We start from the raw sequence: 57671 nt of genomic DNA, 5'->3' as shown, positions 1-57671 counted from the left end.
GTCATTCATAAGGGGCTTGCGTTTTGCTGCCGAATCGTTATAATTGGTAAACATATCGAACAATCCACGATTGGGAGAGTAACTGCCAGCGGAAGTTCAAGCGAGCCGGGAGAGTGAGAGCCGGTACGGATGCAGCAGTGAAGCGGACCCATGAGATAGGCTTCTGAACCTTCAGAGTAGGAAGTCTCGGCTGCGGCCGTTATCCGTTAGAGTGGCTGAACGTTCCGTTCAGCAACAAGAGTGGTACCGCGAATGCATGCGCCTTCGTCTCTTTTCCAAGAGACGAGGGCGTTTTTTATTAGACAAAGGAGGATGCTAGGATGTTAATCGAATGGATGAGAACACGCATAGCCCAGTCTGTGCTGGAATTGCATGAGGAACTTGGCGCAGAGCGACCGGAAGTGCTGAAGATCACTGTAGAGCAGCCTGTACATCTGGAGCACGGGGACTACTCGACGAATATAGCTATGCAGCTGGCCAAAACACTGCGCAAGTCCCCCTTGCATATCGCAGGACTGCTGAAGAACAAGCTGGAGAGTGATTCCGAGTTCGCCGCTCTGGCCCGTCTGATCGAAGTTGCGCCGCCCGGCTTTTTGAACGTGCACATCGACTGGAACGTCTGGGCCCGCCGCGAGTTTCCTTCGCCAGCTTTGACTGGCGGCAAAGCGATTATCGAGCACACCTCCATCAACCCGAATAAATCCGCGCATATCGGCCATCTGCGCAATTCATGTATCGGCGATACGCTGGCCCGCATTCTGAAGAAAACAGGCCGTGAGGTTGAAGTGCACAATTACATCGATGATCTGGGCAATCAGCTTGCTGATACCGTAGTCGGACTGCTGCATGTTCCGCTGAACAGGAACCACGCCCGCTTCGGCGACTTCTGCTGGGACATTTACTCCGGGGTCAATCGAGAGTATGCGGCGAATCCCGTCAAGCTCAGCGAACGGACGAATGTGCTGCATGCGCTAGAGGAGGGGGATAACGGCCTGTCCTGGATTGGATTGCTCGTCGCGGAGCGCATCGTGCGCGAGCATCTGGAAGAGATGAAGGCATTCGGCATTCATTATGATTTGCTCGTATGGGAAAGCCAGATCGTAAGAGAAGGATTCTGGCAGGCGGCATTCGAGCTGCTGAGGGACACATCCTCTTTCGTGCAGGAGAAGTCCGGCAAGCTGGAAGGCTGCTGGGTGCTGAGACAATCCACAAACGATGCGAGTGAGAAAGCGACAGAAGCAGAAGAGGCCGATCAGCATCAGATGGATAAGGTGTTAGTGCGGTCCAACGGCATTCTGACCTATACCGCCAAGGATATCGCCTACCACCTATGGAAGTTCGGACTGCTGGACAAAGACTTCTCCTACCAGCCGTTCTCAGACGGTCTATGGTCGACGCATCATGGAGGCGCCTCGTCCTCTGCATACGGCAAGGCCTATACCGTCATTAACGTCATCGACTACCGACAGGAATATCCGCAGGCGATGGTGAAGCAGGCGCTAGAGGTGCTGGGCTATACCGAGCAAGCAGATAAGCTGCGCCATGTAAGCTACGGGGTCGTGTCGCTGAGCCCAGCCGCAGCGGAGGAGCTTGGCATTGATGTGTCGTCCGGCAAATCCTCCTATGCCATGTCCGGCAGACAAGGCGTGGGCATTAAGATCGCCGATCTGCTTGACCGGATGGAAGGCGTCATTGACGAGAAGCGTTCGGACGCAAGCGGACTGTCCAGCCGCATCATCGGAGCGGCGGCGATCCGTTATTATCTCCTGCGCTTCGCCTTGTCGACGGAAGTGGTATTCGACCTTCAACAAGCGACTGAGGTAACCGGCAATACCGGCGTTTACTTGATGTATGCGTACGCCCGCGCGGCGAATATCATGGCGAAGACGGCAGAGAACGGCACAAACAGTATTGCCATACCAGCTGAAGCCGCACCTAAGGAGAAAGCGGAGCTGGCTTTGATCCGCCATATGGCCGCTTGGGAGGATACGCTCCATGCGGCCGCCCGCGAGCTATCTCCGACAATCATTTGCAATTACGCTTACGAGCTGGCTTCCCTGTTCAATAACTTCTATGCAGCTTGTCCGATTCTGAAGGCCGACGAGGATACAAAGGCATACCGTCTGTGGCTCGTCTCCTTGTTCCAGCAGGCCATGGGCGAGGCGCTGGATACGCTTGGTCTTCCGGCTCCTGCACGCATGTAGACCCCCGGTCTTACTCCTTATTTTTGCTAGAAGCCGCGCTTGTCCACGCCTCTCCCTTCCACCTTACATAAGATGGATCATAACGGATTCCAGAGAGGGATGAGGCTGTGGGCAAACGAAAGGACGAGCTAGTGATTACGCTTCGCAAAGGACGAAAGGAGTATATCTCCAAAACTCCGCTAAAGGGTGTAGACCGCGTTATCTTTGTCTACAATGGGCAGTTCACCAACGCGCCGAACACGACCCAGATCGCGAATGGCGCAGGCCGAAGCGGTACTGCAGGCAATAACGGAGTGATTAATTCTCCGGATACGTTCCAGCAGCAAAGCGTCGGCGCAGGCGGCATAGCGAAGAACAAAGGATTGAAGAAGGGAAGCAAGCATAAGGACAAAGATCGTTCACGCAAGCATCACCAAGAGAAGGAAGTCGTCATTCTCATTAATGAGCAAGTGGTCAGACTGCCTCAGGGCCAAGAGCTTGCATCCGCAACCCAAGTGGCAGGGGCCGCCGGCAGCTACAGCGCGGCCGGAACCAACTCCGCAATTGACAGCCCGCGCACCAAGCAGCAGCACGCCGTTGGCGGCGGCAGCGGCAGTGTCGGGGAGAATGAGCTTGTTGGCAAAAAGAAGAAACAATAAAGCCATTGCTCCTGCATAAACCGTCGGTGAACGGCCGGAAATGGGTCACCATGCACTCATTAATGGCGCTATTCGCGTCATCCGAACCAAGAGAAGCCTTTATTCCGCGAATACCGCGGAATAAAGGCTTCTTTGCCGGATTAATGATGGGAGCCTCCGCCCCCGCCGTTACTCTCTTGCTCGCCAGTCGAGGACTGCTCTTCCTCTGCCGATTGTCCGCCTCCGTGAGCGCCATGTCCCGCGCCCGACTCCGATACAATCTCCAGCATGGCGTCAATCTCGCCTTGCGCCGCTTCGGACAGAGCGTTCGCCGAACCTGTCAGCCAAGCATGGTTGAAAGGGCCTTCGACCGGAGAGTCCTTGTACTTCGGCTGGAGGGACATGACATAAGCCATGACGGAGTCCGGCATCCCCTTCTTATCCGTCCATAGCAGCGGTGCGTGCTTGCCCAGATGCGAGAATGGAGCAGCCGCAAGGGCGAGCTCCGGCGAAGCCTTCGCTACGAATGAGAAGTTATGGCCCGGCGAGTCGATGCCCCAGCCGAAGCCTGTCTCCGGGTCATTATACTTTGCGAACGCTACCGCATTCTCATAGGGATCGTCTCCAGCAATGCGGATGACCTTCCCGTATTGGCTCAGCTGCTCTTCGACTTTGGCCGATACGGCTGCTTCCGGCCCCAGAATATAGATGTTCGCTTGTCCGCCGCGCGTGCTCAATGCATCAATCGTCTCCTGCGGGATCTGGTCTTTCTGAACGTACAGCAGCGGCTCTGGCATATGGGCAATCCAATTGATAGCCGGCATCGTATATTCAGCGCTATCCATCGAGCCCACAATGACGGACTGCGGGATATCCTTCGTCAACCCGGCATAGTAGGCATCCACTGCCTTAGCAATGGCGGGAGCACTCGCTCCTTCAATTTGATCCGTTTTGTAACCAAGCGCCTTAACTTGAACCTCAACGTTCTCGCCCAGATTGCCGACCAGTATCACTTGGATACCGTCGTTGCTGTCCACGCCTTTGGGACGGAGACGCTTCAGCTCCTGCAGCGTCTCGTCTGGCAGGCTATCCTTATTGGCGAATAAGACGGGACCATCATTGGGATGGTGGATGAGATTCGCACTGACCAGAGCCGTCTGCCAATCCTTGGGATCAGCAATAATCACGCCTCCCGGCCGATTACTGTCCTCTGTGGCCATCCATAGCGTCTGCGATACGATAGCCGCCGCTTCCGCAGGCTGGGCCGTATTGATTCTTGTTGTATTTTTGGAAGCAATCCATGGTGCCGATGGGCCTCCCGCCATTCCGCTGGCTTCGGTATTCGCGGCAGGCTTGTCCGAACCGAAGCATCCCGTGAGCGTTAATAGAAGCGCAGCGGATACGATGCCCGCTTTCCATGTATGATTGAACATGCCAAACCTCCTGTATCCTGCAACTGGACTCCGTGCGTGTTGTCTCCCTGCTTTGGATATCCTTTACTTCGGGGACAAGCGCCGGGCAAGATCAGTATAAGGGGAGGTTTTGAAGATCCTGTGTAGATGTCCATTAACCCTTCGGCAGCCGGATATGAATCGTCGTACCATTACTATCGCTCTCTGCGTACACCGTCCCGCCATGCGCCGTAACCAGTTGCTTGACGATGGTCAGTCCCAGGCCGCTGCCCCCTGTCCGGCGATTGCGCGACTTCTCCGTACGATAGAACCGTTCGAAAATAAACGGCAGCTCCTCTGGCGGGATGCCGCTTCCTGTATCCCGCACCAGCAAGCGTACGTTCTCTCCCTCATCGGCGGCTTCTATATGGACACGGCCTCCTTCCGGGGTATACTTTAGCGCATTGCTCAGCAGGTTCGCCAGAATTTGCATCATCCGATTCGGGTCCATGTCCAGTTGAAGCCCCGGATCTGTGTGGCAACTAAGAACTGCGCCCTTCTCCCTGAAGGCCGCCTGCACAAGATCGCCAGCGCGCTGAATGACTTCATCCAGCGAGGACTTGCTGAGATTCAGCTGGAATCCCGGAGACTCCACATGGGTCAGATCCTCCAGTTCTGCAACCAGACGCGTCAGCCGCTCGATCTCCTCATAGCAGGAATGGATGCGCTCTGGCGTCGGAGCCCAAATACCATCCTCCATTGCCCGCATATGACTCTTCAATGTAGCCAGCGGCGTGCGCAGTTCATGGGCGATATCCTCGGTCATCGTCACCCGAAGCTGCTCCTGCTGGCGGAGCTGATCGGCAAGCGAGTTCAGCGAAGCGCCAAGCTGCGCCAGCTCATCCTCGCCCTTCACGTGCACGCGCGAATGCCACTGCCCGTTCGACATTCTCTCCGCAATCCGCTTCATATGAACTAGCGGCTCGGATATGCGCCGCGCGACATAGAAGCCCAGAATAACAGCCAGTGTAATGGATCCGAGGCCTGTCCAAATTATCGTCTGGATGAGCGCCTGCTCCAAATGATAGGCGAGCGCTCCTGCATCGCCATTCATCCCTGACGCTTCATGCTGCTCTTGATACATCGTGAAGTGATAATGCGTCTCTGCTACAATGCTGACCGTGGCAATCGCGACAATACCTGCCGCCAGTGCGATTATAATAAGCGCCAGCCGAAGATGGAGCCTCTGCTTCATAGCTCTCCCCCCGCGAACCGGTATCCCGCTCCGTACACCGTGACAATATAAATCGGCGACTTGGGATCGGGTTCGATTTTGGAACGGATGTTTTTCACATGCTGATCGATCGTACGGATATCTCCTTCAAATTCATAACCCAACACCTTCTCCACCAGTTCCTCGCGCGTGAACCGACGCTGCGGATGCTTCGCCAGCGCAAGCAACAGCTTGTATTCATTCGGTGTCAGACTCACCGCTTCGCCGCCGCAATACACCTCTTGCTTCAGCGAATCGATCGCCAGATGGCCGCTATGGAACACCAAGCGGTCAGCTAGCAGTTGGCCATCGTCGGTACGGCGCAAGATTGCGCGCACGCGCGCCACTACCTCACGAGGATCGAATGGCTTTACGACATAATCGTCAGCCCCCAGCGACAAACCCCTGATTCGGTTATTCTCCGATACCTTCGCAGTCAGCATCAGAATCGGGATGGAATGAATCCGGCGTATCGCCTCGCACACGGATTCCCCGTCCATATCCGGCAGCATCAGATCCAGGATAATCAGGTCGGGCGACTGCTCTGAGACGATCCGCAAAGCCTCGCGCCCGGTCCCGGCTTCAACACAGCGGAATCCTCCCTGAGCCAAATAAGATACGAGCACGTCGCGTATTTTATGTTCATCATCAACCACTGCGATTGTTTTCATGTCCATCCTCCAATAAGCATAGAGCTGCCTCTATTCTACCTTGAACTTGTGTAGATTCGATATAGATGACGATGGAAGAGGAAATAATTGTCCAGTTGATGCAACAAGGCCGTGTAAAGCAGGTGGTTCTATGCCACAATAAGGTAGGATTGAACTGTTCATTCATTAACTTACTTACTATAATTGATTTACATTAATTTTTATAGTAATATGTATACAAACAAAGGAGGCGTCGATATATGGAAATTGGAATCAGTACGTTTATGGAAGCGTCGCCGCACCCCGTTACAGGCAAGGCCATCAGCCATGCCGAACGGCTGCGCAATGGAGTAGAAGAGATTGTACTGGCCGATCAAGTCGGCCTTGACGTATATGCCGTCGGCGAGCATCACCGCGCCGATTATGCCGCAAGCGCGCCTGCCGTATTATTGGCAGCAGCGGCTTCCCGCACGAAGAACATCCGACTCTCCAGCGCCGTAACGGTCTTGTCGTCAGATGACCCTGTCCGCGTGTATCAAGCCTTCTCCACCTTGGACGGCATCTCGAACGGCCGCGCGGAAATTATGGCGGGACGCGGTTCGTTCATCGAATCCTTCCCGCTCTTCGGCCAAAGCTTGGACGATTATGATGAGTTGTTCGAGGAGAAGCTGGAGCTGCTGCTTGCCGTGCGTGAATCCGAGAAGGTGACATGGCGCGGAGGCCACCGCCCAGCCATCAAAGATCGCGGCGTCTATCCGCGCTCTGTACAGGACCCGCTCCCGGTCTGGATCGGAACTGGCGGCAACCCGGAATCGGCTGTGCGTGCCGGTACGCTTGGCTTGCCGGTCGTATTCGCCATTATCGGCGGCATGCCGGAGCGGTTCGCCCCGCTGGTGAACCTGTACAAGCAAGCAGCTATTAGGGCCGGCCATGATCCTCGGAAGCTGCAGATCGCGACCCATTCGCACGGCTTTATTGCTGATACAACCGAGGAAGCGGCGAACACTTTCTTCCCGTATACTCAGGCCCAAATGAACACGATCGGGCGTGAGCGAGGCTGGCCGCATTATGACCGCGAGGCATTCGACTCCGCGCGCAGCCTAAGAGGCTCCCTCTATGTCGGCGATCCGGAATATGTAGCGGAGAAAATCGTATTGCTTCATAAAAACTTGGGCCTGACCCGCTTCTTGCACCATGTAGACATCGGCTCCATGCCGCATCGCGAAGTGCTGCGCTCCATCGAGCTGCTTGGCACGAAGGTTGCGCCGATTGTGCGCAAAGAGCTGGCTCGTTCATAAGGCAAAGGACATCGTATCCGACAACCTCCGAATGCGTATGCATCATCGCGACGAGGAATGAGCGATCTCATTAAGTCCCTGCATAAAGACAGAGCTGTCCCGAATGTCTGAAGTGACATTGGGACAGCTCTCTTTTTGAGTCAGTAATGTTGTTATTGTTATACTGCGTACGAACTGCAGGCCATTGTCAGCTCATTCGCTGGGATTAAGTCGGGTAGAAGCGACTTATACGCCCGTAGTACCCTCGTCTGACTTGAATAAGTCGATAAAATCGACTTAATTCCGTGAACCAGCCTCCATCGTCCCGTATAAGTCGATAGAAGCGACTTAAATGCCCGTAGTACCCTCGTCCGGCTTGAATAAGTCGATAAAATCGACTTGAATCCGCGAATCAGCCTCGCCTGACAAGAGGGCGATCCCAAAGCCATCAATGACTGAGAGACGTCCCTTCATCATACGATAGATCAAAACCAGAAATGGCGGTGAAAGGGGAATCCCCCTCGCACCGCCATTCCTTTTTGTAATCATGTGAACCATCTCATCAAACGAGCAAACTTACTGGACAGCTCCGTCTTTCATTCAATCTGCCATTGCTTATACATGCTATTTCGATATATCAACGAAACCTTCGCCGAATACATTCCGCACATCATGGATTGTAATAAACGCATTTTTGTCGACCGACTTCACGATTTTCTTCAGCATACTGACCTCGGGCTTCGTGATGACGATATACAGAATATCCTTCGGCGTGTTGGTGTAATTGCCTTTTCCGTAAAATACCGTTACTCCGCGGTCCATCACCTTGTTGACTCTCTCCGCAATCAGCTTCTGCTCATTGGAGACAATCATAACCGCCTTCTGCGAGTTCAGGCCTTCAATAATAAAGTCCATCACCTTCGTGCCGACATACAGCATCACAATCGTGAACAGCATGCCTTGAATGCCGATGATGAAATACGACGCAAACACGACAATCAGATCAAAGAACAGGAGCGCGTAGCTGATATTCCAGTCCAAATATTTGTTCATAATTCTGGCGAGAATCGTCGTTCCCGCTGTCGTCCCGCCTACTCGGATAATAATGCCGATCCCGGCACCTACAAGAACGCCGCCAAAGATTGTATTGATCATGAGATCATGCGTGCCAATCGTCCAGCTCTCCGTCAGATGCAGGAACAGCGAGTTGAACAAGACGGCGATAATCGTATAGATCGTTGTCGTTTTATCCAAAAATTTATAGCCCACAATAAGCAGAAATGAGTTGATGATCAGGTTGACCAGACCGGGTGACCATTGGAATTGGTAATAGGCGATAATCGTCAGGCCGGTAACGCCGCCTTCGCCCAGATCGTTCGGGATGACAAACACATTGATCGCAACCGCAAAAATAAACGCGCCCAGCATAATCATCAAAATGTCTATCAGTCGTTTTTTCATTGCTTTCACATGTCCTTTCGCTGGTGCACTATTCATCAACAAAAAAGCGAATACCGCAAGGGCATTCGCTTGAAGTTGTATCGTTCATGCGTGTGCTTGTTAGGCCATCCCGATTATAGCAAATCAGCAAATGTTCGGCAATTGAGCGGACTAAAGCGTCACGGCCTTGAATTCACTCACTTCGCTTTCAGTCCATCCCATGACTTCTGCAAGTCTTCGAGCAAGCGCGCCGCATCGGATTTGCCCGCGATGTACGCCTGCATTTTGCTTCCAAACTCATTCATCGCTCCATCCGGGAATTTGTTGAAATTCCAGCTCAGCGACTTGCCATCCTGGCTATACTTCACCACCTCTGCTCCAAGATCGCCCAGATCTTCACTTGTCGCCTCGATCGTGGTGAAGGCCGGAATAAACTTGAATTCCTTTGCAATATAATGCTTGCCCGTCTCGGATGTAACGAGCCAATTCAGGAACTCCTTCGCTTCTTCCTTCATAGGGGAGTTTTTGTTGACCACCCAGTTGTTCGGAACGCCGACGAACAGCTTGTCGTTCGCTTCTGCGTCTTCATTAATCGGCATCGGGAGAATCCCGATGTTCAGATTCGGATTAATGCTGTCGATCTGAACCTGCGTCCAGTTCCCCTGCTGCGTCATGGCGACTTCGCCGTTCGCGAACATTGTCATCTCCGTATTGTAGTCTGTCGTTAGCGGATTTTTGTTGCCGTACTTCAGCGTCAGGTCCAGCAGCTTGATCCATTGCTCGAATACCGGATTGCCCGCGATGCTCGCCGTTCCGTCATTCAGGCCTTGCACGAAGCCATTCGGGTCTTCTTGATGGGCGAATGCAACATTCAGCGCATGGTTGCCCAGCACCCACAGCTCCTGATAGCCATTAGCGAATGGAGTGACGCCGGACGCTTCCAGCTTCTTCGCCGCTTCCTCCAGCTGGCTCAGTGTCTTCGGCACCTCGGTAATGCCTGCCTTCTCAAACAAATCCTTGTTGTACAGGAAGCCGTACCCTTCCAGATTCATCGGTTGGCCGTAGATTTTGCCGTCTTTGGTCATCGGCTCCTTCGCAACCTCAATCGTATCCGCTACCCATGGCTGATCGGATAGATCCTCCAGATTGCCAAGCCAAGTCTCCAGATCGCGGTAACCGCCGTTGTTGAAAATATCAGGTTCTTCGCCGGATGCAAATTTCGCCTTCAGAGCCGCGCCATAATCCGCTCCGCCGCCCACGGTCTGAATATCGAGCTTAATGCCGGGATGCTCCTTCTCGTATTCCGCCTTCAAGCGATTAAGCGCCTCTGCAATCTCCACTTTGAATTGGAAAATTTTCAGCGTCTTTGTCTCTCCTCCGCCGCTTCCGCCGCTGCCGGCATTCGGCTTGTTGCTTGTTCCGCCGCAGGCTGCAAGCAGTACCATCATGGCAAGCAGCAGTATGAGTGTGAGCTTTGTATTCTTCTTCATTAGTCGTTCCTCCCTTTTTTACGTACAAGCTTTATGAAAACGCTTCAACTGGTTTACATCCTCATTGTAGAGATTGCCCTAACCTGAGAGTAGACCTGATATTGATCAAAGTAGTAGACAAAATTGACCTATGCTATCCCTTCACCGCGCCTGCCGTAATGCCCTCGATAATGTATTTTTGCATCGCCAGAAAAAATACGATGATCGGTATAATCCCCATAACCAAAGCTGGCAAAGCCAGGTCCCACTGCTTCGTATATTGACCGAAAAACGCAAAAGTCGCAATCGGAATCGTACGAAGCTCCGGCGATTGCAGGATCAGCGAAGGCAGCAGATAGTCGTTCCATATCCACAGCGCATTCAGAATGAAGACTGTCACCAGCATCGGCTTTAGCAGCGGAAGCACAATTCGGATGAAAACACCGTAAGTATTGGAGCCGTCCACGGTGGCCGCTTCCTCGATCTCCATCGGAATCGACTTGATGAAGCCATGGAACAAGAAGACCGACATCGGCACACCGAAGCCGAGATAACAAATGATAAGTCCCGGGATGCTGTTCATTAATCCGGCCATGCCGGTTACTTTCACCAGCGGAATCATGATGGACTGGAACGGCACGACCATAGCTGCGACGAAGATCAGGAAGAGCATGCGATTAAACAGCGTACTGCTGCGCACCATCCGGTATGCCGCCATAGAACTGAGGAGAACGAGTAAGACGTTGCTCACGACAGTGATGACGAATGAATTCCGAAACGCTACCGGGAAATTCGTCATCTCGAACGCGCGGGCATAATTGCTCCATTGAAAATAGGACGGCCAGCTCGCTGCATCCGTCAGCAGCTCGCTGAAGCTCTTGACGGAATTCACGAACAGAAAGTAGAACGGAATCAGGAAGAGCAGACCGGCCGCAATCATGACCAGCTCGACGGCGGCGATGCCTGCCTTCTTTTTGTAGGCGGCTTCCATTACGCTTCGACCTCCTTGCTCTTGGTGAATTTGACTTGAATGCTCGTAATGATCGCTACTATGATGAAGAAGATGATGGCTTTGGCCGTGCCAAGACCATAGCGATTATTGGAGAAAGCCTCATTGTAAATATTCATCGCCACGGATTCCGTCGAGCCGAACGGCCCGCCTCTAGTGAGCGAGAGGTTCAGATCGAACATCTTGAACGACCATGATAGCGCCAGAAACAGACAGACCGTAGCCGCAGGCATAATCAGCGGGATGATAATCGTGAGCAAGGTTTGCCACCTGCTGGCCCCATCAATCTCGGCTGCCTCCAGAATATCCTTCGGAACATTGTTCAGGGATGAGATGTAGATGACCATCAGATAGCCGGCCGTCTGCCAGACGAATACGATGACGATTGCCCAGAACGCCGTCCCTTCCGTGCCTAGCCACGGCTGGTTGAAGAAAGCAAGGCCCGTCAGCTCGCCCACCGCCGAGAACCCTTTGACGAAAATGAACTGCCAGATAAACCCGAGCAGCAAGCCGCCAATGACATTCGGCATAAAGAAGACGGTACGCAGCACATTGCGCGACTTGAGCGGCTTGATCAGAAGGTAAGCCAGTGCGAAGCCCAGCACATTGGTTGCTACAACGCCTATAATGGTGAACCGGGTCGTGAACCAGAAGGAGTCCCGGAACGCTGAATCCTGCATGAAGATATGCTTGTAATTATCCAGGCCAATCCAGCTCACCTCGCCGGATACGCCGTTCCAGCTCGTAAAGGAATAATACAGACCCGACACGAATGGAATCAGAATGATGAGGACGAAGACCAGGACGGCCGGACCGACGAATACGATCTGCTGGCCTAACTGAGCTGTTTTTTTACGGTTCATCCATACTCCCCCTTGCGCAATTCGAATTTTGCTTATCATAATTATGCTTGAACCCTCCTGCCAAAAATACAGACGATCGTGAACCGTTAGCAGGACAATATTGATCTATCTCAGGGCAGCGATCAACCGTAAGATTCCATTCGAAACGAGGCGATTCCGATCAAAACCTACAGCATCCGCCGCAAGCTGATTGCCTTCATGCTGGCCGTGACGATCATTCCTCTGACACTGTCGCTTGTCATCACACTGGTCTATACGAAGGAATCCATCAAAGAGCAGTCGATGAGCGAAAATGCGAGGCTGATCTTTCAAGGCAAAACCAATCTCGTCAACTACTTGAACAACATTAACCGGGCTTCGATTGTGCTGTATTCGGACCCTCATTTCCTGAACAATCTGTCCAAGAGCTTCGACGACTACCAAGCTGTTGCGGAAATGTACACCACCTTGCAAAACTTGCAAGGCTCGCTGCCCGATATCCAGCAGGTCTATCTGCATTCCTATCTGACGAACCAATCGACGCTTATTACCAACACAGTGCCGCGGAGAGAATTTCGCGAATCTCCTTATCCTGGCACCGAAGAAGCCGACCCGGTCAAGCCGAGTACAGAGCCTCCGCATTACGCGCACAGCTACGGCTTCCCGCCCTCTCTTCATGACGATCCGAAGCAGCAGGTCTTCACCTACTACCGGCCGATCGTCCGCATTCCATCGACAGAGCGGATGGCTATGCTGGCTATCGACCTGAAGCTGGACGGTATCACGGCAATCTCCGAGCAGCTCTTCCATCCGGAGGACGAGCAGTTTTATCTGCTGGACGAGAACGGCATCATCATCTATAGCGGGCATGCCGACGAGATCGGGAAACCGGCGGCTGATCCTCACTTATTCGAGCGCATGCGAAGCGATGGCTCTGGCATTATCGACGAGGACGGCGCCATCCGCGTGTACGAGAAGCTCGACATCGCCTTTGCCGATTGGACGATTGTGAAGCAAATTCCGTACAGCGTGCTTTATCGCAAGTCGAATGAGCTAATTACCATCAATGCTATTATTGCGGCTGTCGCCCTCATTGTCGTCATTGTGGGCACGCTGTATATCTCCATTCGAATTACGAGACCGATCCTGCGGCTTGCCAGCTACATGAACCAGATTCAGACCGGCAAGCTGGATGTGGATATCGATGTTCGCAGCCGGGATGAAATCGGCTTCCTCACCCGGAGATTCCGGCAGATGATGGATACGATCAACAATTTGATCTTGCGCAAGTACAAGCTTGAGCTTGCTAATAAGAGCAATCAATTGGAAGCGCTTCAAGCCCAGATTGATCCGCATTTCCTGTTCAATACCTTGCAGTCGATTGGCACAGTCGCCCTGCAGCATGACGCGCCGCGGGTCTACTCGCTGTTGTCGTCGCTGGCCGATATGATGCGCTACAAGATGCGAAGCGGCGAAGCGATGGTGACGCTGGAGGAGGAGCTCGATCAGCTGAGGCTATACCTGGAGCTGCAGAAGGAGCGCTTCGACGAGCAATTCGACTTCTTTCTGGAGATTGACCCGGCCAGCCTGTCCGCACCGATGCCCAAGATGACGCTTCAGCCGCTGGTGGAGAACTACTTCAAGCATGGCATGAGCACTCAGACGGGAACCGGAAGGCTGACTGTTCGGAGCTGGATCACGGAAGATAACCGAGTCATTGTGGAGATCGAGAATAACGGGGCCTCCATTCCAGCGGATAGACTTCGCCAGCTGCAAGAGGCGCTGGAGATAAAAGTGGATGAGGAGCATAACGATCGCGAGCCGGGGACAGGAACTCCCTCTTCGATTGGCTTGCAGAATGTTCTAATGCGGCTTAAGCTGTACACCGACGATACAGCCGGATTGGAGATTGCGAACATGCAGCCTCAAGGCGTCAGCATCAGATTAAACTACAGACGGGGAGCGTGACGGAATGAAAGTCATAATTGTCGATGACGAGAAGCATGTACGCAGTGCGATTACTATGCTGGCGGAATGGGACAAGCTTGGCATTCAGGAAGTGCTGCAGGCATCCGACGGCGAAGAAGCCGTGCGGCTTATTGAAAAGCATCAGCCCCAAATCGTATTGACAGATATGAGAATGCCAAGGAAAAGCGGAGCCGAGCTGCTCACGTGGCTGTCGGAGAATCAGCCGCATATGAAGACGATCGTCATTAGCGGCTATGACGATTTTGAATACGTACGCCACGCCATCCGTCATGGCGGCATGGATTATATTCTTAAGCCGGTGAAAGCTACGGCGTTGAATGAGGCGCTTGCGAAGGCCGTACAATGCTGGCGGAAGGAACAGGATGAACGAATCCGCATGACCCGGCAGATGATTGAGATGAATGAAATGAAGCCGCATTATACCGACAAGCTGCTCACAGAGCTGGTCTCCGGCCAAAACGGACGCGAGTTCCTGAAGCAGATACAAGATGAATTCCCATTCCCGGCGGGACTTGCCACTTGCTCCGTCGCCGTTGTCGCTGTATCTCAGCTGGACCATGAGCTATTCGGGAAATTCCAGAACAGGTTGCAGCTAATTCACTTCGCTATTCTTAATATTTGCAACGAGCTGCTTCGCAGCCGGGGCATTGCCTTCCGGCAGCTCGATAGCCGGGGAGAGATCGTGCTGTTATTCTGGGGACCCTCCGAGCCATTCGAAGCTTTGTTGATTGAGATTGGGAAGGGAATTTCGGCTACGTTGCAGCGTCACGTTCATTTTGGTCTGGCGTTGGAACGTCCTTATCCGGGGGAACTGCCGCGCGCATATCTGGAAGCGTCGAAGGCGCTATGGAAGCGCAATGCGCTTGATCCTGTCCGCATTCATCGTGAGCAGTCCGAGAAGACGGATCAAGCGAGCCGGCCGCTTCGGCTGAGTGCCTTTGAAGAGGAGCTCCGACTCGCAGCGCTAAGCGGCAGCAGTGACCGAATTCGCACAGCAGCGGAACAATGGATACTAGAGGTTAGACAGCTTGATTCGGTATCGCCGGAGCAGCTGCTGCAGTGGAATCAGGAATGGGAGTGGATGAGGACACAATGGCTTGATGAAGGCCAGTCTGCTTCCGCCGCCGACTCTCTGGAGCCGTATACTGATATGCCCCCTTGTCTTCCGCTGAACAAAGAGGGGATGCTGTCATGGGATAGGCTGCAAGATGAGCTGGAGAAACGTCTGGCCGACGCCTCTGCGCCGCTCACCCGGCTGCATGCCAGCCACACGTCATTCATTGAGACGATTGCCGTCTACCTGAATGAGCATTACCGGGAGGAAATATCGCTGCAGGATTTGGCCGCGCGCTTCTATCTGAGCAGAGAGTACATTGCCCGCAAGTTTAAGCAAGCCTATGGCGTGACCATTATGGATTACTTAAGCCGCATTCGCATAGACAGGGCCAAGCTGCTGCTGCACAATCCTCATCTGCGCGTCGCCCTAGTCGCCGAGATGGTCGGTTATCCGGACGAAAAGTATTTTCGCCGTGTTTTTAAGAAAATTGAAGGAGTAAGTCCCGGCGAATACCGGAAGGAGCATACGATCGGGTAACTTATATCCCTATCAAAAAGGCAGCAAGGATACTGGTCCTTGCTGCCTTTTCAATATATATCCAGCAGATGATTCGGAAGGTAATTACGCCTTCAAATAGTCCATCAAAATATGCTTGAGAACCGCAAGCTGCTTCTCCGGCTCCAAATCCGACTCCAGCCGCAAGATATTGCGCTGCAGCGACAGCTTCCGAGAGAACATGGCGAATGCGTTAATAACCGTCGTCAGCGTCTCGCGTACGGAGATATCGCCGCGCAAGGAGCCATCCTCTTGCCCGTCTTGAATAATGCGCGAAAACATTAACGATACCCGGCGGTACAGACGGTTGAACTCATCAATATCTTCCAGCGGCTCATCCGAATGAGCGGCATAATTCTCAAAGTCTTCGAGAAACTTGATACTGCTGTCGCGATGATTCGGAAGCGGTGCAATAAAATAATCGAACAATAAATCCATCTTCTCCAGACACGTTTTCTCCATCTGGCTAATCGTCTGGAATTCAAGAAATACCTCTTCAATCATTTTTGTGGCGACGGCTACGATCAGCTTCTCTTTCTTAGGAAAATAACGGAATAATGTCGCGATGCCAATGCTTGCTTCCTTCGCAATGTGATGCATCGTCGTCTTCTCTATGCCATTATCGTTAAATACACGCTCTGCCGTCTCCAATATGACGCTTTCGCGATGCTGCTTCAGATCGCTTAACTCTTGCTTGTATCTTTTTTTTGGTTCCATTCCACACGAACCCTCTCTGGCTATCCAATTTCTTCTTTCTGCTATTATAGCTTTACATTTTTTCACTCGCAATAGAAGTTGAATTGCTTAAACTCGAGTAATATGCTTAATATTACAGCGATATTGTTACTATCATTTTTTCGTTCAGGCAACTCATTCCCAAGCAGAAATGGAGATGTTGACATGCCAGCGAAACAACCCGCGCAATGGGGTCGTGAAGTCGTAAAACCAAACTTTCCTATACGATAACACTGCAGGCTGTCGAGATGTCTCGACAGCCTGCTTTTTTAGGTATAACTGTGACACAGACTAGGAGCCGGTAGAAGTGAGTACGGGCGTCAGCAAATACAGCGCATCCCGCTGCTCCCGAATGGGAACAATCATTACCGGACTTCGGCTTCCCGTCAGTTGCAAGCTGACTTGCTCACTATGAATGCACCGCATAATTTCCGTTAGGAAGGAACCATTCAACGCTACCGAAAACGCCTCTCCGTGAACTGACGCCAGCTCCACTTCATCCTCGACATCCCCGATCTCAGACGTCTTCGCGAGCAGCTTCAGACGGCCATCCCCTGCGGTCAACCGGATCAGATTCCCGCCTGCCAATACGGAGACACGCTCAGCTGACCGCAACAAAGCCTTGCTGCTTAATCGAATCTCGGATTGCAACGAGGCGGGCATGAGTTTAGTCATGCTTGGCATACTGCCCTCCAGCAGAGCGGACTGCACCTGCAGCCTCCCTGTTGTGAAGATGATGGATTGGGCGTCCGCTTCGATGTGCATGAGCCCCTCCGTATCGTCGCCAATCAGCTTGGATAGCTCGGACAACGTCTTGCCCGGAATGACGACGATCGTCTCATGCGGCGCTTGTCCGGTTAAAGGAATGATGCGATGCGCCAATTGGACGCCATTCGTGGCCATAAGCTCCAGCGAATCGGAACGGAACGTCGCGGAGACGCCTGTCAGGACAGGCCTGGTCTCCGAAGCCGATGTCGCGATAACGACCTCACGAATAGCCGATTTGAGGTGTTCGTTAACGGTATAGAGACTTGTCCTGTCAGAATTCCGCACAGCTGATATAAGCGGGAATGAATGAGGATCGAGTCCATTCAGCCGGAATCGAGAGAGGCCCGACGTAATCACAATTTCATCATTATTGGTCTGCTCCAACATCAATCGTCCTGGATCCAGCCGCTGAATGATATCATGCATATACTTCGCCGGCACAACGACCGCGCCAGCCCGTTCGACGACAAGCTCGGACTCTTGACCATTTTGAATACAGACTTCAATCGTCATCGCCATATTGCTCGCCGTCAGCCGCAATTCTTCCTGCTGCGCACTCATGTGAATGCCTGTAAGCAGCGGAATGACGGGATGAGCCGACACCGCTCTTCCTACCTGCTTTATCGCTTGAAGCATCGCTTCTCTTGTCGTGCGGATCAACACTCCGTTCGCCCCGCTCTCCGTTTAATGGGAACCCGCATAATAAGCCTCGATGATATCCCGCATCAACTCCGAGCGGGACAGCCTTTTCGCCTCTTGCTCGTTCTCCAAGCGATCCCATAGCACCTGCGGGAGTGTAACCGATACTTTCTTGGTCATGCCGATCGCCTTGCGGCCTGCTCCCTCTCGAAGCCCCCCTCTCGTAAACGAGAAACCGAGCTGTCCTTCCTTGTTGGACAGGACGACCTTAACCTCTTTTTCACTCATGTCATTCACATCGCTTCATATGATTTAGGTTACCTAATTCATAATCCTATACATAAAGTGTAGCACATCGCTGCCCTCCTTACCAGACTTGGATATGCCATTTACGGCAGCCCCTCAAAGGAGGAAGAAACAAAAAAAGACAGGTACAATGACCTGTCCCGCTTCTGTTATGGCTATCGCTTAGACCGCTTTAATCTCCAGCAGCTCATACTTGATGATACCCATCGGCGCATCTACGTTAATCGTATCGCCGACTTTTTTGCCCATCAGCTCTTTGCCGAGCGGGCTCTCGTAGGAAATCTTATTGTCCGTGACATCCGCTTCCGCCGGTCCCACGACGCGATACTCGATTTTTTCGTTAAATTCGATGTCGTTCAAAATAACCAAAGAGCCAATGCTCACCTGATTACTGCTTAAGCTGCTGGCATCTACAACGCGCGCAATCTTCCGCATTCTCTCCAACTGCAGGATTCTCGTCTCCATAAATGCCTGATCATCCTTGGCAGAATGGTATTCGCTATTTTCCTTCAAATCGCCATAGCTGATCGCAACCTTCAGGCGCTCCGACAGCTCCTTGCGCTTGACTGTCTTCAGCTCCAACAATTCTTCTTCAATCTTTGCCAAGCCTTCCGGCGTTAATATCAATTCTTCTTTAGCCACTACAGATACTCCCCTTTCACAATCCAATCTTATTGTACCCTATTTGGCCTTACCTTTTCCTATATTTTCTTTACAAATTCCGATTTCAGCTGCATCGCGCCAAATCCGTCGATTTTGCAATCGATATCGTGATCGCCTTCGATCAAACGGATATTTTTCACCTTTGTGCCGATCTTAATGACCGACGAGCTTCCCTTCACCTTTAGATCCTTAATGACCGACACGGAATCTCCATCACTCAATATATTGCCATTCGCATCTTTAATAATCCGCTTCTCTTCAGCATGCTCCTCATCCGCTGTCAGCGACCATTCATGCGCGCATTCCGGACAAACGAGCAAATGGCCGTCCTCGTAAGTATACTGGGAATTACATTTGGGACAATTAGGCAAATTAGACATGTTATCGTTCTCCATTGTTTTTATACCAGTATATCGGAACAAGTGCTGGAGATACAGACAAGCCAAGGAAACGATGGCCATTTCTGACAAATATCTGGGTGATCCTGTTCGTAGTAAGGTGTTATTCACAAAAAAAGATCACGAGCAGCGCAAACCGCTCATGATCTATTTCATTTTTCTGTAGTAGTATTCATTGCGAACTTATGATTTGTGCACATCGGGAGCGAATGGCTAGAACTAAGATTCATTCGGCATAGCGAAGCGCCTCTTCGCACTGCTTTCTAATCTTTCTTTTTTCCCTTATCTTGATAGTCATATTTGTTGCATATACTTATTTCGTCGTTCTATGTCAAATACTTCGAATGGAGTGAGATCCCGACATGGACCATTCGATCGATCGTGATGTTAGGGCGAGCGCTATGTATGCTAACAAACCTATATCAACTAGATTGGATGGTGCACGTTCATGATACGTCAACGAAATATCGCGCTAGCTATTATTCTAACGATTGTAACCTGCGGTATTTACGGCATTTACTGGTTCATCGTCATGACGGACGAGGTCGGTCAATTAAGCGGAGATCCCTCGTTCACCGGCTTTAAGCATTTCCTGCTTACTCTTGTCACTTGCGGTGTCTGGAGCTTCGTATGGGCTTACCAAGTGACTAAGCAAATCGAGTACGCGCAATTGCAGCGCGGGTTCAGACCATCCGACAACGCCCTGATCTATATTCTGCTGACCTTATTCGGACTCGGCATCGTAACGTATGCCCTGGTGCAATCAGATGTCAACAAAATGGAAATGCCTTAACCGATTGCCGCAGCGGCATCCCAAGCTCTTCTGGGGCACGATGCTTGGCGCTGGCGGCCTTCTGTATGCCAAGGCATGGCTACCCCTTACCGGACTAGCCATACCTTGTCCTATTCACGCCGTGACTGGATTGTATTGTCCCGGCTGCGGCATTACGAGAGCGGCGCTTTCCTTGCTGGAGCTTGATGTCCATCAGGCATTCCGCTTCAATTCTCTCATCTTCGTCCTGGCGCCATTGTTTGCCTTGTATGCATGGACGAATGCCAAGAAGAAACGGAGAATGGGCGGGACTATAATGGCATTGATGCTAGCGATCACATTACTATACGGTCTGGCCCGCAACCTGCCGCCATGGTCGTATCTGGCTCCAACGGAACTGACCTGATTCGTACAAAAGAAGGATATCTCCTGATCCAAAGCCGGATCGCGAGATATCCTCTTTTATTAGTGAGCTTCTATTTGCCGAGATTTGTTACTTCCTGCCCAGCCACGAGAATACTGACTTTTTCTGATCGCCTTGTACCAATCTCGCGCGCTGAGCCAGCGTATCCTCATGGTCAGGCTCCAGCTCCAGAATACGGTCACAGACGGCCAGAGCTTCCCGGCTTTGTCCATTCTCGATCATCATCGTCATGCGCAGATGCAGAATGCTGACGAACTGAGCGTCGAGCGCCAGCCCCTGCTGTATGTAAGAGGCTGCCTCATCCTTCCGCTCCAGCATGTAATGCGACCATGCCAGGAAGTCGTATGCATACGCACTCTCAGGGTCAATAGCCAGCAGCTCATGGCAGAGAGCAATGCATTGCTCGTAATCTTTTCCATGATCAAAGGTGACATGAATTTTTTTCTCATGGGCCCGCACCAGCGCCGGCTCAATCGCAATCGCTTGGTCCAGGTGATGGAGACTCTCCTGCCATGTCTCCTCTTGATGGAGCAACAATCCCAGCTGCAAATGATAAGAGGCAACAGCGGAATCGATGACAATCGCTTGGCGATAAGCAGCGATCGCCTCGTCACGCTCTCCCTGGTCTCGATGAATATCGCCGATTAAGTCATAGAACAGATCCGCTTGCTCTGCCTTCTCCATCCATTCAACCGCAAGACGGTAAGCATCATCCAGCTGTCTCATATTGTAATAGCTCAACGCCGCATAATAGACGGCTTGCTCGAGGACATAACGAGCCATAATCTTCTCGAACTCAGCCGCCGATTCGTCGTACTGCTGCATACGGAAGTAGCACATGCCCTTACAGAGCAGCGCATCCTTTTGCTCCGCTTCGAGCTCCAATGCATAGTCGCAATTGGCAATGGACTCCTCGAATTCACCCATATAACGCAAAGCGTTCGCTTTCTCCACATACAAGCGCACATCCCGGAGATTATGCCTCGCAGCCTGATGGAAAGCCTCGATGACATGCTGGTACTGTCCGACTCGGTTCAGCATGTTCATCTTCACGATGTACGCTTCTGTATAGTAGGCGTTGATCGATAGCGCCTTGTCCGCCGCCTCATAGCATTCGCCATACCGCTCAAGCTCCAGCAGCGCATCAGCCTTCTGCCTGTAGCTATTGGCAAAGCTCGCATCATAGTGAATAGCCAGCTCTGCAGACGCCAGCGCTTCTTCATGACGCCCCAGCCTATTCAGCGTATACGCCTTGTTGTTATACAGCGAAGCCTCGTCTGGCTTAAGCTCAGTCGCCTTCTCATAATAGACGACTGCTTCCTCCAGCTCTCCCAGCTCCTCCAGCAAGACAGCCTTCCAATGATACAGATCCATATGATCCGGATAAAGCGCCAGCGCCTCATTGACCTTCGTCAAGGCAAGCTCCTTCTTGTCCATATGGTGCAGAACGACGCATAGCTGTACCTGAAGCTTCGCCGAGGGATGCTGCGGCTCCAGCTCGCATAGCAGCTGATAAGCCTCCTCAACCCGCCCCGTTGCCAAATACGATGTCACCAGCTCATGCGCCGCGTTGATATCATCGGGCCGTCCATTCGCTTCAGTCGTCATCTCTTCAATCTGGAAGCGATGCGCGGAAGCCAGTAAATTAATGACTTCATGATCGTTCGGCAATATCTGCTTCAATTGATTCAGATAAGTTGACGCATCCACGTAATAGCCCAGGCTGACGGCACACTTGCCCAGCGAGAAGAGCACATCGGCTGCATCCGGTCTAATCGGCAAGATTTCCTTATAGTCCTGATACGCCTCTTCATAGCGCCCTAGCCGGAACAACAAGCCTGCACGGTAATAGCGCGCATAATAATCCGACTCATCCCTGTCCAGCAGCTCGTTAAGCTTCCCCCCTGCCTCCGCCAGCCTGCCCAATGCCATGCTGTAGCGGGTCCCCAGAATAATCGCATCGGGATGGGACGGGCACAGCTGAGCCAGCTGTAGCAGCGCCTCTCGTGCAGTATAATAATCGTAATCATCGACGGCTTGCATGCCTGTGCGATATTGCTTGATGAATGTCTCCTGCTGCCCAGGCACGCAGTTCAGCAATTCCCCATAGCGGAAAAACTGATCGCGTTCGATCCGGTTCATGACAAATTCAATAAAGTTCTGATGGTAGTCTTCCAGAAGCTTGTCCTTCTGCTTATTCCACTCAAAATGCTGATTGAGCACCACCCATACCGGTTGCGGAAGGTGGAAAAACTCCGTCAAAAAATTGAGCGTCACGCGGCTAGCCGCCTCGCGGGTATCGATCAGATGGCAGACATCCATATCAAGCAGCGATTGCCAAGCGCGTATATCCAGCCGGGCCTCATAGTTGTCATAGACCCCTTTCAGACGATTCAAATATTGCTCCAGCGGGTCATCCGGTTCGCCGCCCGATACCATGCCGGACTTGGCAGCGGCTATCGCTTTCTCATAGGCCTCCCGAATCTGCTGGAATTCCTCTGGATGCGTCTCGGGATTGTAGACTTTGATCAGCTGGGTGTATGCCCGCTTGATGACCTTCTCATCCGTCGTCGGTTCGATTCGTAAGACCGCAAATTCCTCCATGCTCTACTCTCCCTTTGCCTCAATAGCGTCGAATACGTCCTTCAGCAGCTTCTTCATCTCTGCAATCTTTCGCGGCTCCTGCTTGTCCAGCGTATCTTCGAACTCCCGCAGCAGCTTCGCAATCTCCATCCGCTCATAGCCGATATGCTCCTCATACAGCCTCTCGCCGCGCGCGATGACCCACTTGTTCTCTTGCTGGTCGCGGGGATGAATCTTAAGCGTAGCGAGCTGTTCGATGCGCCTTGCCATCTCCTCCTGGGACATATCGCCCGGATTACGCTCGATCATTATTTGTTTCACAAGGCCGGTGGACGGCACCTTCACTTCGACCTCCAGCAAGCCGTTGATGTCATAGGTATACCGAACATCGACGCATTCCTGCCCTGCCGAACGACCCGGCACAGGTACGTTAATCTCCCCAAGGAAGATATTTTCCCGCGAAAGTCTGGCTTCCCCTTGCAGAATATCGACCTTGATCATCCGCTGATTGTCATTGGTTGTATAGAAGCGCTCAATCCGGCTCACCGGGATGGCCGTGTTGCGCTCAATAATCGGGAAGAAATGTCCGCTCTCATGATAGCCGTTCGACTTGGTTACCGAGACCGAAGTGCCCAGCGTATAAGGACATACGTCAGTCAGGATGACTTCCTTCAGGCTTTCATGGCGCTCCTTCAAGCCCGCCTGAATGCCAGCCCCTATCCCCACGACTTCATCCGGGTTCACATTGGCATACGCCAGCTGTCCGAACAGCTTGCTGACGAACGTGCGGATGAAGGGCAATCTCGTTGCGCCGCCTACGAGCAGAATGGCGTCGAGATCCTTCACCTTCAGCGAGGCGTCGGACAAAGCCCTCTCGATTGGCGCCCGAAGCCGCTGCAGCAGCAGCTTCGTCGCCAGCTCGTATTCACCCTGGCTAATCTCTAACGCAAGCTCACTGTCCTTATGCATAAAAGCCATTCGCGCGGCGCGCTTGTCGGCGAATGACAGCTTCGCCATCTCCGCTTGCTTACGCAGCTTCGCGAACTCTTTCGGCTCAAAGTCATCCTCCGTTAATCCGTGACGGTTCAAGAACATATCAATCAACAGCTGCGTGAAGTCCTCACCGCCCAGGTAATTGTCCCCCGCTACAGCTCTGACCTCCATCACTTGGTCGAATAACTCCAGGATGGATACATCGAAGGTGCCGCCTCCCAAATCGAAGACCAGAAACTTCGTATCCGCATCCCGTTGGTGAAGTCCATAAGCGATGGCTGCCGCCGTCGGTTCCGTAACCAGACGCTCCACTCGCAGCCCCGCCAGCTCACCGGCGCGAACCGTCGCTTTACGCTGCACATCATTGAAATACGCCGGAACGCTAATCACCGCTTCATGCACAGGCTTGCCCAGCACATGCTCCGCATCCTTCTTCAGCGCTTTAATGACAAGCGCCGACAGCTCTTCAGGCAGAAACTCCTGCTCGCCGAGCTTAAACAGCTTTTTCGTACCCATATACCTTTTGAAGAAAGACGCACTAAGCTCGGGATGAGAGATTTGCCGCTCCAGTGCGATCTGTCCCACGACGAATTCGCCATCGCCGTCCATGCTGACCGCCGATGGCGTCAGATGCTTCCCAAGCCCGTTCGGGATAATAACCGGTCCTTCCTCCGTCCAATAGGTAACCAAACTATTCGTTGTCCCCAGATCAATGCCTATGATCGTCATAAGTCCTCCGTAATACATCCGTTAATGGTGATATCCTCAATATCTTACAAGATTGCTCTATCTCTTGCTATATCAAAGTATATCGGCAAATAGCCCGGCACTCCATAGCTTCCTGCATAGCATCTGTAAACTAGACAAGCCGCAAGCATAGTCTCCCAAGCACTTAGCTTCCATTATAAAAAGCGGCAGAAAACCGTCCAAGGACGACTTCTGCCGCTAATCGATATCCGATTCAATTGAGCTTGCGCGTTAAACTAATCACTAGCAATACGGCACCGATGCACGCACCGACCAGCGCAATCGTATGCAGCCCTGCTGTCGTCACCGTAGATCCAAAAGCGATGCCGAGCAAGCTGGTCGACAGGATGCCGCCGACCGAACGGAAGGTCTGGAACAAGCCGGATGCCGCTCCCGTCTCGCTGGGCTTTGTATGCTGATAGAGCGCCGTCTGAAGCCCCATGTTGTTCATCCCATTCGTTATCCCTACGATAGAAGTAGCCAACAAGATGAAGAAGATCGGTGTATCCTCGCCCATAAACAACAGCAGCAACGTGCCTAGAAGCAGTGTGCTGCTCCCGGCAATAATGGCGGGGCGGTAGCTCCAGCGCTGGATGATGCGAACCGCGATTGGCGTCGCCAACATTCCGATTCCCGCGAAAGGCAGCATCAGAAGGCCTGCTGTCTGCGGATCATAGCCCTTCACCTGGCCGAGCCATAATGGCATACTGAAGAACAAGGAGTAGAACACGATATTCAGCCCGGCGAACTGCGCATATACCGATTGCAGCTTCACATTGCGGCCTAACATGCGCAGATCAATGAACGGCTTGTCCGTCTTCAGCTCTCTAATGCCGAAGAGAACCGCAAATACCGGAACGACCGCAAGCAGCCACCACATGGCGCCTGAGCCGAGCGAGGTGAGGAACAGCATGAAGCTGATCAGCATTCCCATGAACAAGAGGACGCCAGGCACATCCAGCAGCTTCAACAAGCCGCCGCTGCTCCCCTTCTCCCGCTTGCGGTCGGCAGGCATCCAGCGATAAGCCAGCACGATCACGGCTAGCGCAATCGGAATATTGATCCAGAAGATCGAATGCCAGCCGTTGTGCTGAACCAGCAGACCGCCCAGCGTCGGGCCGAATGCCGCCATGACATTGGCGGATACCGAGATGATGCCTAGCGACGACGTCATGCCCTTAGGCTGTCCGCCAGTTGCCGGCTGGGCGAAGGAGCGGACAATCGCCATTCCCGCCGGAAAAGCTACCGTGCTGCCGAGCGCCAGCATGATCCGGAACGCCAGCAGCCAGCCGAATGACGGCGCCCATACGGAGAGAAGGCTGCTCGCAACGACAATCGTGAGCCCCGTCATCATGACGCGGCGAGCGCCGAGCAGATCCGCAAGCTTGCCCATTAACGGCTGTCCGGCTGCCGCTGCCAGATAGAAGCCCGTAATGAGCCAGGTTGCCGTCGCAACATTAATGCCATAGCTTGCGCCTATGCCCAGTAGCGCAACGGCGATCATAGAAGAATTGAGCGGATTGAGAATGACGCTGAGCGCGACGACCCATGTCATTTTACGTAGCGAATAGGTGGATGGAATGGTATTCATTGTAGCCCTATGTTGTTCTGTTGCTGCCATCTTCATTCATTCCTTTGCCATATCTGTCATAAACCCATTGTAAATGGGAATGCTCATAAAGAAAAATAGATGATATCGAATGAATTAATAATGATTTTATTATAAAGGGAGATGCGATGATGGATTTGCAGCATTTGAAATATTTTCAGACCGTGGCCAGACTGGAGCATATGACATTTGCCGCCCAAGAGCTGCATATCGCCCAGCCCGCTCTTAGTGTCATTATCTCTAGGATGGAGGAACAGCTCGGCGTGCCCCTGTTCGACCGGCAAGGCAGGCGTATCAAGCTGAACCCATACGGCAAAATCTATCTGGAGAAGGTTAATTTGGCGCTTCATGCGCTGGAGGAGGGCCAGCGCGAGCTGTCCGATCTGGCCGGCATCGAGAAGGCTACTATCAGCATTGCGGCGACGACGCTTAACCGCTTCTCGAATGTGCTGGGACCCTATCTGGCTGCCCATCCGCAAGCGAACTTCCGCATTATGCAGACGCCTACGGAGGAGATGAAGGTCCAGCTGCTGCAAAGCGGCGAGATCGACTTCGTCTTTGCCGCGCCGCCGATTACAGCCGAAGGGATAGTCGGCTCGGAACTGCTGACGGAGGAGATTATGCTGGTCGTGCCGCCGCAGCATCATTTTGCAGGTCGCAGCAGCATACGCCTTAGCGAGGCAGCCCATGAACCGTTTATAAGTTTGAAGCCGGGATACAGCTTCCGGGATCTGACCTTCTCGTATTGTAAGGAGGCGGGCTTCGTGCCGCGCGTTGTGTGCGAGGGAGATGAGCCTACCTCTATCGGAAGCCTGGTAGCAGCCGGGCTCGGCATCGCTTTCCTTCCTGCCGCAGCGCGTAGTGGTAATAGCTCGCTAGTCTTTCTCACCATTGAGGAGCCGGTATGTATGCGAACGATGCAGCTGGCCTGGCTGGAGGGCCGTTATGTATCGGGAGCGGCTCGTTCGTTCCGAGATTTCGTCATCGGCTACTTTGCCTCAGGTAGCGACAATTTGGCTGTAGACTAACCCCATTCCATCAGGCGTATAATGGAGTATGTAAATGACAGGAAAGCAGGTGCAAGCACATGAAATTTAGTACATATGCCTACGAAAGACCGGACGTGAAGACGTTCGAGCTGCAATTCAAGGAATTGCTGAACGCATTCACGAGCGCAGCTACGTACGAAGAACAGGATGAAGCCATGACTGCGGTCAATAAGCTGCGCAGCGAATTCGATACGATGCAGACGATTGCCAGCATCCGCCATTCCATCGATACGAACGATGAGCTCTACAAAGCGGAGCAGGACTTTTTCGATGAGAACGGCCCCATCGTCCAGGAATACATTACCGATTACTATCGCGCACTGACAGGTTCCTCGTTCCGCGGACAGCTTGAGGAGAAGTGGGGACGGCAGCTCTTCCAGCTGGCCGAGCTGTCGCTGAAGACGTTCAGCCCTGAAGTCATCGAGGACCTTCAGCTTGAGAACAAGCTGACGACGGAATACAGCAAGCTGCTTGCCTCCGCCAAGATTCCATTCGAGGGAGAGGAGCGTACACTTGCGCAGCTCACGCCATTCCAGCAGTCGCCGGACCGCAGCATGCGCAAGCGTGCGGCTGAAGCATCCTTCGGCTTCATGGCTGAGCATGAGGCCGATTTCGACCGCATCTACGATGAGCTGGTCAAGACACGGACGAAGATCGCGCATAAGCTCGGCTTCCGCAATTACGTCGAGCTTGGTTATGCGCGAATGAGCCGGACGGATTACAATGCCGAGATGGTCGCAAACTTCCGCGAGCAAGTGCTGGAGCATATCGTTCCGGTCGCTTCGAAGCTGAAGGAGCGCCAACAAAGCCGTATCGGCGTCGATGAGTTGCTCTACTATGACGAGAACCTGGCGTTCCTGTCGGGCAATGCTACACCTAAAGGCGATCCCGAATGGATCGAAAGCAACGGCGCGAAAATGTACGCGGAGCTGTCGCCGGAGACCGATGAGTTCTACCGTTTCATGCAGGATAATGAATTGATGGATCTCGTCAGCAAGAAGGGCAAGCGCGGGGGCGGCTACTGTACGTATATTAGCGAGCACCAGGCTCCTTATATCTTCTCCAACTTCAACGGGACATCAGGCGATATCGACGTCCTGACACATGAGGCAGGGCATGCTTTCCAGGTGTACCAAAGCCGGAGCTATGCGGTGCCGGAGTACAGCTTCCCGACCTACGAAGCTTGCGAAATTCATTCCATGAGCATGGAGTTCTTCACCTGGCCGTGGATGGATCTGTTCTTCAAGGAAGACGCGGACAAATACCGCTTCGACCATCTGGCAAGCGCGCTGATCTTTATTCCGTATGGCGTAACGGTCGATGAATTCCAGCATTTCGTCTACGAGCATCCGGAAGCGACTCCAGAGGAGCGGAAGGCAGCTTGGCGGGGAATTGAGAAGAAATATTTGCCGCATCGCCAATATGCGGAAAATGCGTACCTGGAGCAAGGCGGATTCTGGCACAGACAGAGCCATATCTTCAATTCGCCGTTCTATTACATCGACTACACGCTCGCGCAGATTTGCGCGTTTCAATTCTGGAAGAAGATGCACGAGGACCGCAGCGCCGCATGGACGGACTACCTGAATCTGTGCAAGCTGGGGGGAAGCTTGTCCTTCACCGAGCTTGTCGCCAAAGCTGGCCTTGTCTCTCCGTTCGAGGACGGCTGCGTCACTTCCGTCATTGGAACTATCGACAGCTGGCTGAATGAGGTAGACGACCAATCGTTATAAATTTGTGGACCTAAAAAGACGGCTGCCGGTAATTAAACCGACAACCGTCTTTTTCTTTATTTATTTTGCGACGTTGGCTTTTGCCCCCTCTTCCATCATATTCGCAATATCTTGGATTTGGTTCATCACCGAGATCGGATCGGAGAAATAGAAGCGGTAACCGTCAATTTCGTACAGCTTGTTATTTTTAACCGCAGGCAATGTTCCCCAAAGAGGGTCACTCGCATAATCAAACGATTCCTTCTTCGTATCTACCGACATAAAGATATGATCGCCGGCATAATGATCCACGACCTCACTGGAAATAGTGGCCCAGCCTGTCTTCGGATCGATATCCCGGATGACATTTTCATTCATAGGGATGCCCAGTTCACCATGTATGGTTCCTCCCGTATAAGCGTTCCCATAAAGCGTTAACTCCTTTTGAATCCCGCCGGCAAATACAACGGCTGTCTCGCCCTCTTTCAGCAAGGCTTGTACCCGCTTTTTGGCTCCGGCCAGCTTCTCCTCGAATTCCTCCAGCCAAGCCGCAGCCTCAGCCTCTTTATTCAGAATAACCCCAAGCTGCTTTACTTGTTCCCGAATATTCGTGCTGTGGTCAAGATAAACGGCTGTTGCAATTTTGGAATAGGCTTCATATTTCTGGGCATCGCCTGTCACAATAAGATCGGGATTTGCCGCGACTATTGCTTCCAAGTTTTCAGAAACGTCCATAATTCCTTCAACTTGATCCTGCAGATAAGGATTCTCCATAAACATGCGATTGGTTCCCACAGGCTTGACATCAAGCGCCAGCAAGTAGCCCAGATAGAAATCGGTCACTACCCGCTGAGGATTGTCCGGCACTGCAACCTCTCCCATCGAAGTAGACACAAGCCGCGTCCCTCCATTAGCCGCAGAATCTGCGGTTGCCGTTGCTTCCGAAGTGGTCTGCGGGGCTGTATGATTTGATACGTTTGAATTCGTGCTGTTGCCCGTATTGGCGCTTCCGCAGGCGCCAAGCAGCAAGCCGAAAGCGAGCAGCAGGCTGGCCGGCACCATTTTTGCAAAGTTAAACATGTTGTCTGATCCTCCATTCATGTGTTGATAATAATTATCATTATCATGAATAGAAATATAGCATGGCTCATTAGGACGGGCAATGGAATTTCTCCCTGCCTGTGATGTAATATCCTCCTTATTGTCATGCTTGCGGAACGCTTGCGGGGACATGCCCATCTGCTTTTTGAAGGCATTGCTGAAGTAATAGGCATCCCGGTATCCAATAGCGGAAGCAATCATATATAGCGGAAGTTTGGTTTCGGTGAGCAGCTCGCAAGCCTTCCTCATCCGCAAGCGAATGAGGCAATCGATCGGGCCGCGATTGAGCACTTGCTTGAAGCAATTCGAGAGATGGCCTGGGCTTCTGTTCATGGCAGCCGCCAAGGTATCAAGCGTATGAGGATCGGCATAATGCTTGAGCATATATTCCAGCGTCATCGTCACCAGCTCAGCCGGACTTGTCGGTTTGGCTGCCTGTGGTTTGGCATGATATTGCTGAATGACCCCGGATAGCCATTGGTAGAACGCCGCCTTTAATTCCAAGAGTGCCGTCTGCTCTTGAAGCTGGCTTAATTCGAGCATATCGGACAGCAGGTCATAGAGTGCGACCGGTTGGCTGGGAGTCAGGTGGTAGACCATCTCGAAAGGATTGTATTCGGCCAACAGCGCCATCTGATGTTTCGTCAGCCTGTTCCCCAGATCAGCTTCATAACCAACCATACTGTACTCAACCCCATCTACCCCAGCGTTCACTTCACAATAGCTTTTTTTAGGCATATGGATTATTTGCAGCTCGTTCATGGCATAGGTTCGCTGATTCAACATCAATAGCGCATTCCCCTTGCTTATGCAGAAAAAGCTGCCGGACTGGGCAGTCACAGCGCTGCGCTCCCCAGGTTTAAGAATATGCTTTTGGATATGGATATGTTGGATATGGACTTGGTTCCATAGTTCGATATGTTCGCTCAACTGCAGCATAGGGATACAATCTCCGTTTTCTCTGTTAAGGTCGCTCATGGTTATAGTTTATCATGGATATGCGTCCCGTACAGTTGTGGACCGCCCATGCCATGGCTCAACAGCCAAACTACAACAGAATCCTCCACAGGGCCAAATAAAGCACAAGCGCCGCAGCCATCCAGAGCGCATAGGCATAATTCGGCCGAGCCATCTCCATAGCGGTCTTGTTCTGCAAGCCGGCGAGCAAATGATTGACAGCCGAAGCTGGCGAGATCGGGTTGGATAAGCCCCAGCTGCCTAGCAGCAGCACCGCAAAATAAGCGGAGGATAGGCCCACCGCAGCGGGATCAATACCCGTGGCAAGGATCGTAACCGGCACAATGGGATGAAGTCCAATCCAGGATGTCGCCATAATGAGCAGAACGGTAAATAGCGTAAACGCCAGCCAAAGCGGTACCGGCAGCTTCTCCAGCAGCTCAGGCACATAGGCTCCGAAGCCCGTCGATCGAATGGAGCCGCTGAAAAATCCGGCAGCAAGGAATAACGTAATCTCCTTCTGGAGAGCTGGCAGCGTAACCGATATATGATTCGCAATGCCTTGTCGGTAAGTATCCATTGCTCCTTTCGCCGCACACCAAAGCAGCGGAATCAAGACTGCGCCCAGACAGGTGATCAGCACCATTGGCAGCTCTAGCAGCCACTCCAGCAGCAGAATAGCCCCAATCGCCAGAACAAGATAAGCGGCCAGTCCAAACGGAAATGATGCGCGGTCTGACAGATTGCCTACCGGAGCGGGTCTGACCTCCTCTGCTTCCCGCTCTGTGTCCATATCAGAATCATTCTGCTCACTGCACCATAACTCGCGTCTGCTCACGACCATGCTTATCAATAGGCTAAGGAGCGATAAACCAATAATATAAGGCAGAATCGACGTCCAGCGGAGCGATAGTGCAGACGTGACTAATGCCATCGCAGCGAAGTAAGGCGACCACATAATGGCTCCGCCGAAGCCCCGATTCATCGCTGCAGCCAGCAGCCGGGCTGCACCGCTCGCATGAGGCTTGACGAAAGCGAGATGATAGACGACCGAGATGGAGCCTACATTGATGAACGCGCCCATGATCTGAGTAAGCAGTTGAGTGCCTGTGAACATCACGGCTTTGCTTTTGACGCTCTTTTCATAGAAGTGGCGCAGCGCCGCCACGTATGCCGGCAGACGAACGGGAATGCCGAACAACGGTGCGAATACAAACAGGGTAACAAGCGTTGCATTAATGCCCGCCGACTCAAACCAAAGCCGGACATCCGCTTTCTGGAGCAGCATGAGCAGAACTCCGCCCGCCATAAAACCCGTCGCCAGCCACTTGGATATCCCTTTAAGCCTTGGAAGAGCCAGTGCAATAGCCAGAAACGCCAGTCCCCCAAGCGGATAAAGCAGCAGCTCCACATGGGTGAGCTGCTGCACGATAAAGATGGCAGCGAGCGAGAACACGACTGTTCTCTCCGCCGCTGCCCGTATAGATGTTGCCATACGATTCGCCTTCTTCTTTTAATTAAACTGCCAGCAGCTCAGGCTTAGATTGCCGTACTGATAGCTGCGGTGAAGCAGCTTCGCCTGCCGGTTCCTATCACCTGTGCCCATCGCAAGCAGCAATGGAATGAAATGCTCGCTTGTCGGAACCGCATCGCGCGCATGAGGAGCCAGCTCCATGTAACGGAACAGGGCTTCCACATCCCAATCCTCCAGCTTGCTCTGCAACCAATGATCGAAGGATTCCGCCCAATCGTCAACTCCGTCGCTCGACCGCCAGTTCAACCGTCGCAAATTATGAACCGTTCCGCCGCTGCCGATAATCAGAACATCTTGTTCCCTAAGCTCGCCAAGCGCCTTGCCAATCTCATACTGCTGCTCCGGCGTCAAATGCCGGTTCACAGATAGCGCGACAACCGGAATGTCCGCATCCGGATACAGCAGCTTCAGTACAGCCCATGCGCCGTGGTCAAGGCCCCGCTCTTCATCCAATACGCTGTCTATGCCTTGCTTGGCGAATAAGGATTGGATACGCTCGCTCAGCGCTCGATCGCTTCGGGCCGGATAGGTTATCCGGTACAGCTCATCCTGGAATCCGCCAAAATCGTAAATCGTGCTGTATGGCTCCGCCGCGCCAATCGTCTGGACAGACTCCTCCCAATGGGCGGAAAATAATACGATCGCCTTCGGCTTAGGCGTATTTGCGCCAAATTGCTTCATCAATTCTGTATAGGCATGTTCCTCCAACACAAGAGAGGGCGCTCCATGCGCGAAAAAATAAGAAGGCATCATTGTCCCATCGCTCCTTTATCATTGTTTATTGCCGCATCTTGCTTCAGCCAGCTCACATAATCAGCCATGTTCTCCTCTGTCACCCCATGATCGGACGGGTATGTTTTAAAAGTCAGCTTGGAGGTTACGCTACCCATATATTCGGCTGTCTCATGGCCGATGCGAATCGGGAATACGGAATCGAACTCTCCATGGGAGACAAATACCGAGACGTCACTCATCGATTGGACGTCATATTCGGTTTTCACGAATTGCGGAATATACCCGTTCAGCGCCACAATGCCCCGCAGAGCGTTCCCCATCGTATGGGCAAGCGTCAAGGAAAGAATAGCCCCTTGGCTGAACCCCAGCAAGTAGCGGCTGCCCGCATCCACCGGATATTTCTCTGTTGCATACTCAATAAAGGCTTCGAGCTGCTGCACAGCCCGGTCGAATGACTCGCGCAAGGGATTGCCCAGGCTTTTCAGCTCATAATATTGATAGCCTGCCCCAAGCAGCAGATCGCCGCGAATATGAATCGTAATAAAGCGGTCTTCAAACGGCTTCGTCAGACCCGCCATATTGCCCTCATTTGACCCTTTCCCATGAAGCGTGAATAAGGCAGGGTACGTCATGCCGGGCTCCATGCCCTCTGGCAAGTGAATCTGGTAAGCGTATGCTGGTATCATATAAAACTCACCTCTCGGTTCAAATATTAGTAATAAAGAAATTAATTTTATATAAGTAATTTATACGAATGAACACTGGCATGTCAATGGAAAAATTGATAATATGAATATATCATCTGTATTACAAATATTTTTGAGGATGCGTGAACCCTATGGATATCGGCTCCAACATTCGGGCCATACGAAAGCGGAAAGCGATCACGATCGCCCAAATATGCGAAGAAACCGGCCTGTCCCAAGGCTTCTTAAGTCAGGTCGAGACGAATAAAACCTCACCCTCCATTGCTACGCTGGAGAATATTGCGAATGCCCTGAAGGTGCCGCTTGCTTATTTGCTGCTGAAAAAAGAAGACCGCATGCATATTGTGCGCAAGTCGGAGCGCAAAGTGACTACCAGCGGCAGCGAGCAGCTGAAGGTGGAGCATCTCAGCTCCTCCAAAAATGTAAACATGATGCTTGTCGAGTTCCCTCCCGGCGCATCTACAGGCGAAGTTCCCCATGCCCATGAAGGGGAAGAGGTTCATGTGGTGATCAAAGGCCGAATTTATGCCGAGCAAGGTGAAGATTCTGCCGAATTCGAGGAGGGCGACTCCTTCTCCTGGAATGCCTGCACGCCCCATCTCGTCCGCAATATCGGCGATGAGCAGGCGATCGTTCTGATCTCCGTCTATACGGAGACCGAGCAGCAGCAGCCTTATGCATAGCTCGTTTTAAAAATAAAGAAGAGCACCCTCCTCGAATGAGTGGATGCTCTTCTTTCGTTCGCCTCTTCTATTGGGATTGCGGATGAGGATGATTGGTATAGTCCTCTTCCTGCTTGCCCTCTTGCTCCATCATAAAATCCATATGCTTATAGCCCCAGCCGCACATATCCGTTAAGACCGCGCTTAACGTCTGGCCATGCTCCGACAGCTCATATTCGACCTTCGGTGGAATCTCTTGATAGACCTTCCGTACAACCAATCCGTCCCGCTCCAGCTCCCGCAGCTGATTAGTCAGCATGCCTTGCGTCACATTCGGCAGCATCCGGCGCAGCTCGCCAAATCGCTTCGTCCCATGATAGAGCAGAATAAAGACAATAAGCGGCTTCCACTTTCCGCCGATTACCTGGAGCGTTGCTAATATGCCCTTCGTTCGAGTAGGATCATTTTCATCCATTGGCATACCGTTCGCCTCTTCCCGCTTTGAAATATTCATTACCGTTACTTTATCAGAGTATCTCGCATAACAACAGTACGCAGTTTCAACGTACTTAGTACGTTTTTCCGTACTGTCTGACTGTAAGCCAGCAAGAGCCAATGGTACGTTTTATAGAACCTAGTACGGGAAAACTGCGTACTTTTCAACGAACACATCTTGCTTAATAATGGAGTTGTAATCGCGATTGCTACAACAACTGAAAGGGTGTATTTCCTTGCATATTTTAGTTATAAACGCTCATCCTCATTTACAGGATTCCCGCGGCAATAGAGCTTTGGCTCATGAACTAGAAACTTATGAACTTATCCATTTCCACAATCTTTATGAGCAATATCCTGACTGGAACATTGATGTCGAAAAGGAACAGCAATTATTACTCGCCTATGACCGCGTCGTCTTCCAATTCCCCCTGTTCTGGTATAGCACACCGCCGCTGCTTAAGAAATGGTTTGACGATGTACTCACCTTCGGCTGGGCTTACGGACCGGGAGGCACTCAGCTTCAAGGGAAGGAGTTTCTGGCTGCCGTCACAACGGCCGGGACAGAGAAGCAATACCGCTCCGGGGGACAGAATGCCTTTACCATTAGCGAGCTGCTTAGACCGATTCAAGCGACCGTTACCAAAATCAATGGCACTTACCTACCTGCATTCGTGCTCTACCATGTCCAAGAGCGGACAGATGAGTATCTTGCTGAACAGGCTAAGGCATATGTGGAGCATATTCGACAGGACGCTGCCGCGCTGATGTATTAATAGATAACAAAACCGCCAGAGTTCATTGAACTGCACCCCAATCGCTAGATGGTGTCTAACTATTGGGGTGCAGTTCAAGTCATGCTCTGACGGTTCTTAATTTATTGCTTGGACAAACGGTCCTGTGCCATGCGTACGAGTTCCCGCACCATCGAACCGCCGATTTTGCCGCCAATATGTCCGGCAGATTCCGTCGACAGATCGCCATTGTCGCCTTGTCTAAGCGGAATACCCAGCTCCTTGGCCACCTCATACTTCACATCGTCAGGCCGCTCGGGATTCACATTATACCCCTCTTGCTTCATCACGTTTGCCTTGAATGCCTGCATGCCGCGCGCTGCCTCCGGCACAATATACTTTCTTCTCCGGGCCATACTGATCGCTCCTTCTGTCTTTTAACCATAGGTTGCCCGAATAAGTCCGGCCTACGCAATGTGATTATTGGCAAGAAGCGTGGATCTAAATATGCATCCTCCGCATGGATGATTTCATTCTGTTCAATTCTGATGGCTTCGCTATACCGGAGACTCGTCCAACAGATAGACAGGATCGCCGTCCCGGATATATCCCGTCTTGACAGTTGAAGCATACACACCGACGTTCAGTTGAAAGTGCTCATGCACTTGCCTTAGCAAGGAGGGGTCTCTTTCGAGTGTTCCCGGATCTATCGTAATCATCGAACAGCGCTCGCAGTCGGAATCAATCTGAAGCTCAGCATTGCCTACACGTATCCGTCTGCCGATCCAGCTTTGTTCCCCTTCTTCCTGCGTTTCCAGCTTCAGCATGAGATTGGGCCGAAAGCGAAGCGCATCGAGCTCCTTGCCCCACTTTGCTTCGATCCTCTTCACCGTCTTGTCCGTCAAAAGGAGAAGGCTCGCCGCATCAACAGACAGCAGCTCATCGTTCTCAGGATTCGGAGCAAACATCGCCGACGAGGACAATTTCTTTCGCGAGAGAGCTTGAATCTGCTCTAATAGCTGGTCATCCCAGCTATACCTTTTGCCATCCGGCCCGTTAACCCGTACTCCCTCATTCTCATAACTTGCCTGATACGACAGCATATTCGGAATGGTTCTAGCGGTAACAAATCGGTTCCAGCCTTCTTTGGTCTCATCATAAAACGAGCATACACGATCGCCATGCAGCCCGTATTCCTCCAACTCACAACCCTCCAGCCGTTCTCCACCGAACGACTTGACGGGGTAACGATAGATCGCGCTTATCTCTCCGATACGCTTTGCCATTTTGCGAGCCTCCATCCTAGACCTGTCATTTTTATCTATAGTCTAACCCAAATGATTTCTATAACAAAAAAAGCAGCAGCCCCTCTCCCGCTAAGGGACAAGAACTGCTGTGCATTAAAGGTTAAGCTTCAATTTGCACTTTAAAGGAGAAAGGCTCCTCTGGGTTTCCAACATAATGAAGCTTGCCATCTTGTGTTTCCAATACCATATATACGTATAAGGTCTCGCCAATCAGGTTTACAATATTCGGTGTCTCGATTGTAATACCGCCTTGTCCGCCCGAAAGCTCCTGTCCCTCATGAACAAATACGTAGTCGCCATATTCCGATTCCAAATATGCAATGTCCTCGGCAGCCGGAGCTATATCATACTTGACGGTTGAGATCAGATAATAAGACATTACAGGCTGTACAGGTGCGTATTAAACATTAAGATAAATGCCATACACCGGCGGATCACCTTCGTATGATCTCCATGAGCCTCCGCTGACTTGTGCGCTTAACGGCTTGGATACGGTAATGGAACTGATCTCGGAAAGACCATGTTCATTCTCTCCAACGATATACAGCGTATACGGCTCATCCAGCAATAGTTGAACAGAATATACGGTACATGGCTCAGTAGCTGTTCTAACACTCGTTGGCTCATAGGAAGATGCTGCAATCGCTTTTTCCTTAATTTCACCTTTTGTTAAGGGAGCATGCTCTGTACCGGAATGATAAATAAAATACAGCTTGTCCGCATTCATCGATTCCACCATAAAATTAATGCCTACATCCGTGAATACAACCGGCTCCACCAACAAAACCTCTGGCACCTGGCTAGGCTCAGGTGTCACAGTCGGCCCTGGCGACTCGGTTGGTCCCGTGCTTTCGCTCGGTTTCGGCGACTCCGAAGGCTTTGGTGTTGCGGTCGTTACTGGCGACTCCGTCGGTCCCGTGCTTTCGCTCGGTTTCGGCGTCACCGTTGGTTCTGGTGTTCCGGTCGGAGCCGTTGTCGGGCTTGGCGTCGGCGCCGGTATATAAGGCGCTGGCGGATTGGTAACCGACACAACTGGCGTTGGCGCTTTATCATCCAGCTTATGCCCGAATGGCGATTGCACGGCACCAATCTCAATCACCGGATTCGAGCCGGAGCCCCAGTGGAAGCCCGGTCGGAACGTGATGATCAGCGTTTTGCCATCCTCGGATAGCGTGAAGCGATCCTCCTGATTGCTCAGGGCGTAGCCGTTGATGCTGAATTGAGACAGATCAATCGATTGGGGATCAATCGCGCCTGTGAACGTCAGCTTCAGCTCGCTCGTCCCGTCTACCGATACGCCGGAGAGTGCTGGCGAAGGCTCAACCTGTTTCTTGGTTTCAAACGAAGCTTGGATCAGCTCATCCCTTTTGACTTGGGACCTGCCGTCGAATTCACCTGTCTGGCCACCGTTGAGCAGCTTTAAATCAAGCGCTAGCTGAACATAGCCTTTGGCCCAGTCCGATACATTGGTATTCGTTCCGGGTTTTGGATTGGCTTCTCCCGCCAACCCTAATCCGCGCACCAAAAATGTAGCCAGCTGTTCCTTGGTCACGTTGCCCGCAGGGTTGAACTCTCCCGAGCCTGTGCCCGTCGTAATGCCGGCTTTCTTTATTGCTTCAATATACGGCAGCGCAAACCCGTTAGACGGATCATTCGCCTGAACGTCACTGAAGCTGGAGCTCTTGAGTGATGTGTCCACATTGAGACCAAAAATCAAAGCTGCAACTTTGGCGAATTGAGCGCGATTCATCTCCTCTTGGAGACCAAATTGCCCGTTGCCGGTTCCATCGAACACACCTGCTTGAATTAAGGCGTCAAACTTTGCCTTTGTCGCCGCATCCAAGTCCTTTAAGTCTTGAAAATTTTTCGTTGTTCCATCCTGCGCATAGGCTCCGGCTGCCGCCGAGAACATCATGCAGCCTATTAAGAGCCAAGCTACGACAACTTTCCGCATGTCACTTCCTCCCCATTATTTATACAAATAATATAACGGATTTTTTTCTGAAAAACATGAGCATTTCTGAAAATTAAATCCATTTTTCGTTGTACACAATTTATTTTCAGTCAGTCATGCTACCTTTAAGCCAAAATCAAGGCTAAATCCTGTTAAACCAACGGCCGTGACCGTCTGTTTCTGCAACAATAATCTCTTGTCGTACGCCACCCTTGTAGCTATCCACGTGTAGTTGCCGATCCCGCATATTATTGTAAATATGGCATACATCCCGCTGACGTCCCAACCCCTCGATTGTCAGAAGCAGCTCCTCTTTGTCACGCTTGGACAATTGATTTGCAACGTGGGTATGGAAGACGCATAATACCGATTCCGAATCGGTTTCTCCCGCCAGCTCGGCAAGCAGTTTCACCCCGTTGCCTTGAACGAGCCGCGCCCCTACTCTTGTTGCAATAGAAGCGGCTTTATCGAAGCTTGCTCTGCGCTCGGCATGCTCTGGCCAGATCAATGCTTGAAGCCACAGACAGTCTTCCGCTTCCGAGAGATCATTCACATGCAGATCGATGCCAACCCGGTTGGTTACCGGTGGACTTAGGAGCAGCAATTCCGGCCAATCCCTCCCTCTCATCTCCGAGGAGAGCACCAGCTCAGAATCCGGATTGCCATAAATCTTGCCTGGCTTAGAGGAGTAGGAATAGCCGTAACGGTCCCAATGCAGCTGCAGCCCGGCGCTCGTGCCAATCTCTATCAAAGATAGCGGCCGCTGCATCGACGCGTAGATTGAGCAGAAGACGGGATACAGATAAGCACAACGCCTAACCTCGTTCGTCTGCACATTTTTGATCGCCAGAATTGGCAGGATGTCATCTCTGTACTGCTCACAGAACTGCTTGAATGCCGGGAAAGCCTCTTCGGCTGCATCTGGTTCAGCTACAAAAGTTCCATAGTACTTAGCCAGTGGATGCACCTTGCCTTTCATCAGCAAATAGTGAACCGCTCCGAACAACAGATTGGGAATAGGCTGGCCCTTCTTAGCCTCAGATGATAATTGAAGAAGCTCCCGGTCTCCGGCAATCCGCTCTGACAGAGACTCATACAGACGGCTTGAACCGCTGCAATCCTTGGCAAATTGACGAAAATAATCCGCAATGACATCCAATCCCATGACGATCACTCCCGCTGTTATTTTTATCCACTTTACCATGCTCAGTTGATAAGCAAAATTTCATCTTTTCTATATCCCATATAAACAATGCTTATCACAAGCCGGTTAGCAATAGAACCTATTCCGCATTCTGCGCACACTGCTTCTTCCCTATTGATTCACGACTCTGCTATGCTAGTAGGAGTAAACATCTATCGACCGGAGCCTTAATATGTAGGAGATGAAAGCCATGACGAAGAAGAAAACGATGAAAATCGAAACCCCCATTTTGCCAGCTGAGCTGCCCATTCAGCCAAAGCCAGATCTAACTGTCCAGGATTTCGTGGAGATGGGCATCATCCAGGATTGCTCCTTCGACGAACGTGATATTGACCGGGTTACGTTCGAGAAAATCATATTTCGGAATGTGACCTTTGCGGATACGTCTTGGGCCAGAATGGAATTGACTGACGTCATCTTCGAGAAATGCGATTTCTCGAACGCCGACTGGACGGACGCTGTCCTCCATCGCACCGAATTCCGCGATTGCAAAATGATCGGCATGCAGCTAACAGGGGCCACCATTCGCAATGTGCTGATCGACAACGCCCTTGCCGACTATGCTTCTCTGCGAGTATCGAATACGAAGCAATTCATCATTCAGGACAGTTCTCTCAGCCGAGCTGACTTCTGCTTCGCCAAGCTTCAGAAGACCGAGCTGTCCCGCTGCAATATTGATCGCGCCCAGTTCTCCGGCACGCCGCTAAGCGGCATGGATCTAAGCGACTGTGAGTTCAACGGACTGAGTGTCAATATCGAGGATTTGAAGGGCTGCATGATCTCGCGCGAGCAAGCGTATGTATTCGCAGCGCTATTCGGCCTCATCGTAAATGAATGATTCCAGGCGCTCAAAGAAAAAAAGCTGCCCAACGGCAGCTTTTTTCGATTCTATAGGGAGATTTACACGTCGATGGTTTTAATGACTCTTGCCGGATTGCCGCCTACGACGACATTCGCGGGCACATCCTTGGTTACCACCGCCCCGGATGCGACCACGACATTGTCGCCGATGCTTACGCCAGGGTTAATGACTGCACGTCCTCCAAGCCAGACATTATGGCCGATCGTGACAGGCTTGCCGAACTCGGCTCCCGATATGCGTTCTTGAGCATTCAACGGATGAGTGGCCGTATAGATATGTACGCCCGGAGCGAGGAAGCAATTATCGCCAATTCTAACCTCGCATACATCCAGAATGACGCAATCGAAGTTGGCGTAGAAGTTCTCTCCCACATGGATATTATATCCGTAATCGCAGCGGAAGGTTGGTTCTATATAAAGATGCTCTCCCGTAGAGCCGAACAGCTCCTTCAGGATCGCTTTTCGTTTGCCGTCTTCCGTCTCCAAGGTTTGATTATACAAGCGGCTCAGCCTTCTGGCATTTAGCCGATCCTCAGTCAGCTCCGGATCAACCGCCATGTAGAGCTCGCCCCGAATCATCTTTTCCTTCTCAGAACTCATTTGTTCATTCCTCCTTGCCTAATCTGCCTAGCCGCCTTGCTTTCTCCATTATAACGAATCTGGACAGCTCTGCCGACCGGTATGTTCCTCGCCCCCGGAACAGCGTTCATGTTATGCTGGTGTAGTATCGCTGATCAGATCTTTGCTATTGGAGGCTATATTCACCATGATTCATTACATTCGTTTACGTTAATGAGCGGCACGGTAGATAAAGCTCGGCTTTTTTTCTGAGAGAAGAAGCCAGGTTTATTTGGCTGTGCCTTTTTCATTCAACGAAAACGAATGGAAGGGTGTTTATTTGTGCTGAACAAACGCAATCGTATTCTTGCTGCCGAAGCAATGAGCATTCACAGCAGCTTATTCCAATGTCCACTCTGTTCATCCTCGATGCGTGTCGAGGAGCTTCGGCAACTCATCTGCCGCGAAGGTCATAGCTTTGATATCGCAAAGCAAGGCTATATTAATTTCCTGCCGCGTCCTGCGGCGTCCAAATACGATCAAACCTTATTCCGCTCCAGAAGCATCGTGAGCAAGAGCGGCTTCTTCGAGGCTCTCGATCGTCTGATAACCGACCAAATCCTTGCACAAATTCGAAACCAACCCCTCCGTCTGCTTGATATGGGATGCGGGGAAGGCTCACATCTGGCCCGCATCCTGGACATGATGCAGGCCGCAGGCTGCAATGGTACGGCGGGCGTCGGACTGGATATTGCCAAAGAAGGCGACAGAATGGCCGCCAGCCGTCAGCCCCATCTCCTATGGTGCGTCGCCGATCTGGCTCGAAGTCCGCTCGCGGATGGCAGCTTCGACTTCATACTCAATATTCTTTCGCCTTCCAACTATGCACAATGCCAACGCTTGCTGAAGGATGATGGATTTCTGATCAAGGTCATTCCTGGCAACGAACATCTGCAAGAGCTGCGCACGGCTTTCCGCACATCTAGCAGGCCGTATTCCGGCACCAGGCTGGAAGAGAGATTTCGGGACAACTTCAAGCTGATACAATCGCTTCCGCTGCGCACCCGATCGCAGCTGGATGCCTCTCTCATCCCTCACGCCATTGCGATGACCCCGTTGTCTTGGCATGCGGACACAAGGAGCCTCCAGTCTTTGCAGGAGCTAAGTTCCCTTGAGCTCACCTTGGATGTCACGATTCTAATAGGAAGAAAATAGGGCAAACAAACGAAGACATCCCCTCTCTTCTTCATTCGGAAGAAGAAAGGGGATCATCTCTCTAAGGAGGTTCATCCACATGAAAGTGAAAGACGCGCGCAAGGCAGCGGCTGAATGGATACAGGCGCATGCCGCTCCAGAAGAATGGTTTCGCGGCGCTTATTTCAGCGGCTCGACGATCGATATGCCGGATGACGCCGAGCTCCCCGCCAGCTCGGATGTCGATATCGTGGTTGTCACCGCAGAGGACGAGCCGCCGGTCAAGCCCGGCAAATTGGTATTTCAAGACGCGCTGATCGAAGTGACCTTGGTATCCTGGAACCAGCTCGTCTCAGCGGAAGAGGTGCTCGCTTCCTATCATCTGGCAGGAGGCTTCCGCAAAGATACGATCATCACCGATCCTACAGGGCAATTGCGTAAGCTTCAGGCCGAAGTAGGAGTAAGATTTGGCGAGATGGCATGGGTGCGGCGGCGTTGTGAAAGTGCCCGTGACCGAATCGCAAACGGGCTCGGAGCACTCGACGTTCATACCCCGCTGCATGACCGCTTGACGGCATGGCTGTTCCCGACTGGCGTGACCACTCACGTTCTGCTCGTAGCCGCTCTTCGTAATCCCACCATTCGGCTGCGCTATGCCGCTGCGCGAGAAGTTCTGAAAGAGTATGGCCAGCAGCATCTGTACCCGCAGCTGCTGCGATTGCTCGGCTGCAGTCATCTGTCAGCCTCGCGCGTGGAGCATCATCTAGGCGAGCTTGCCCGTGCCTTCGATGCCGCTACTGAAGTAGTGCGCACTCCCTTCTTCTTCCGTTCCGACATTTCGGCTCTGTCGAAACCGATTGCCATTGACGGCAGCTATGAGCTGATTCGCTCTGGCCAGCACAATGAAGCGGTATTCTGGATTGCGGCAACCTTCGCCAGATGCCATCAAATTTTCGCCGCCGATGCGCCCCACTTACGGCAGCTTTACTTGCCCGCCCTTCAGGCGCTAACCGATGATCTTGGCGTGACAGATGCATCCGCCATGGCAAGCAGAGCTGAAGCCGTGCTGCAATTCTTGCCAGAGCTATGGGCAACTGCGGAACGTATGCTTCAGCTTAATCCAGCTATTCTAGAGAAAGGTTGAGCATAGACGCTGTGGCTACCCGTACTCAACCTCAAATCAGAAAGTTATCACGAACTCGTCGTAGCTATCCCTTCATAATAATCCGTTGCTTTGCTGATGCGGAATCCTGTGGACTCATACAGCCCTAGCGCACGTTCATTTTTCACAGCCACTTCAAGGGCAATGGACGCTTGCGGGTCCTCGGCTCGAATGACCTCAATCGCCTGCTCCAGAATGGTTCTGCCATATCCGCGTCCACGCTCGCTGGCAGCTACGACAAATCCATAGATGAACGCGCTGCCGTTCACGACGCGGGCATGAACCTTCCCGACGGTTCGGCGAGCGCCCTCCTCCCCTTCGATATCCGCTATATAGACGCGGCTCGTCCGCGTCCCATTCGGCTTCTCCAGCAGATTCGCCGCATCCTCCTCCGATAGTCCGAAGCCTTCCACATTCATTCTTACAATGACAGCATCATCGTCTGAATCAGCTTCACGAAGCTTCAAGACTCCAATATGCTCGCGGTCCTCCTGGACAGGCGGCTCCAATAGCTGCATCCAGTATTCCGAGTAGACATAGGGTATGGACCAGTGGTCCATAACCGCCTTGGCAGACGCTGTTCCCTGCTGGCACATAAAGACCAGCTTCGGCACATTCCTTCGCAGGCACTCCTCTCTCGCTGCCTGTACCAGCTGGCTGAATATGCCCTGGCGCCGATACCTCGGATGCACCATGCCGCTAATCTCCACTTCCGTGGACTGGAATTGATAGATGCCCAGAAAGCCAACCAATCGGCCGGATTGGTAATAGAGAAAATCACTCGTCTCCGTGCCTGAACGCTCGCGCAGCATATTCCAGTTGAGCTTCAGCTCAATTCCCTCATGCCGATTGCAGGTATCGGCCAGCAGGCCAATCGCATCCAGCTCCGTATCGTTTAATGTCTCTCTTCCATATAAGCCATCTATCATAAATCGCATCTCTCCTATACAAGGGTTATAGCCAAATGCTAAATTTCCCAATACCTATGATTACTAGTGACTAGTGTACCCTGAATGAACGTCACTGCCTACCCGGACACGCCGAAAACCCGTAAGCGGCTGCTCCACGCGGAGCGCCGGCTTACGGGTTTCTCAACTCTCACCTATTTCCCTATCCTTACATCATCTGTTGTCTATTGGATGCGCCGAGTGAATTCTCCGCTCTGAGGAACAGCTGCCTCAGCAGGAAGAAACCGAGCACGCCGCATAATGTAAAGGCAAAACAAATTCGGTACAGCGTCGATGCGCCCAAGTTCTCGAACATCCAGCCGCCAAGCACCCCGGCGACAATACCGGATACGCCGCCCCATGTCAGACCGTAGACGGCCTGGCCGCTCGACCGGTATTCGGCAGGCACCAGATGGGATGTAAGCTGCGTACCGATATAGTAGTACCCGCCGAACGTGATAGAATGCAGCAGCTGGATGAAGATCACTTGAATCGCTGAGCTTGCAAGGGACATGAGCAGCCATCGAACCGAAAAGAGAGCGCTAATAATGACCAGCCAGCCCAGCATCGTACGGGAATTCTTCTTCAAGTATTTATCCAGCAGCAGGAACACGGGCACTTCCAGAATCGCCGTCGCAAAGGCGGACCATCCCACAACCGTATCCGTTCCCCCCAAGCCCTTAATGTAGATGCCAAGGAAGGTCATATTGATTGAATTGGGAATGGAGATCAGGACGCCCAGGCACACAAACATGAGAAAATATTTGTTCTGAAATACCTTCAGATACCCTTTATTCGAGAACTTCTGCTTCAGCGGTCTTTCATTGCCGCTTGGCATGAGAAAGGTAAAGAAGATAGCGAACAGCAGCATCACATCGAATACGATCCACAGCTTACTGATACCCAGCCAGCCGATGATCGGCCCCGCTGCGACTGCGATCAGCGCCCATCCCAGCGAGCCCCATGCCCGGAACTCCCCGAATTTACGGTTCGTTCCTTCGATGACATTCAGAATGAGGCTGTTACTCTGCGTGAACAGCGGGCTCTGGAAGGCGAAATAAAACAGCATAAGCGTATAGATCAACGTATAAGATTCCGTCATGAAAACGAACTGCATACAGACGAAATTGCCGATTAAGCAAATAATCAGGATACGTTTGTTGTTGCGAAGACGATCCGCCCAATACGCCCAGAATGGATTGGCTACCAGCCCGATGAGCGGGCCGCCTGCTACCAGTAATCCAATCTGTACATTGGAAAGCCCGATATCCTTGAGATAGAGCGCAAAGAACGTGCTGTAGATCGCAAGGGCCCCATAGAGCACAAAGTTGAATACCTTCAGCATTCCCAGCATATTACGGCTTATCGTGTGGTCCGACATGTTCCCTTCATCCCTTATACTAAGACATTGGTAGATTGTGAATGCGCGATAATTTCTTCTGCTGTCACTTCACGTCCCAGTTGATCCGACAGGTATACACCTTCGCTGATCAGCATCGTCTGCAGCGCGATCTCCGCCGTAGGGAGCAACGGCACTCGGCCTTGAATCGCAGCAATCCAATGCTGCTGTGAGGAGGCATAAGCGTCATAATCCGGCTTCAGCCTGCCCCAGCGCAGATCCATGTCATCCAGATTAACCGTGCTGTCCAGATCCATGTCGGCTACCGTCGTATGGAAGGTCAGTGCGCTTGTCTGCGAGATGGAGGAGTAAGAAGGCAGGCGAACCCCGCCTTTGCTGCCCAGCACGCTGGAGCCCTCGAAGCCGCCCATATGGACCGACCACGCCTCGATCAGGTCAAGCGTCACGCCTTCCTCGAAGCGGACGAAGCCAAGGCCAAGCTCCTCTACGTCGAACTGGGATTCCTCGCGTCTTGCCTCGTTCATATCCATCTCCTGATACACCTTGCCGGAGACGCTCTTCAGCGTCGGAACCCCAAGCAGATACAGAATCTGTGCAATGTGATAGACGCCCATATCCAGCAGTGCGCCGCCCGCAGCCGTCTCCTTGCGGTTGAAGAACTTCGTTCCGTAACCGTCCACGAACGGACGCCCGCGGCGGCGGAAGCCGGTCGATCTGGCGTGATACAGCTTGCCTAGGCTTCCTTCCTCGATTAAGGCTTTCGCCGCTTTTGTCTCTTTCTTATATAACGTATTCAGCTGAATATGAAGCATATTACCAGTGGCTTTAGCCGTCTCCAGCATCGTTACGCCGTCGTAGTACGTACCCGCGATTGGCTTCTCGCAGTATACATGCTTCCCGGCTTGAAGCGCCTCGTTCGTCACCGGGGCATGGAAGTTGTTATGCAGACAGACGTCGATGGCATCAATGTCATCCCGCTTCAGCAGCTCGCGGAAATCTGTATACACATCCGGAATACCGAACTGGCTAGCCACGGCTTGCGCCGCTTGTTCATTAATATCGCAGACCGCCACCACTTCGGCGTCCTGGATCTTCGCATAGTTGCTCAAGTGTGTCTGTCCGATTAGTCCTACGCCGACAATACCGATTCTAACTTTGCTCACGCTGCGTTCGCCTCCTATTGTACGTTGCCCAATACTTTTTTCATCGCGGCTAGCGTCCACTCCACCTCGATATACTGATTCCTCGGAGCATTATGCTCGACTGCCCAATAAGCATCGTAGCCTGTACCGACCAGCATCTTCGCAATCGCCGTCGCACGTTCCTCCATCGCTAGCGTATTGCCGCCAAAGTGAATATGGCAGGCCCACGGGGCGATGATCTCATCGCCGCGCGCCGGATCAACCTTCCAGCGGTCCACATGAAGCAGCACACCAAAGTTCGGATGATTAATGCCTTCAGCAATTTGCTTCAGAAAGTGCGGGTTCAGCGACGGTCCCATATGGTTCTCGGGACCAACCTTGAAGCCGTAGTCGGCGCCAATCTTGCAATACTCCTGGTATCTCGTCACCAAATGCTCGTATTGCTCATTGCTCATCTCATAGAAGTCGCCATTCTCTTCCTTGGAATACGAGCCCCCAGTGTCGATGCGGACCGTTTTGGCACCCAATATTTTCGCAGCCTTCAGATGCTCCAGCGCGTTCTGGTACTGCAGCTCGCGCTTCTCCTCGTCCGTATCCCATAGGGAGGCCGTATCGATTGCAAAGTTGACGACCGTCATCCCCTTCTCATCCAGCGCCTCGCGAATCTTCACCAGATAATCCTCATCGGCCAGCTTCCAGACCGGCTTGCTCTTATCCACGAAGAAGCCGTTGTACAGATCGACCGTGTCCAGTCCATAGCGGTACTTGACTGTCTCCAGGTAGCCGAATATATCCATTTTGCCTTCCACAAACGTATTGTTGAATGAATATCCACCGATTGAAAGCTTCATAGAATTGCCTCCCGATTACTTATTTTTGGCCCACTCGTCCAGCTGCTTCTGCTTCTCTGCAATCACCTTGTCAATGCCAGCGGCCTTCAGAGCGGCGATGAACTTCGGCAGATTCACCTCAGGATCAATCGTGCCGGTCTCCAGCCCCATTGCATATTGGCGGGTAACATTCGTAATGGCTGCCAGCTCTGTCTTCACCGGAATCGGATTGTAGGTGAAGCCCAGCGCTGCCGACTTCTTCGCTTCTCGGTTGTACTTATCCATCTCTTGCCACAGATTCGGCACATCCGTCGCCCAAGTGTAGGATAAGAGCTGATTGCCGAACATCCAGCCTTGTCTGAGGTTGAATCCGCTATTGGAAGCGTCCACACCCGGCGGGAAGTCGATCGAGCTGTCTCCGACCTTGACGTAATGCTTGTCTTGAATGCCCCAGTTGATCAGGTTGACGAGATCCGGGTCAGAGTATAGCAGGTCCAGGAACATCATCGCCCGATCCGGGTCCTTCGAGTTGGTCGGAATGCCGAGCATAATGCTTGTAATGGAGGTAGTGCTCGTAATCTGCGAGCCGATATCCACCGAAGCCAGCTTTGTGTCGACTCTGTTCTCCGTCTGACCGACCGCGCCCGGCTTTCCTTTATTGATAACCGAGAATCCGATATTTGCCTTAATGTAATCAACCGCTGTCTCCTTGCTTGTCGCCGCATCCTTATGGATGTAGCCGGCCTGATACCATCTTCTGATCGTATTCAGCATATCGGCATACTCCGGCGTCTCGTACAGATTAACAACCTTCAGCTCATCCAGATTAGGCAGTACGCCAATGTAGTCGCCAAGGATATCCCATCTGGTCTCAAGCAGCCTGTTCGCAATAGAGGCAGCTGCGCTTGCTTTGCCCAGTACATTGACATTCGGTTCATTCTCATGAATAACTTTGTAGATAGCGTCCAGATCATCAATAGTCTTAATGTTGCTAATGTCGAGCTTGTACTTATCCAGCATATCCTGGCGCATCAGTATAATGGGATGGGATGCAAAATCCCGGTTGGTCGGAATGGCATAGGTTTGCCCGTTCACCTTCGACGCGCCCAGCACCTCAGGCTCGAACGCCTTCACGATACCCTGCCCGTGCTTCTGGACTAATTCATCCAGCGCCACCAGCTGCCCTTGCGCCACTTGCCTGGAATAATCACCTCCGCCAGTCACAATCAAATCGACTTGTTCATTGCCCGTCAGCATGAGAATGGACTGCTCCGCCCACGCAGCGGGTTCAATTCTGACTAACTTCACCGTCGCATTGATCTTTTCCTTCGTGATCTTGCTCATTTCTGCCGCAACCTCGTCCAGATCCTTCTGCGGCGGGCCATAGAACACCATATTAATCTCGTAAGGCGGCAATCCTCCGTCGTCCGTCCCGTTCTGCCCATTATTCGCGGGCTCATTCGACTTGCCGCAGCCTGCAAGCACCAAGCTTGCCGTCATCGTCAGTGCCAATACCGTTGTGCTGATTTTTTTGAACATATCCCAAGCCTCCCCTTTTTTTGGCCATTCGTATGTCGTTGCTATTCTCATCCGGGCACTAGCCCTTTACCGCCCCAACCGTAAGTCCCTTCGCAAAGTATTTTTGGAAGAACGGATACGTAATCAAGATTGGAATGACGCCAATTACCGCAATGGCCATCTTCAGGCCATGACTCGGAATATCCCCGGCCTCAACCATGTTGTCCGCCGCCTGAACATTCGTCATCAGGTACTGCGAGTTAAGCAAAATCGTATTCAGCATGACCTGTATGCTATGCAGCTTGCTGTCGGTAATATAGATCAGCCCATTGAACCAGTCATTCCAATAGTTGATAATTTGGAAGATGCCTACGGCCCCCAGCACGGGCTTCGATAACGGAAGCACGATGCCGTAGAAGATGCGGAACTCTCCCGCGCCGTCGATCTTCGCTGATTCGATGACCTCTGTCGGAATGTTCATCGTGAAGAAGGTCCGGATCAGGATGACGAAGAACGCACTGACTAGCAGGCCCGGCACCAAATAAGCGGTTAGCGTGTTTTTGATCTCGAAGACATTTGTATACATGAGATACGTTGGCACGAGACCGCCATTGAAGAGCATCGTGAAGAACACAATGAATGCGATGACGTTACGGAACGGCAGATCCTTTCTGGAGATGGGATACGCCAGCAAGGTCATCATGATCAGGCTTACCGCCGTACCAAGCACCGTGACGAAGATGGAGATGCCGTATGCATTCAGAATCATCATCGGCTCCTTCAGCAAGTAGCGGTAGCTCTCCACGCTGAACACGCTAGGCCAGATGGAGTAGCCATTCTGGATAATCGCGCTCTCGCTAGTCAAGGAAGCGGAGATGAGCACAGCGAACGGAATTAAGCAGATGCAAGCGAAAAGAAAGAAAATGATATGAATAACCGTCTGTTCCAATCGATTGGCGCGCATAGTCTCTGTCTCCCCCCTTAGAACAACGAATTATCCGGATTAATTTTTTTCACAGCATAATTGGATGCCAGAATAATGATAAATCCAACCACGGACTGGTACAGTCCGGCAGCGGATGACATGCCGATATCGCCATTGCGCAGCAAGGAACGATAGACATAGGTATCAATAACGTTGGTCGTCGGCAACAGCACGCCCGAGTCCAGGGTTACTTGATAGAACAAGCCAAAGTCCGAGTAAAAAATACGTCCGATCTGCATAAGCGTCATAATGACAATGACCGGGGTAATTAACGGGATCGTAATCTTCAGGATCTGCTGGAACTTGTTCGCCCCGTCAAGCGTCGCCGCTTCGTAATACTCCTGGTCGATGCCGACCACAGCCGCGAAGTAGATAATGCATAGATATCCTGCGGTGCTCCATATTTTCACAAAGGTTAGAATGTAAGGCCAATACCCAGGCTCGTTGTACCACATAACCGGATCAATGCCGAGCCAAGGCATGATCGTCTTGTTCATTAATCCCGTCTCTGCACTAAGCAGCGAGAATACCAGATAACCGATAATAACTGATGAAATCAGATACGGAAGCAAGACGACGCTTTGATAGAACCGCGACAGAAACCGGTTCTTCATTTCATTCAAGAGAATCGCCAGTCCAACCGCAACCACCAGATTCACAACGATAAAGACGAGGTTGTACAGAATCGTATTGCGGGTAATGATGTAGGCATCTGCTGTCTTGAACAGATATTCGAAATTTTTGAAGCCTACCCAGTCGCTGCCGAGAATCCCCTTTGCAAAGTTGATGTCCTTGAACGCGATGATCATTCCTAGCATAGGCACATAGTTGTTAATCAGCAGATAGACAATGCCGGGAATTAACATGATGTACAACATCTTGTATTTCATAGCTTTCTTCAGGGTACTCCCGTTAGCCATCGCCTTCATGGCCAGCCTCCCTCCCTCTTTCACATGATCGTAACGCCGGCTACAACACCTATTGTAGAGGATCATGTAAGCGCTAACCGCCAACATACTGACCAGTTCATCGCAATATTCTGACTTCTCGTCAGAATGGGGTAAGGGAATTGCTATGGGAACGGCTTGTCCGTTCTGGATGGTATAGCTTCTGTTCTGCCGCACTGTTGATTCTTTCCTGTCTGTCTTGCCTTTGGCCTGCCGCACCGCCGACTCTTGCCGACGGCCCGGCTTTCTGTCCCGCCGATATTACGGCTTCCTGCCGGGCGCCTTTCTTGCTGCTTTGCGATATTCATTCGGATTCATCTGAACGCTGCTCTTGAACACCTTCGAAAAGTAGGAGAAATTTGAATACCCTACAGACGAAGCGACATCGCTGACGGACAGCTCCGTGCCGGTCAGCAGCTCTCTCGCAATAGCCATCTTTTCGTCCAATATATATTCTACGATCGATTGACCGATCTCTTTCTTGAACAGCCGCGACAAATAGTCAGGATGGAGATGCACATGCCTCGCAATATCCTCACGAGAGATGCTCTGGCTGACATGCTGCGAAATGAAGGACTTTACTTTATCCATCACAGTCGCATTGTCCTCTGTATTGCGGGCGTAGACGATCGTCCGGGTCAACGACGTTTTTGTCCATATCTGCAGATCCGTTAGCGAACGAACAGCCTGCGACATGCGCTCCAGCGACACTTCCTCGCCAAGCACCTGATAAGCCTGCCATTCTTTGTACTGAAAGAAGTGATACAGCATCTGCAGGAAATTCTGGAGAAACTGCTGCAGCACCTCCGCTTTCAGACAGCCTACCTCCTGCAGCGATTGCAAATAATGCTCCGACTCCGAGAGAATGGCGTCATAAGCGCCTTGCTCCAGCATTTTCAGCCACACGTTCATACGAATCACGTCGATCGATTGCGAACTGACGAGCTCCTCGCTCCAGAAGAGGACGTCATTGCTGCGGTTCAGCACATTGTCCTTCATCCGAATGAGGCTGTCATACCGCGTGGCGATCTCATGCGGCATACCGGGCTCGCCGATGTAACAGGAGATGTCGCAGCGGAAGTAGCGATTGCAGGCCGCAATATAGTCAATCAATATTTCCCTCAGCCATTCCCGCTCGTCTCCCGGAGGGTCTGCGGGCAGAATGGCGACATACAGATCACCACTCATGCGTACAAACGGACGGTGCTCGCAGCCTCGCCAAATGATTTCGTCTGCGGTATTGCGAAGCGCGTACTCCATCAGCTTCTCGTCGCGAAGGCTCAGCTTCTCCGCCCACCGCTGTACGTAGACCAATACAGGCAAGAAGGCTTCCGTCTCCTTGATCGGCAGGCTTTGGCTATGGAGCGCGTCCCGTATGCGATCAGGATGCGAGGATTGGCGGCGGTCCATCACGTCATGCCAGAAGCGCTCCATCAAGACGGGGCGATGCGTCTGCCAGAGCATGGAGTAGTACTGCCCCTCCGCCTTGCTCATATGTTGCTCCCGCTTCTCGCCTACCTTCTCGACTCCCTTCTGCACCACGCTCCGAAGCTCCTGGAACTTGACCGGCTTCAGCATATAATCCAGGCTGCCCAGCTGCAGTGCTTCCTTCGCGTAATCAAAGTTGGAGTGACAGGTGAGAAAGATGGATTCCGTGAGCGCATGCTCCTCCCTCACCCACGACAGCAGCTCAATGCCGCTTCCCTGTGGCATTTCAATATCGCAAATCATAATATCAATGGGATGCTCCGCGAAGATATCCTTCGCTTGCTTCATATTGTGGGCGATATGAATACGGGAGATCGACAGCTCCTCCCAGTTCACGCCCCCTTGAACGGCTCTTACCGCATGGATCTCATCGTCAACGATCAATAATTGATACATCGTATCCCTCCTTAGGGCTGGTCTTCGAGCAGAAGCGGAAGCCGAATCTCGACCTTCGCTCCACCGTCCGGATGATTGGACAATTGTAGCTGAGCTTTGTCCTCATAGATGAGCCGAAGTCGCCGTCTTGCATTCCATATGCCGATATGATCGCTTCCATGATGTTCCGCGGCGGGTTCTTGCTGCCACTTGCCCAGCGCCTCGTCCGGGAAGCCTTGCCCGGTATCCCGAATAATCAAGCGCAGCCCATCCGGCTCATCCCGCCTGATATCAACGCTTAGATGAATAGGCTCATCCATCGTAATCGCATGCTTAATCGTATTCTCCACGAACGTCTGAATCATTAGCGGCGGAATGCGCGCCTGCATGAGCGACTCATCATCGCTGCCAATTTCGTACGTGAAGCCGTCCTGGAACCGCATCGCTTGAATGTTCAAGTAATTGCGGGTATGCGCAATCTCATCCGCCACTGTAACCAGCTTCAGATTGCTCTGGAACATGAATCTCATATATTGAATCAAGTAGTCCGACATATCCTGGATCAGCTGATAGTTGCGGAATTGAGCCAGGTTATAAATCGTATTCAGCGCATTCAAGAAAAAATGCGGATTAATCTGCAGCTGTAGATGCTTCAGCTCCGCTTGCTGGCTAAGCAGCTTCTCTTCGTAGACATTGATTTTCAACGCTTTGATCTGATCCACCATACTGTTGAACACGTCATTCATCAATTCAAATTCCGAGGAGACGGGATGGCGCTCGACCCGTTGATCCAGATTGCCGTCGCGTACCCTGCGCATAACCGTCACGATCCGGTTGATCGGGATTAGAATGTTCTGCCGCAGGAACATATAGAAGATCGGCAATATAATGAGCGCCCCTAGAATGACTACATACCAGATGCGTTGGAGAAATGGCAAATGTTCCAGTATGACGTTGTACGGAATCAAGATAAGCAATGAGAACTGCCCCTGCTCAGACTGAGTGCTGACTTGCAGGTAATCCTCCCCGTTGTCACTGGGCATGACTCCGTTCATCGGCACCATGCTATCCGTCACCAGCAGCGACTTTCCTTCTGGCCCCATATCCAGCAAGCCCAGCGGGCTCATCAGCTTCGAGGCCTTCACCCAGCCCCCAATATAGACATTGCCAATTTTCTGGATTTTGGTAATGTAATAGTCCTCGCCAAGCTGGTAGGGGAACCACTTCTCGAATGCCTGCTTCGGCCACAATTCCCGCTCCAGCAGCATGTCCGTCATGCCCTCCCGAACCTCCTTCAGCCGATCCATGGTCTCCCCCGGCGGCTGATTCGTAATCAGCTCCTGATTGACGGAGGAATAGACGAACAGATAATCCATTTCCTTGTACGTATTGATATCGCGCTCCAGCTTGTTGAACAAGTTGATTTTGGCCAAATAATAGTTATCGCTGCTGGTTTCCCTCGAATTATCCAACATAATTAAATCGCTTTCAAAAGCGACCGTTGTTCGCAAATACTTGTCCACTTCCTCCAGATTTCGGTCAATCTGATCCATATAGAGGGCGGCCAGATTACGGTTGGAGTTGGCTACTTGCTCGCTTACGACCCTCATCGCGTAATAGTTATCGAAGATCAGAAGCAGCTGAAGCGGAATGACAAATAAGAGAAACCCGACCAGCAGCTTGAAGCGTATGGACTTGTTCGACAGCCTGTGCGCCCATTTCATAACACGCTCTCCCCCCGATGTGAAGCGTATTGCCGCTTCATGCTTGTAAAGTTATAGCTAATCTTCCTTTATGACGATATGCCGATTTAAGTGAGCGCTTACATAAAATCCATCGGCGCCAACCGCGGCAGAGTGAAGACGGAGCCCTCCACGAATGGCAAAAAGGGACTTAACTCCCGGGTATGCCGGCCCCATGCTCATTCGGCTATATCCACACCTAGCAGATCAGCCTCGAATGGAGAGACTTCTCTGTGGAAGGGAGACTTTTCGGCATAATAAGTTTGGACCTCGTTTGTTTTATCATAGGACCGCTCCCTCTATAATTCCAATACTATTATATGGGCAAATGATGCAATGCTCCTGAAATAGCTTAAACCTTTAGGGATGTCCCACATGAAAAAGACCCCGACCAATGATCGGGGTTCTCTCTGTATTTCAGCAACAGTTGTGCTGTGCGGCATCCGCTTATTCGCGGTTCAGTACATTGTAGATCGCTTGCGCGCTCTCTGCGCGCGTCAGATTCTCTTGCGGGGCAAAGCGTTCGCCTGTACGTCCTTGCACAAGACCAAGCTCGGCGGCTGTACGGACGTCCTCCAGTGCCCAATCGCTAATCTGGTTCTGATCGGCGAAGGATGGCGCGTTCTTAGATGTCGCCTTGCCTTCCATTGCGCGATAAGCGCGGAGCAGCATGACCGCCATCTCTTCGCGAGTGATTGCATCATTCGGCGCAAATCTTTCCTTAGTGCGGCCCGTTACGATACCAAGACGGAAGGCTGATTCCGCATATGGCGCGTACCAAGCATCTTGAGGCACATCGGCGAAGACACCTGTCGCAGTTTTCTTGCCCGCCTCTCCATCCAGCGCCCGGACGAGCATCGTCGCGAATTGGGTGCGCGTCACTTGGGCTTCCGGCGCAAACTGCTTGCTGTTCATGCCTTCGATAATGCCCTTCACAGCTAGAGACTTAATGGCCTGCATCGCCCAGTGGCTGCTTGGCACATCGGTGAAGCTGCGGTCGGCTTCCAGCACGCCATACGCGCTAAAGTGATTCAGCTTCGCCGTCATAGCTCCCTCATGCAGGTCTCCGCCTACATAAGTTGCGGTGCTGTTCTCGCTGATGAAGTAGATCCCGCTTAGCTCACCATTGATGCCTGCTTCTACGGCAAAGGTGACCGTAACTGGCTCTTCAAACTGCGATAGCACGCCTACTTCACTATTGCCTTGAAGGAGAGAGATGCGGAAGGCGTAAGCGGTCGAACCTTGCTTGAACGACCAGCCTTCCCGGTCCTGCTTGCCAAGCAGCGCTTCAAGCTCCCCGTTTGTCAACGGCTTCGCCTGGAATCGGAGGACCGTATTCTCAGCCGAATTGCCAGCAGGCAGCATTGCTGCTGCAGCGGCTAGCACTTCATTGGGCAACAGGACAGTCAGCCCGTCAGCTGCCAGCTCCAGATCGCGGTCTCCCAGCAGCTTGGCAGCTTGCAGAGGAAGAATAGCGGAGGTGTTGCCGCTTGACAGTTTGACCGTTGTTTTGCCTTCTGTTCCCGTTGTGAGTACGCTGTCTTGAATGACGTCTGCTCCTGGCCATTGCGGGGTCTCCATAACCGGATCACCGCCGCCTTGCTGTGGAGGCTTCGGCGAGACACCGCTCAGAATGACCGTTCCGCCGTCTGCTCGGCCTGGAAGCTCAATTGCAACGGTGCGGTTGGCCGAGACGATATACGTATCGCCGCTATACTCATCCACTGCCGTCGTACCCGGCACGAATGGAACAGGCAGCGTCACGACTGCCGCTTCTTCAGCCGTATTAATCGCCGTTACGATATTGTCATTGCCGTATTTCTTGCTGAAGGCCAGATAACCCAGCTCATCCGAGCCTGCCAGCTTCAAGCGTTCTCCCTTAGCATAAAGCTTGGAGTGCTTCGCCCGAATATTGAGCAGCTTCGTATAGTGCTCATGCAGCTTCTGCTCTTCGTCCAAGCGATCCCAAGGCATGTCGCCCCGGTTCTCGCTGAATTGGCC

At 52.1% G+C, this 57671-nt stretch carries 52 protein-coding genes and 1 other annotated feature (2 of these 53 running past the window's edge); of the genes, 15 read left to right on the top strand and 37 right to left on the bottom strand.

Annotation, left to right across the window (positions count from 1 at the left end; all coding sequences use genetic code 11):
- From ACFVSO_RS21655 to ACFVSO_RS21645, 3 genes are all read left to right on the top strand, one after another.
- Positions 1-11, top strand: the final stretch of a protein-coding gene (locus tag ACFVSO_RS21655) for an SDR family oxidoreductase (RefSeq protein ID WP_387477419.1). It extends 724 nt beyond the left edge of the window; only the last 11 of its 735 coding nucleotides appear in the window; its start codon lies off the left edge, out of view; its stop codon occupies positions 9-11.
- A 46-nt stretch (positions 12-57) separates the two neighbouring features.
- Positions 58-275: a binding site (T-box leader), on the top strand.
- A gap of 45 nt (positions 276-320) precedes the next feature.
- Complete coding sequence (locus ACFVSO_RS21650) at positions 321-2204, top strand: arginine--tRNA ligase (protein WP_387477417.1); 1884 nt, start codon at positions 321-323, stop codon at positions 2202-2204.
- 107 nt (positions 2205-2311) lie between these two features.
- Entirely contained in the window at positions 2312-2842 is a 531-nt protein-coding gene (locus tag ACFVSO_RS21645; protein ID WP_387477415.1) for a hypothetical protein, read from the top strand.
- A gap of 140 nt (positions 2843-2982) precedes the next feature.
- On the opposite strand, the gene ACFVSO_RS21640 is transcribed toward ACFVSO_RS21645, so the two are convergent.
- The 3 genes from ACFVSO_RS21640 to ACFVSO_RS21630 form a co-directional block, all read right to left on the bottom strand.
- Complete coding sequence (locus ACFVSO_RS21640; protein ID WP_387477413.1) at positions 2983-4254, bottom strand: cell wall-binding repeat-containing protein; 1272 nt, start codon at positions 4252-4254, stop codon at positions 2983-2985.
- A gap of 133 nt (positions 4255-4387) precedes the next feature.
- Positions 4388-5467: a sensor histidine kinase gene (locus ACFVSO_RS21635; RefSeq protein ID WP_387477410.1), complete on the bottom strand. Its 1080-nt coding sequence runs from the start codon at positions 5465-5467 to the stop codon at positions 4388-4390.
- The gene (locus ACFVSO_RS21630) at positions 5464-6156 is read right to left on the bottom strand and encodes a response regulator transcription factor (protein ID WP_387477408.1); all 693 of its coding nucleotides are present in this window, start codon (positions 6154-6156) and stop codon (positions 5464-5466) included. Before ACFVSO_RS21630 ends, ACFVSO_RS21635 begins: the two co-directional genes overlap by 4 nt.
- A gap of 239 nt (positions 6157-6395) precedes the next feature.
- Between ACFVSO_RS21630 and ACFVSO_RS21625 the strand changes: the two genes are divergently transcribed.
- Positions 6396-7433: an LLM class flavin-dependent oxidoreductase gene (locus tag ACFVSO_RS21625; RefSeq protein ID WP_387477406.1), complete on the top strand. Its 1038-nt coding sequence runs from the start codon at positions 6396-6398 to the stop codon at positions 7431-7433.
- Positions 7434-7760: 327 nt separating this feature from the next.
- Here the strand turns inward: ACFVSO_RS21625 and ACFVSO_RS21620 are convergent, their stop codons facing one another.
- From ACFVSO_RS21620 to ACFVSO_RS21600, 5 genes are all read right to left on the bottom strand, one after another.
- Positions 7761-7961, bottom strand: coding sequence for a hypothetical protein (locus ACFVSO_RS21620; protein WP_387477404.1), 201 nt, complete (start codon positions 7959-7961; stop codon positions 7761-7763).
- 75 nt (positions 7962-8036) lie between these two features.
- A complete protein-coding gene (locus ACFVSO_RS21615; protein ID WP_387477401.1) occupies positions 8037-8873 on the bottom strand; it encodes a YitT family protein in 837 nt (278 codons plus the stop codon).
- Positions 8874-9049: 176 nt separating this feature from the next.
- Entirely contained in the window at positions 9050-10342 is a 1293-nt protein-coding gene (locus ACFVSO_RS21610; RefSeq protein WP_387477398.1) for an ABC transporter substrate-binding protein, read from the bottom strand.
- Positions 10343-10475: 133 nt separating this feature from the next.
- Positions 10476-11312, bottom strand: a complete 837-nt coding sequence (locus ACFVSO_RS21605; protein ID WP_387477396.1) for a carbohydrate ABC transporter permease — start codon at positions 11310-11312, stop codon at positions 10476-10478.
- Positions 11312-12193: a carbohydrate ABC transporter permease gene (locus ACFVSO_RS21600; RefSeq protein WP_387477394.1), complete on the bottom strand. Its 882-nt coding sequence runs from the start codon at positions 12191-12193 to the stop codon at positions 11312-11314. The genes ACFVSO_RS21605 and ACFVSO_RS21600 overlap by 1 nt, the downstream gene beginning before the upstream one ends.
- Positions 12194-12391: 198 nt before the next feature.
- On the opposite strand from ACFVSO_RS21600, the gene ACFVSO_RS21595 reads away from it, so the two are divergent.
- Together ACFVSO_RS21595 and ACFVSO_RS21590 are read left to right on the top strand one after the other, a co-directional pair.
- Positions 12392-14140 carry a cache domain-containing sensor histidine kinase gene (locus ACFVSO_RS21595; protein ID WP_387477392.1) on the top strand — a complete coding sequence of 583 codons (1749 nt, stop codon included), beginning with the start codon at positions 12392-12394 and terminating at the stop codon, positions 14138-14140.
- Positions 14141-14144: 4 nt separating this feature from the next.
- A complete protein-coding gene (locus ACFVSO_RS21590) occupies positions 14145-15755 on the top strand; it encodes a response regulator transcription factor (RefSeq protein ID WP_387477390.1) in 1611 nt (536 codons plus the stop codon).
- Positions 15756-15839: 84 nt separating this feature from the next.
- On the opposite strand, the gene ACFVSO_RS21585 is transcribed toward ACFVSO_RS21590, so the two are convergent.
- The 5 genes from ACFVSO_RS21585 to ACFVSO_RS21565 form a co-directional block, all read right to left on the bottom strand.
- The gene (locus ACFVSO_RS21585; protein ID WP_387477388.1) at positions 15840-16490 is read right to left on the bottom strand and encodes a TetR/AcrR family transcriptional regulator; all 651 of its coding nucleotides are present in this window, start codon (positions 16488-16490) and stop codon (positions 15840-15842) included.
- A 309-nt stretch (positions 16491-16799) separates the two neighbouring features.
- Positions 16800-17939 carry a DNA polymerase III subunit beta gene (gene dnaN / locus ACFVSO_RS21580; protein WP_387477386.1) on the bottom strand — a complete coding sequence of 380 codons (1140 nt, stop codon included), beginning with the start codon at positions 17937-17939 and terminating at the stop codon, positions 16800-16802.
- A gap of 21 nt (positions 17940-17960) precedes the next feature.
- A complete protein-coding gene (locus ACFVSO_RS21575; protein ID WP_387477384.1) occupies positions 17961-18203 on the bottom strand; it encodes a ribbon-helix-helix domain-containing protein in 243 nt (80 codons plus the stop codon).
- A gap of 180 nt (positions 18204-18383) precedes the next feature.
- On the bottom strand, positions 18384-18863 hold the full coding sequence (gene greA, locus ACFVSO_RS21570; protein WP_387477382.1) for a transcription elongation factor GreA: 480 nt from the start codon (positions 18861-18863) through the stop codon (positions 18384-18386).
- A 59-nt stretch (positions 18864-18922) separates the two neighbouring features.
- Complete coding sequence (locus ACFVSO_RS21565) at positions 18923-19264, bottom strand: zinc ribbon domain-containing protein YjdM (protein ID WP_387477380.1); 342 nt, start codon at positions 19262-19264, stop codon at positions 18923-18925.
- 466 nt (positions 19265-19730) lie between these two features.
- On the opposite strand from ACFVSO_RS21565, the gene ACFVSO_RS21560 reads away from it, so the two are divergent.
- Together ACFVSO_RS21560 and ACFVSO_RS21555 are read left to right on the top strand one after the other, a co-directional pair.
- Positions 19731-20075, top strand: a complete 345-nt coding sequence (locus ACFVSO_RS21560) for a DUF4234 domain-containing protein (RefSeq protein ID WP_387477378.1) — start codon at positions 19731-19733, stop codon at positions 20073-20075.
- On the top strand, positions 20050-20460 hold the full coding sequence (locus tag ACFVSO_RS21555) for a DUF2752 domain-containing protein (protein WP_387477376.1): 411 nt from the start codon (positions 20050-20052) through the stop codon (positions 20458-20460). Before ACFVSO_RS21560 ends, ACFVSO_RS21555 begins: the two co-directional genes overlap by 26 nt.
- Before the next feature lie 87 nt (positions 20461-20547).
- On the opposite strand, the gene ACFVSO_RS21550 is transcribed toward ACFVSO_RS21555, so the two are convergent.
- The 3 genes from ACFVSO_RS21550 to ACFVSO_RS21540 all read right to left on the bottom strand — a co-directional run bounded on the left by ACFVSO_RS21550 (position 20548) and on the right by ACFVSO_RS21540 (position 26422).
- Positions 20548-23082, bottom strand: coding sequence for a J domain-containing protein (locus ACFVSO_RS21550; RefSeq protein ID WP_387477374.1), 2535 nt, complete (start codon positions 23080-23082; stop codon positions 20548-20550).
- A 3-nt stretch (positions 23083-23085) separates the two neighbouring features.
- Positions 23086-24783 (bottom strand): Hsp70 family protein, encoded by a 1698-nt coding sequence (locus ACFVSO_RS21545; protein WP_387477372.1) that lies wholly within the window; start codon positions 24781-24783, stop codon positions 23086-23088.
- Positions 24784-25015: 232 nt separating this feature from the next.
- Positions 25016-26422: an MFS transporter gene (locus tag ACFVSO_RS21540; protein ID WP_387477370.1), complete on the bottom strand. Its 1407-nt coding sequence runs from the start codon at positions 26420-26422 to the stop codon at positions 25016-25018.
- Between the two features lie 119 nt (positions 26423-26541).
- Here ACFVSO_RS21540 and ACFVSO_RS21535 point away from each other — a divergent pair, with 119 nt between their 5' ends.
- Together ACFVSO_RS21535 and ACFVSO_RS21530 are read left to right on the top strand one after the other, a co-directional pair.
- Positions 26542-27438, top strand: coding sequence for a LysR family transcriptional regulator (locus ACFVSO_RS21535; protein WP_387477612.1), 897 nt, complete (start codon positions 26542-26544; stop codon positions 27436-27438).
- Between the two features lie 59 nt (positions 27439-27497).
- Positions 27498-29192, top strand: coding sequence for a M3 family oligoendopeptidase (locus tag ACFVSO_RS21530; RefSeq protein ID WP_387477368.1), 1695 nt, complete (start codon positions 27498-27500; stop codon positions 29190-29192).
- A 60-nt stretch (positions 29193-29252) separates the two neighbouring features.
- Here the strand turns inward: ACFVSO_RS21530 and ACFVSO_RS21525 are convergent, their stop codons facing one another.
- The 4 genes from ACFVSO_RS21525 to ACFVSO_RS21510 all read right to left on the bottom strand — a co-directional run bounded on the left by ACFVSO_RS21525 (position 29253) and on the right by ACFVSO_RS21510 (position 34184).
- Complete coding sequence (locus ACFVSO_RS21525; protein ID WP_387477366.1) at positions 29253-31058, bottom strand: AraC family transcriptional regulator; 1806 nt, start codon at positions 31056-31058, stop codon at positions 29253-29255.
- A 262-nt stretch (positions 31059-31320) separates the two neighbouring features.
- On the bottom strand, positions 31321-32724 hold the full coding sequence (locus tag ACFVSO_RS21520) for a hypothetical protein (protein WP_387477364.1): 1404 nt from the start codon (positions 32722-32724) through the stop codon (positions 31321-31323).
- An 18-nt stretch (positions 32725-32742) separates the two neighbouring features.
- Positions 32743-33516 (bottom strand): DODA-type extradiol aromatic ring-opening family dioxygenase, encoded by a 774-nt coding sequence (locus ACFVSO_RS21515; RefSeq protein WP_387477362.1) that lies wholly within the window; start codon positions 33514-33516, stop codon positions 32743-32745.
- Positions 33513-34184, bottom strand: a complete 672-nt coding sequence (locus tag ACFVSO_RS21510) for an alpha/beta hydrolase (protein ID WP_387477360.1) — start codon at positions 34182-34184, stop codon at positions 33513-33515. The genes ACFVSO_RS21515 and ACFVSO_RS21510 overlap by 4 nt, the downstream gene beginning before the upstream one ends.
- A 152-nt stretch (positions 34185-34336) precedes the next feature.
- On the opposite strand from ACFVSO_RS21510, the gene ACFVSO_RS21505 reads away from it, so the two are divergent.
- The gene (locus ACFVSO_RS21505; protein ID WP_387477358.1) at positions 34337-34888 is read left to right on the top strand and encodes a helix-turn-helix domain-containing protein; all 552 of its coding nucleotides are present in this window, start codon (positions 34337-34339) and stop codon (positions 34886-34888) included.
- Between the two features lie 67 nt (positions 34889-34955).
- Here the strand turns inward: ACFVSO_RS21505 and ACFVSO_RS21500 are convergent, their stop codons facing one another.
- Positions 34956-35348, bottom strand: coding sequence for a winged helix-turn-helix transcriptional regulator (locus ACFVSO_RS21500; RefSeq protein WP_387477356.1), 393 nt, complete (start codon positions 35346-35348; stop codon positions 34956-34958).
- 250 nt (positions 35349-35598) lie between these two features.
- Between ACFVSO_RS21500 and ACFVSO_RS21495 the strand changes: the two genes are divergently transcribed.
- On the top strand, positions 35599-36138 hold the full coding sequence (locus tag ACFVSO_RS21495) for an NAD(P)H-dependent oxidoreductase (RefSeq protein ID WP_387477354.1): 540 nt from the start codon (positions 35599-35601) through the stop codon (positions 36136-36138).
- A gap of 101 nt (positions 36139-36239) precedes the next feature.
- Here the strand turns inward: ACFVSO_RS21495 and ACFVSO_RS21490 are convergent, their stop codons facing one another.
- The 5 genes from ACFVSO_RS21490 to ACFVSO_RS21470 all read right to left on the bottom strand — a co-directional run bounded on the left by ACFVSO_RS21490 (position 36240) and on the right by ACFVSO_RS21470 (position 40522).
- Complete coding sequence (locus ACFVSO_RS21490; protein ID WP_387477352.1) at positions 36240-36512, bottom strand: alpha/beta-type small acid-soluble spore protein; 273 nt, start codon at positions 36510-36512, stop codon at positions 36240-36242.
- A 141-nt stretch (positions 36513-36653) separates the two neighbouring features.
- A complete protein-coding gene (locus tag ACFVSO_RS21485; RefSeq protein WP_387477350.1) occupies positions 36654-37382 on the bottom strand; it encodes an MOSC domain-containing protein in 729 nt (242 codons plus the stop codon).
- A gap of 121 nt (positions 37383-37503) precedes the next feature.
- Positions 37504-37782 carry a hypothetical protein gene (locus tag ACFVSO_RS21480; protein WP_387477348.1) on the bottom strand — a complete coding sequence of 93 codons (279 nt, stop codon included), beginning with the start codon at positions 37780-37782 and terminating at the stop codon, positions 37504-37506.
- A gap of 21 nt (positions 37783-37803) precedes the next feature.
- The gene (locus tag ACFVSO_RS21475; RefSeq protein ID WP_387477346.1) at positions 37804-39357 is read right to left on the bottom strand and encodes an S-layer homology domain-containing protein; all 1554 of its coding nucleotides are present in this window, start codon (positions 39355-39357) and stop codon (positions 37804-37806) included.
- A gap of 142 nt (positions 39358-39499) precedes the next feature.
- Positions 39500-40522: a DUF2332 domain-containing protein gene (locus ACFVSO_RS21470; RefSeq protein WP_387477344.1), complete on the bottom strand. Its 1023-nt coding sequence runs from the start codon at positions 40520-40522 to the stop codon at positions 39500-39502.
- A gap of 229 nt (positions 40523-40751) precedes the next feature.
- On the opposite strand from ACFVSO_RS21470, the gene ACFVSO_RS21465 reads away from it, so the two are divergent.
- Positions 40752-41399, top strand: coding sequence for a pentapeptide repeat-containing protein (locus ACFVSO_RS21465; RefSeq protein WP_387477342.1), 648 nt, complete (start codon positions 40752-40754; stop codon positions 41397-41399).
- A 62-nt stretch (positions 41400-41461) separates the two neighbouring features.
- Here ACFVSO_RS21465 and maa read toward each other — a convergent pair whose 3' ends face one another.
- Entirely contained in the window at positions 41462-42022 is a 561-nt protein-coding gene (maa, locus tag ACFVSO_RS21460) for a maltose O-acetyltransferase (RefSeq protein WP_387477341.1), read from the bottom strand.
- A 300-nt stretch (positions 42023-42322) separates the two neighbouring features.
- Between maa and ACFVSO_RS21455 the strand changes: the two genes are divergently transcribed.
- Complete coding sequence (locus ACFVSO_RS21455) at positions 42323-43195, top strand: putative RNA methyltransferase (protein WP_387477339.1); 873 nt, start codon at positions 42323-42325, stop codon at positions 43193-43195.
- 79 nt (positions 43196-43274) lie between these two features.
- Complete coding sequence (locus ACFVSO_RS21450) at positions 43275-44318, top strand: hypothetical protein (RefSeq protein ID WP_387477337.1); 1044 nt, start codon at positions 43275-43277, stop codon at positions 44316-44318.
- A gap of 47 nt (positions 44319-44365) precedes the next feature.
- Here ACFVSO_RS21450 and ACFVSO_RS21445 read toward each other — a convergent pair whose 3' ends face one another.
- The 10 genes from ACFVSO_RS21445 to ACFVSO_RS21400 all read right to left on the bottom strand — a co-directional run.
- Positions 44366-45265, bottom strand: a complete 900-nt coding sequence (locus ACFVSO_RS21445; protein ID WP_387477335.1) for a GNAT family N-acetyltransferase — start codon at positions 45263-45265, stop codon at positions 44366-44368.
- Between the two features lie 187 nt (positions 45266-45452).
- On the bottom strand, positions 45453-46664 hold the full coding sequence (locus ACFVSO_RS21440; RefSeq protein ID WP_387477333.1) for an MFS transporter: 1212 nt from the start codon (positions 46662-46664) through the stop codon (positions 45453-45455).
- A 14-nt stretch (positions 46665-46678) separates the two neighbouring features.
- Positions 46679-47806, bottom strand: coding sequence for a Gfo/Idh/MocA family protein (locus ACFVSO_RS21435; RefSeq protein WP_387477331.1), 1128 nt, complete (start codon positions 47804-47806; stop codon positions 46679-46681).
- 14 nt (positions 47807-47820) lie between these two features.
- Entirely contained in the window at positions 47821-48636 is an 816-nt protein-coding gene (locus ACFVSO_RS21430) for a sugar phosphate isomerase/epimerase family protein (protein ID WP_387477329.1), read from the bottom strand.
- A 15-nt stretch (positions 48637-48651) separates the two neighbouring features.
- On the bottom strand, positions 48652-50154 hold the full coding sequence (locus ACFVSO_RS21425) for an ABC transporter substrate-binding protein (protein ID WP_387477327.1): 1503 nt from the start codon (positions 50152-50154) through the stop codon (positions 48652-48654).
- 58 nt (positions 50155-50212) lie between these two features.
- The gene (locus ACFVSO_RS21420; RefSeq protein WP_119801886.1) at positions 50213-51097 is read right to left on the bottom strand and encodes a carbohydrate ABC transporter permease; all 885 of its coding nucleotides are present in this window, start codon (positions 51095-51097) and stop codon (positions 50213-50215) included.
- Between the two features lie 17 nt (positions 51098-51114).
- Entirely contained in the window at positions 51115-52038 is a 924-nt protein-coding gene (locus ACFVSO_RS21415; RefSeq protein ID WP_387477610.1) for an ABC transporter permease, read from the bottom strand.
- A 288-nt stretch (positions 52039-52326) separates the two neighbouring features.
- Positions 52327-53949: a response regulator gene (locus tag ACFVSO_RS21410; RefSeq protein ID WP_387477325.1), complete on the bottom strand. Its 1623-nt coding sequence runs from the start codon at positions 53947-53949 to the stop codon at positions 52327-52329.
- 11 nt (positions 53950-53960) lie between these two features.
- A complete protein-coding gene (locus ACFVSO_RS21405; protein WP_387477323.1) occupies positions 53961-55652 on the bottom strand; it encodes a sensor histidine kinase in 1692 nt (563 codons plus the stop codon).
- Between the two features lie 465 nt (positions 55653-56117).
- Positions 56118-57671, bottom strand: partial view of an alpha-amylase family glycosyl hydrolase gene (locus ACFVSO_RS21400; RefSeq protein WP_387477321.1) — the end only. It continues 5673 nt past the right edge of the window; 1554 of the gene's 7227 nt are visible here — the last part of the coding sequence; its start codon lies off the right edge, out of view; it ends in the stop codon at positions 56118-56120.

This window comes from Paenibacillus sp. NPDC057967, from assembly GCF_042887015.1.
Taxonomy (GTDB): Bacteria; Bacillota; Bacilli; order Paenibacillales; family Paenibacillaceae; genus Pristimantibacillus.
This window is presented reverse-complemented; position numbering and strand designations above follow the sequence as displayed.

What these genes read in the sequence shown, in the direction of transcription:
- ACFVSO_RS21610 (WP_387477398.1), bottom strand. Translation starts at nt 10,342, where the DNA reads ATGAAGAAGAATACAAAGCTCACACTCATACTGCTGCTTGCCATGATG.
- ACFVSO_RS21530 (WP_387477368.1), top strand. Translation starts at nt 27,498, where the DNA reads ATGAAATTTAGTACATATGCCTACGAAAGACCGGACGTGAAGACGTTC.
- ACFVSO_RS21505 (WP_387477358.1), top strand. Translation starts at nt 34,337, where the DNA reads ATGGATATCGGCTCCAACATTCGGGCCATACGAAAGCGGAAAGCGATC.
- ACFVSO_RS21405 (WP_387477323.1), bottom strand. Translation starts at nt 55,652, where the DNA reads ATGAAATGGGCGCACAGGCTGTCGAACAAGTCCATACGCTTCAAGCTG.
- ACFVSO_RS21465 (WP_387477342.1), top strand. Translation starts at nt 40,752, where the DNA reads ATGACGAAGAAGAAAACGATGAAAATCGAAACCCCCATTTTGCCAGCT.
- ACFVSO_RS21565 (WP_387477380.1), bottom strand. Translation starts at nt 19,264, where the DNA reads ATGTCTAATTTGCCTAATTGTCCCAAATGTAATTCCCAGTATACTTAC.
- ACFVSO_RS21640 (WP_387477413.1), bottom strand. Translation starts at nt 4,254, where the DNA reads ATGTTCAATCATACATGGAAAGCGGGCATCGTATCCGCTGCGCTTCTA.
- ACFVSO_RS21600 (WP_387477394.1), bottom strand. Translation starts at nt 12,193, where the DNA reads ATGAACCGTAAAAAAACAGCTCAGTTAGGCCAGCAGATCGTATTCGTC.
- ACFVSO_RS21490 (WP_387477352.1), bottom strand. Translation starts at nt 36,512, where the DNA reads ATGGCCCGGAGAAGAAAGTATATTGTGCCGGAGGCAGCGCGCGGCATG.
- ACFVSO_RS21415 (WP_387477610.1), bottom strand. Translation starts at nt 52,038, where the DNA reads ATGGCTAACGGGAGTACCCTGAAGAAAGCTATGAAATACAAGATGTTG.
- ACFVSO_RS21525 (WP_387477366.1), bottom strand. Translation starts at nt 31,058, where the DNA reads ATGTTGAATCAGCGAACCTATGCCATGAACGAGCTGCAAATAATCCAT.
- ACFVSO_RS21625 (WP_387477406.1), top strand. Translation starts at nt 6,396, where the DNA reads ATGGAAATTGGAATCAGTACGTTTATGGAAGCGTCGCCGCACCCCGTT.
- ACFVSO_RS21605 (WP_387477396.1), bottom strand. Translation starts at nt 11,312, where the DNA reads ATGGAAGCCGCCTACAAAAAGAAGGCAGGCATCGCCGCCGTCGAGCTG.
- ACFVSO_RS21470 (WP_387477344.1), bottom strand. Translation starts at nt 40,522, where the DNA reads ATGGGATTGGATGTCATTGCGGATTATTTTCGTCAATTTGCCAAGGAT.
- ACFVSO_RS21575 (WP_387477384.1), bottom strand. Translation starts at nt 18,203, where the DNA reads ATGAGTGAAAAAGAGGTTAAGGTCGTCCTGTCCAACAAGGAAGGACAG.
- ACFVSO_RS21555 (WP_387477376.1), top strand. Translation starts at nt 20,050, where the DNA reads ATGTCAACAAAATGGAAATGCCTTAACCGATTGCCGCAGCGGCATCCC.
- ACFVSO_RS21620 (WP_387477404.1), bottom strand. Translation starts at nt 7,961, where the DNA reads ATGATTACAAAAAGGAATGGCGGTGCGAGGGGGATTCCCCTTTCACCG.
- ACFVSO_RS21560 (WP_387477378.1), top strand. Translation starts at nt 19,731, where the DNA reads ATGATACGTCAACGAAATATCGCGCTAGCTATTATTCTAACGATTGTA.
- ACFVSO_RS21550 (WP_387477374.1), bottom strand. Translation starts at nt 23,082, where the DNA reads ATGGAGGAATTTGCGGTCTTACGAATCGAACCGACGACGGATGAGAAG.
- ACFVSO_RS21520 (WP_387477364.1), bottom strand. Translation starts at nt 32,724, where the DNA reads ATGGCAACATCTATACGGGCAGCGGCGGAGAGAACAGTCGTGTTCTCG.
- ACFVSO_RS21440 (WP_387477333.1), bottom strand. Translation starts at nt 46,664, where the DNA reads ATGTCGGACCACACGATAAGCCGTAATATGCTGGGAATGCTGAAGGTA.
- ACFVSO_RS21515 (WP_387477362.1), bottom strand. Translation starts at nt 33,516, where the DNA reads ATGATGCCTTCTTATTTTTTCGCGCATGGAGCGCCCTCTCTTGTGTTG.
- ACFVSO_RS21510 (WP_387477360.1), bottom strand. Translation starts at nt 34,184, where the DNA reads ATGATACCAGCATACGCTTACCAGATTCACTTGCCAGAGGGCATGGAG.
- ACFVSO_RS21475 (WP_387477346.1), bottom strand. Translation starts at nt 39,357, where the DNA reads ATGCGGAAAGTTGTCGTAGCTTGGCTCTTAATAGGCTGCATGATGTTC.
- ACFVSO_RS21500 (WP_387477356.1), bottom strand. Translation starts at nt 35,348, where the DNA reads ATGCCAATGGATGAAAATGATCCTACTCGAACGAAGGGCATATTAGCA.
- ACFVSO_RS21590 (WP_387477390.1), top strand. Translation starts at nt 14,145, where the DNA reads ATGAAAGTCATAATTGTCGATGACGAGAAGCATGTACGCAGTGCGATT.
- ACFVSO_RS21420 (WP_119801886.1), bottom strand. Translation starts at nt 51,097, where the DNA reads ATGCGCGCCAATCGATTGGAACAGACGGTTATTCATATCATTTTCTTT.
- ACFVSO_RS21630 (WP_387477408.1), bottom strand. Translation starts at nt 6,156, where the DNA reads ATGAAAACAATCGCAGTGGTTGATGATGAACATAAAATACGCGACGTG.
- ACFVSO_RS21595 (WP_387477392.1), top strand. Translation starts at nt 12,392, where the DNA reads ATGCTGGCCGTGACGATCATTCCTCTGACACTGTCGCTTGTCATCACA.
- ACFVSO_RS21635 (WP_387477410.1), bottom strand. Translation starts at nt 5,467, where the DNA reads ATGAAGCAGAGGCTCCATCTTCGGCTGGCGCTTATTATAATCGCACTG.
- ACFVSO_RS21615 (WP_387477401.1), bottom strand. Translation starts at nt 8,873, where the DNA reads ATGAAAAAACGACTGATAGACATTTTGATGATTATGCTGGGCGCGTTT.
- ACFVSO_RS21480 (WP_387477348.1), bottom strand. Translation starts at nt 37,782, where the DNA reads ATGTCTTATTATCTGATCTCAACCGTCAAGTATGATATAGCTCCGGCT.
- ACFVSO_RS21450 (WP_387477337.1), top strand. Translation starts at nt 43,275, where the DNA reads ATGAAAGTGAAAGACGCGCGCAAGGCAGCGGCTGAATGGATACAGGCG.
- ACFVSO_RS21650 (WP_387477417.1), top strand. Translation starts at nt 321, where the DNA reads ATGTTAATCGAATGGATGAGAACACGCATAGCCCAGTCTGTGCTGGAA.
- ACFVSO_RS21545 (WP_387477372.1), bottom strand. Translation starts at nt 24,783, where the DNA reads ATGACGATCATAGGCATTGATCTGGGGACAACGAATAGTTTGGTTACC.
- ACFVSO_RS21445 (WP_387477335.1), bottom strand. Translation starts at nt 45,265, where the DNA reads ATGATAGATGGCTTATATGGAAGAGAGACATTAAACGATACGGAGCTG.
- ACFVSO_RS21540 (WP_387477370.1), bottom strand. Translation starts at nt 26,422, where the DNA reads ATGGCAGCAACAGAACAACATAGGGCTACAATGAATACCATTCCATCC.
- ACFVSO_RS21485 (WP_387477350.1), bottom strand. Translation starts at nt 37,382, where the DNA reads ATGGCAAAGCGTATCGGAGAGATAAGCGCGATCTATCGTTACCCCGTC.
- maa (WP_387477341.1), bottom strand. Translation starts at nt 42,022, where the DNA reads ATGAGTTCTGAGAAGGAAAAGATGATTCGGGGCGAGCTCTACATGGCG.
- ACFVSO_RS21425 (WP_387477327.1), bottom strand. Translation starts at nt 50,154, where the DNA reads ATGTTCAAAAAAATCAGCACAACGGTATTGGCACTGACGATGACGGCA.
- ACFVSO_RS21430 (WP_387477329.1), bottom strand. Translation starts at nt 48,636, where the DNA reads ATGAAGCTTTCAATCGGTGGATATTCATTCAACAATACGTTTGTGGAA.
- ACFVSO_RS21410 (WP_387477325.1), bottom strand. Translation starts at nt 53,949, where the DNA reads ATGTATCAATTATTGATCGTTGACGATGAGATCCATGCGGTAAGAGCC.
- ACFVSO_RS21585 (WP_387477388.1), bottom strand. Translation starts at nt 16,490, where the DNA reads ATGGAACCAAAAAAAAGATACAAGCAAGAGTTAAGCGATCTGAAGCAG.
- ACFVSO_RS21535 (WP_387477612.1), top strand. Translation starts at nt 26,542, where the DNA reads ATGGATTTGCAGCATTTGAAATATTTTCAGACCGTGGCCAGACTGGAG.